This window comes from Flavitalea flava, from assembly GCF_054461575.1.
Window position 1 is genome coordinate 1 of record NZ_JBTLQH010000013.1, and the last position, 57,671, is coordinate 57,671.

The window sequence follows — 57,671 nt, forward strand, 5'->3', positions numbered from 1 at the left end:
GCCTGGGTAATATCGGCGCCTGTCACCTTTTGGGCGGAATAGCCTATCGACCTTGATTCCCTTTTGATGCCTAAGGCAGTAACGACCACATCGCTCAGGGCATTTTCGGATTTTATCAGGGTTATCGTGAGTGTGGAGGTTCCGCCAACAACAGCCTTGGCAGATCGATAGCCGATAAATGAAAAAAGCAGGGTATTCCCTTCCTCTGCCTGGATCTGAAAATGTCCTTTGTCATCCGTAACGGTTCCCTTCGAGGTTCCGGCTACCGTTACGCTGACTCCCGACAAAGGGGAGCCATCTACACCCGAAACCGTTCCTCCAATGGATTTGAACGGCTCTTCGCTCACCGGGCTTCTTTGTAACCGGGCAAAGAGTACATTTTTGCTCTTTTTAAGGACGATCTGTTTGCCGATCACTTCAAAGGAAATATCGAAAGGAGTGAAAATCCGGTCAAGCACATCGCCAAGTCTTTCTTCGTTGGCAATTACAGTAATGGTTTTGTTCCCCGGAAGGATGCTGTTCTTGTAGGTAAATCCTACCTCGGTGGAGTTGGAGATCGTCTTTAAAACGGCCTTCATTTCCTTGGAGGAAAGGTTCAATGAGATCTTCTTATCCAATATTTCCTGTCCATCGGCCTTACCGGCAAAGGAATAGCTGATAAAGCTCAGGGCCAGGAAAATGTGTAATAGTGTAACTCTCATAATGAATAAAACAGCTTGTTTTGGTTGTCCGTTTTTGTTCATAACTTTAGTCGGTTTTGTCGGTTTTTGAAAAAGCGTGGCAAAATTATCCTGTCCATCATCCTTGAGCAGAGATGAATAGGAAAGAGCAAATCGAATGGTGGTGTTCCCGCACCACCATTTTTTATTTTATAGCTGGGTTTTTTTATCCTCCATTCGCAGTTATTATTGGTTTTTGTGAAATAATCAGTTTAATACCTAACCTTGTCTTCATGATTCTGTCCGCGATCAGTCCTGCTATCTGCAGGGCTTGCCTCCTTTGCTCTCGATAATTACGCTGTCCTTATTTATCCTGTATTCAGCGCCTATCGCTTCACAAATGATCTTTAATTTTTCTTCGAAGCTCTCATCCGCCAGGGAGGTAGTGATCTGACAGGCAGCAAACATCTTTTCATCATATCGTAAGGGAATACCGTAGGCATTCTCCAGGGTCTCGAATATTTTCACCACCGGCATGTCTTCAAAATTAAAATTGATGGCGGGTGCTGCAGGAACCTGATCCGTCGATAGTTCTTTTTTATCGGGCACCATTTGAAGAAGTTTCCGGGCACGGGCCTTATAAAAGGCTTTCTGGTCAGGCGTGAGTATAACCTGTCTTTGTTCAGAGGAAGAATCGGTCTTTTTGGTTACGGATACCTTTCCTGTTCGCACAAGAACGGTTACATCCCCATTCTCTTTATCGGTAGTCATCGTGAAACTGGTTCCAAGTACTCTGACCACCAGGTCTTTCGTATACACATAGAACGGGCGGCCCGCATCTTTAGCTACGGTAAAAAAAGCATTTCCCTCCAGAAAGATCTCCCTTTTATTCTTTTGTAAAAAAAGTGCGCGGCGGATCTTTGCTCCGGGTTGAAGGATGACCGTTGAACCATCGACCAGGTAAATCGTCTGATTCCCGGCTGTTTGATTGACACTTTCCAGGTCTTCTTTTACGATTAGGCTGGCAATCTTTTGCCCGGCAGTAACCGTCCGGCTGCCGGAAGGACTATAAAATAAACCTGCCCCCAATATTAACAGACCGATCAGGGATGCAGCCATCCAATACCAGGTCTTTGAACGCCCGGTCCGTCCGGCTAATGGTATGACCGATGCGTAGGCAATACCCTCAGGGATCCGGGAAACGGTGGATGGAGAAGTGACCACGGAGCCGGCTTCCAGTGAATCCTGTATCCCGGTCCAAATCATGGTTGAAAATTGTTCGGCATCCGCGGGCTTTTCTGTGTAAGCCAGATCCCTGGCTATTTCACGGGCCTTGAATAACGTAGGCAGGCCTTCCGGATGCTCTTCCATCCATTTCTCCCAATAAGCTATCGTATCCTCATTAGGGGAATGGACCCATTTGATGAATTGATCATCCTGTAATAACAACCAGACACTGTCATCTAAATTTTTCACGGAACTAATACATTAATGTTGATAAATGGCTTGCGTCACTTAAGGAAATGTACAATTCAGTGTCCTTATACTCAGTTGAGGAAAACAATTTTAAAAAATTGTTATTTTTCAGGAGGCGTTTGTCCGGAATTGTCCGGTTAAATGAAATACTACCGTTAGAAGAAGAAAAAAGACAGAAATGCGGGAATAGCGGGGCTCTTAATGATATCTTTCAGGCGGCAAAGCGCCCGGTATATTAAATTGCTCACCGATTGATAATTCATGTTCATTAATTCGGCGATCTGCTCGTTCGTAAAACCCTGGTAAAAACGGAGCTGAATGACCTCCTGCTGACGGTGGGACAGCTCAAGGATAGCCTTTTTCAGCATTGCCATATGGGAATCGTGGATCTCCTTCTCTACGATGGAGGTTTCAACAGGATCTTCCAGGAGGCCTTCTGCAAGTCCCGCTGCGAGCCGGGATGCATGAAACCGGAAATGGCGTTTTTTCTCCTGTCGTATCAATTTATACCGCAGGGCGCGGAACAGGTAAAACTTTACGCTGTCCGTTGCCGCAAGATTATTGCGTGAGTTCCATAATTCCACAAAAAGTTCCTGAATCTGGTCCTTTAGCAGATCCCTGTCGGGGCAAAGCCGGATGCCATAGGCAATCAAAGCCACTGCATGCTTTTGGTAAAGCACAGCAAAAGCCTCCCTGTCGCCATTTTTTAATCGCAACCAGAGCAGAACCTCCTCGTCGATCTTCTCATGCATACTTACAAAATAGAGAAAAATTTATACTTTCACTTACTTCTTTCTGAATTTCCGGATAGCATTCCCGGTAAAAGTACTTAGAACGAGGCGGCCGCTTATGGCGGCCCTCTCCGGCAGAAGCCGGTCCCAATGCTCAGTTCCCTTCCAGAACGTTTCTTTCAGCAGCCTCATCGCTTCCGGATTGGCATGCGCCAGGCTATCCGCCAGTCTGCGGATGGATTCGTCCATAAGTTCTGCATCGGTATGCAACTCGCTGTACAATCCTCTTTTCCTGGCCCAATCTGCACTCCGCCACATGGAAGCGTCAATGGCCAGCGTACTGAATGCAGCCACTCCTATTTTCCTTTCTACGGCAGGACCGACGACAAAAGGACCGATCCCTACCGCCAGCTCGCTTAATTTAACCTCGGCTCCTTCGACAGCAATGGCATAATCAGCCGCTGCAGCAATCCCTACCCCGCCTCCGACACATTTTCCCTGAATGCGGGCTATTATAAATTTTGGACATTTCCGCATAGCATTGATCAGGTGGGCAAAACCGCTGAAAAAATTCAATCCCTGTTCTTCGTTTTCAATGGAAAGTAATTCATCGAAGGAAGCGCCCGCACAAAAGGTCCTGTCCCCCACAGAACGCAGGACGATCACTTTTGTCTCCTCGTCGTTCCCGGCCCCATGCACCTCACGGGTCAGTTCTTCCAGTAACCAGCCCGGCATGGAATTGCTCTGTGCATGAAAAAATTCAATGGTCGTGACCCCATTATGTTTTTCGACCCTTACATGGCCTTCTTTGGACCCGGTCTTCGATTCGTTGTTCATAAAGCGTTTTTTCTATTATCAGCCTTTTTTTTGTACCATAGTCAGGATGGTTGCTATTGCTACGCTATCCCCCGTTTCATCAAAGACATCCACATACCACTTTACGATGCCTCTCGGCAGGTCATTTACCTCTTTTTTCTCCTGCTCGATCTTTTCTTTACAGGTGAGCTTTACTCCGATCGTACTGCCTGCATAAACCGGTTTCAGGAAGCGGCATTCTTCAAGGCCATAGTTGAGCATGACAGGCCCTTTACCGGCATCTACGAACAGCCCGGCAGCAGCGCTTAAAATAAAGTATCCATGAGCCACCGGTTTTTCAAAAAGGGTTCCTTCAAGCGAGGTATGGTCTGTATGCGCATAAAAATGATCCCAGCTCAGATTGGCAAAATTGACGATATCCCCTTCGGTAACCGTACGTTTATGTGTTATCACCGTATCGCCGATCTGCAGCTCCTCAAAATATTTCCGGAAAGGATGTTTGTCCTCCACCCGTTGCAAAGCATGTGGCTGATAAGTCCCTGTCAGAGCGGTGATCATGGTCGGGGAACCTTGCACGGCGACCCGCTGCATATAATGTTTGATACCCCTCAGACCGCCCATTTCCTCTCCGCCTCCTGCCCGGCCCGGCCCCCCATGCACCAGTAAAGGCAAAGGACTGCCATGACCGGTACTTTCTTTGGCACAGTCATTATTGAGAATAAGGATCCTGCCATGCCAGGTTGCCGCACCCAATACATACCCGCGGGCAACAGCAGGGTCGGCGGTAACGATAGTACTGCACAGGGATCCTTTCCCTTTCTTCGCTAATTCGATAGCCTCGGCCGATCCTTTATAGGGCATGATCGTGCTGACCGGTCCGAAAGCTTCCACACTATGGACCTCTTCACTGGCGAAAGGCCGCTCGTTCAATAATAACAAGGGACTAAGAAATGCTCCTTTAACCGGATCCGCATCGAGGGTTTCCACACTGTCCAGGGATCCATAAAGAATTTTTGAAGAGGCCAGTAGTTTTTTTACCTGGTCCCGGACTTCTTCACGCTGCATCATTCCTGCCAGGGGTCCCATCCTGACCTTTTCGTTCTCCGGGTTGCCGATGGTTGTCTGCGCCAGGGCCCTGGTCAATGCTTTCCAGGCGTCTTCCATTTTATTTTCCGGCACGAAGATCCTTCGGACCGCCGTACATTTCTGACCGGCCTTCACCGTCATTTCTTTTCGCAATTCTTTTATGAACTGATCCCATTCAGGCATGCCGGGATGCACATCCTCACCCAATACCAGGCAGTTGAGGGAATCCGCCTCCATGTTGAAGGGAGTACTTTCCCGGAGAATTGCCGGATGTGCTTTTAGCTGCAGGCCGGTGGAAGCAGAACCGGTAAAGGTTACGACGTCCTGTGCCGTTACATGATCAAGCAGATCACCGGCGCTCCCGCAGATCAACTGTAATGCCCCGGGTGGCAGAATACCTGAAGCATGTATCTCCCGTACAACCGCTTCGGTAAGATAACAGGTAACGCTGGCCGGTTTTACCACGGCAGGTACCCCTGCCAGTAAGTTGACCGCTATTTTTTCCAGCATACCCCAAACGGGGAAATTAAATGCATTGATATGTATGGCTACTCCTTCTTTTGGCACCAGGAGATGCTGAGCCATAAAGGTACCCGCCTTCCCCAGGTTCAATCCGTCACCATCCAGGCAAAATGTTTCATTGGGGAGTTTCCTTCTCAGGGAGGCGTAGGAGAATAAATTGCCTATTCCGCCTTCCAGATCTATCCAGCTATCGGCCCGGGTAGCCCCTGTCTGATAACTGATCCTGTAAAATTTATCCAGACGCTCTGGCTCCTTCAGATAAAGGGCAAGCGCCCGGAGCATACGCCCTCTTTCCGGAAAGGTCATATTACGTAAGGCAGGGTTGCCGGTCTTTCGGCCGTAATCCAGTATAGACGCAAAATCCAGCCCCCTGGTACTCGCATGTCCGATCGTATCGCCGGAAACGGCATGGTACAAAGCTTGTCCCTCTCCGTCTCCCGTTATCCAGGTTCCGGTTATATAATTTCCCAGCTTAGGCATACTACAATCGTTTTGCTTAGTCAAAATTAGGGTAAAAGAACAAAGTGAAGGGAGGAAAAAATGAGGAAAAAATTACAACGGAAATCAGCACTGAAGTCGGTATAAATCCCTTGATCGTGCCACTCTGTCATTAAAAATGGATTGGTAACTATTTTGCCAGTTCCTTTCCTATGGACAATATATATTCTTTAATCGATCATGTTCCCCCTTCGGGCGACCTGGAATTGCTGGATGCCTATTCCAGGACGATTACCGGGGTAGTAGGCCAGGTAGCTGAGGCGGTTGTACATATCCAGGTACAAAAGCCCGGAAACGACCGAAAAAATAGGGAGCCGAAATTAATGCCCGCTTCGGGTTCCGGTTTTCTTATTTCCACAGATGGGTTCGTGGTGACAAATAACCATGTTATCGAGAACGCCACTGACATAAAGGTCTCTCTTGCCGACGGACGAATGGTGAACGCGGAATTAAAAGGAACGGACCCCTCTACAGATATTGCTGTGCTGAAAATCTATGAAACGGGGCTCAAATCCCTTTCTTTCGCCAATTCGGAAGGCCTGCAACCTGGTCAGATCGCCATTGCGATCGGAAATCCCCTGGGTCTTCAGCATACCGTCACTGCGGGTGTTGTAAGTGCCCTTGGCAGGACCTTACGAGCCAGTAACGGGCGTCTCATCGATGATATTATTCAAACCGACGCTGCCTTAAATCCGGGAAACTCCGGAGGACCCCTGGTGAATTCCCTGGGACAGGTCATTGGGGTCAATACGGCCACTATTCCTTCTGCGCAAGGGCTTTGTTTTGCCGTCTCGTCCAACCTGGCTGCATTTGTGGCAGGCAAACTGATTATGGAAGGCCGGGTGAAAAGGGCCTATCTGGGAATTGCCGGTCAATTGGTCAATCTTACTGGCCGTATGATAGCCGCTAACCGCCTGGAAAGAAATACGGGAGTTTATGTATATGAAGTGGTCCCGGACCAGCCCGTAAATAACCAGGCCTTAAGAACCGGGGATATCCTGGTGAGTTTCAACGGAAAAAGTATTGGGACCGTGGATGAGCTGCACAAACAACTGGGTGAAGAGGTAATTGGCCACTCTGTCCGGATGGAGGTATTACGAAATGGCCGGAAAACGGAACTTACCGTCATTCCGGGGGAAATGAAGTAAAGGATCAGGTGCGATTGATCAGCCTTAGTTGATCAGCCTTAGTTGATCAGCCTTAGTTTATCAGCCTTAGTTTATCAGCCTTAGTTTATCAGGCAATGGTTGGGATTCGGGCATCGATCTCCTTGCTGAGCGATTCGAAGATCTCGTCGATATTTCCTTCGCCCTCTATGTGTACAACCTTATCGTATTTTTTATAATGTTCCGCTACGGCTGCCGTTTTTTTCTGGTATTCCCCGTAACGGGCCCGGATGACATCCTCATCCACATCATCGGTACGGCCTGAAGTAAGACCGCGGTTCAACAGCCTTTTCACCAACTCATTCTCAGATACTTCGAGAGCCAGTACAATAGCAATGGAAGTACCCTTCTGCGTAAGCAGTTTATCCAGCGCCTCAGCCTGGGCATTCGTGCGGGGAAAACCATCGAATAAAAAGCCATTGGCCTTCGGATTGTTGTCCAGGGCAGAGCTGATCATTTCAATCACCACTTCGTCGGGAACCAATTGTCCCTTGTCCATGAAGCTTTTAGCAGCAAGGCCCAATGGGGTCTGGCCGGCGATCTCGCTACGCAGTATATCGCCTGTGCTCAGATGCTTTAATCCATACTTGGAAATCAGCCTTTCCGATTGGGTCCCTTTTCCGCTTCCGGGCGGTCCGAATAATATTAAATTAAACATAATGCGTGCTCCCCTTTGTGAATGGACAAATATAATATACAAGGCTTGTAATTCCTTTAACATTTTCGGGTTTCCCTTAAAAAAAGACAATCAGGAGCCTGAATTAACCGTAGTTTTTCCCTGAAAACCGAATATTCCTGTATATAAATGAAACGTTAAGGTACAGAACTTTGTCCCGAACCTGACAATCCGGTTGAACAAGGTCTGCGTAAGTTTGTTATATAATTATTATAATTTATGAGCAACCTTATACGAAATTGCAGTTTTGTTTTACTGGCGCTTCTTTTCCAGCAATGCACCTATTCCCAAACATCCAATCAACAGAAACCAAAAATTATGGATACAACGAATAAAGAAAATAACCCGTCCTATTCCCGAAAGGATACCTCACCGGTAACCCTCAGCGATGAACAATGGAGAAAAATATTGCCTAAGGACGTCTACAATGTTGCAAGGTTGAAAGGAACTGAAAGACCCTGGACCAGTCCCTTCGAAACGTCCCACGAGGTGGGAACCTATTATTGCGCCGTATGCGGTAACGCTTTATTTAAGAGTGACACTAAATTTGAAAGCGGCTGCGGCTGGCCCAGTTTTTATGAACCGATCAGCAAAACCAGCATTATCTATATAGCCGACAATACCTTGGGAATGGTGAGGACCGAGGTAGAATGCGGACGTTGTAAATCCCATCTGGGGCATGTCTTTAATGACGGCCCTCCACCCACCGGTCTGCGTTATTGCATCAACGGAGTCGTCCTGGACTTCGAAAAAGCCAAAGACGCCGAGAAAAAATACAATGCCGGCAAGGGCGACCAATAATACTGTTAAACACGGCTCATTAGGTTCCAGACATAACCAGAAGGTTTTTTTAAGTTGACCAACTTATAACAGCCTTCCTATTATGTCTTTTTGTTTTTTGGAGGAAGTAGGCGGTTAGTTTTGCGACCGAAGGAATGTTTGTGATCGAATTAAAGATTTTGCCGTTATTTTTGCAGCGTAAATCATTTTTTCCAGCCATCTTAGCTCAGTTGGCAGAGCGTTTGATTCGTAATCAAAAGGTCGTGGGTTCGACTCCCATAGATGGCTCAACACCGATAAATTCGTTCTAATGAAATTATCGAGACTGGCAGAAACGATGATCGGATCTGAGATTGTCAAACTAGGCGGGGATATCCGCGAAAAGATCCGCCAGGGAGAAAAGATCTATAATTTTACCGTAGGCGATTTTGATCCCGCTATTTTTCCTATCCCGCAGGCTCTTGAGGATGGTATCGTAGATGCCTACCGCAAGCATTTTACCAATTATCCTGCCGCGGAGGGAAACCTCGATCTCCGGCAATCCATTGCAGCCTTTTTAAAAGACCGGGAAAATCTCCAATATGCACCGGAAGAGATCCTTGTTGCCAGTGGAGGGCGGCCGCTGATCTATTCCCTGTTCAGAACCCTGATCGATCCGGGAGATAAGGTTATCTATGCCGTACCGTCCTGGAACAACAATCACTACACCCATCTGACGGGAGGAGAACATATCGTGGTCGAGGCCAGCCCGGAAAATAACTTTATGCCTACAGCAGCGGCAATCCGGCCCTTTATCAAAGGCGCTACCCTGGTATGTCTTTGCTCGCCGCAAAACCCTACAGGAACTACTATTTCCCGTAAAGATCTGGGCGATATCTGCGCCCTTATCCTGGAGGAAAATGCAGGACGTACCAGCGGAGAAAAAAAACTATTCCTGCTTTACGACCAGATGTATTGGCAACTGACCTATGGGGATATACAACATGTCGATCCGGTGTCCCTTTATCCTGCCATGCGTGAATACACCCTCTTTATCGATGCGATCAGCAAGGTATTTGCCGCAACCGGCGTGAGAGTGGGTTGGTCATTCGGGCCGGTGGAGGTGATCAATAAAATGAAAGCCATCCTGACCCATATCGGGGCATGGGCGCCCATGGCCGAACAAAAGGCCACTGCAAAATTCTTATTGGAAAATGAAAAGATCGATCAATATCTCACCTCTTTCCGGGCTGCCGTTTCGGATCGTCTTCAACGGATCCATGACGGCCTCATCGAATTAAAAAAAGAAGGTTTTTCCGTTGATGTCCTGGCTCCCGAGGCCGCTATTTATCTTACCATCAAGATCGACCTGGCTGGAAAAACAACCCGTAAAGGTCATTTACTGGAAGATCAAAGCCAAGTGACGGCCTATCTGCTCGATGAGGCTAAACTGGCTGTAGTTCCCTTCTCTGCTTTTGGAGCTTCAAAAAATTCACCCTGGTACAGGCTCAGCGTAGGCACCTGTCATATCAATCAGATAGGTGAAATGATCGGAAAATTGCGTGAAGCAATGACACAACTCAAGTAAGGAGATTTATTCAATGTAATACAGATCTATCGCGGGATCTTGGTTCCCGGATCAGAAGAAGGCCTGAGCAAGCAATGATTAATTTTTATTGCAGATAAAGATAAAAGGTTTCAATTCTTTTTGACGGATAATCTTTTGCATCGTTGACCGCTTGACAAGGGTCTTGTGCTTATTGATATCGAAAACCTCATGGGCAATACAAAAACTTTCAATGGTCTCGAAATGGAACAGCAGATCGTTTAATTGTTCCAGCTCCAGCTCCATCGATTGTTCGTTCATGTGTTCGTCTTTCACAAGAACAAGCAAATCTCTGTTACAAGCTTTCATTCTTATTAGATTTTAATAACCAGACATACCTTTATTAATACCACAACCGCATTTTTTGCTCGAACCACCAATACCTTTACCCGAACTGCAGCTGCTTATTAATACAATGCTACCAAATATAAACAATAGAATCAATAACGTTTTTGCCTTTTTCATGACTTTTGTCTCTACTAATTTAACTATTTTGTAGCCATTATAGTATGGGAGACAGGTAACAATTAAAAAAATTAACATTTCATATAATAAAACACTTAGAGTCCTCATTGCCCCGCTTGACTGGGGTTTGGGCCATGCAACAAGGTGTATTCCAATTATTAAAGAATTATTAAAGAATAAATGTGAAGTGTGGATCGCCGCCTCAGGAGCTCAAAAGGCACTCCTGGAGGAAGAATTTCCCTCTTTGTGTTTCGTAGAACTGCCGGGTTACAAAGTCAAATACGGCAGAAACCGTCTTTTGACCTTGTTAAAAATCATCTTTACGATACCAAAAATATTGATCCGGATCAAGCAGGAAAAAGACTGGATGAAGCAATTTTTTATCCGGGAGAGGCCGGATGCCGTTATTTCCGATAACCGTTACGGTCTTTATACCCCGGGATTATACTCCATATTTATCACCCATCAGCTTCGTATACGTACTCCACTGGGGAGGTTGGCCGACAGCTTGATTCAGCAAATCAATTACCGCTACATCAACCGGTTCTCCCAATGTTGGGTACCCGACCACGAATCCGGCGAAACCCTGGCCGGGGAACTTTCACATCCGGTCAGGATGCCAGCTATACCAACCCGTTATATAGGATTGTTATCCAGGATGGAAAAACACTCCCTTCCCCCGGGTCCTGCCAGTGATCTGTTGATCCTGCTTTCCGGGCCGGAACCCCAACGGACCATATTTGAGGAGTCGATCATCAAACAACTCCCCTCCCTCCCCGGAAAAACGATCCTGGTAAGGGGATTGCCAAAAACAAAAGAAGAAATTTCTCCTAAGGAAATTTTGACGGAATCAGGGTCAGGGGAAATAAGGGTATTTGACCACCTCCCCGCAGGAGCCCTGAATGCGGTTATGCTGGATGCCAGGCTGGTCATAGCAAGGGCCGGGTATAGTACCATTATGGATCTGATAGCTCTTGAAAAAAAATCGATTCTGATCCCTACTCCGGGTCAGACAGAACAGGAATATCTTGGGGATCATCTTGCCCGCAGGCATTTAGCCCTTTGTATACCACAATCGGGGTTTTCTATATCTCAGGCTTTGGAAGCAGCCGGGAATTTCCCCTTTACCAAAGCGGTTGGGCGCGATGATAAGAACCTGTTGCAAAAAGAGATCAGGGCTTTTTTGTTTGAATTGGCAAAAACTTCTTCCGCAATTCCAGATGGCTCAGTCAGCAGACCCTGATTTCGGGTAATCGAAAAAAAGGAAGGTAGTTCCGGCAGCGATGAATTCACTCCAGTTCACAGCGGGACTCGTCACGGCAAAAACACCGGCAGTTGGCATATTATCAAGTCTTGCGGTGGTCAGGCTATTTACAAAGGAAGTAATGCCGGGGTTATGGGAGAATATAGCTACGGTATCATAACGGTCATCCAGATCTGCTACTAATTCAGTAAAGACGGGAATTCCCGCATGATATAATTCGGGAACCAGGACAATATCCTTTTCTTTCCCACCAAATTCCCGGATAAAAAATTCGGCAGTATCCCTTGCCCTTTTTGCAGGACTGGATACAAAAAGGTCTATTTTGATACCTGCTTTGATCAGGCGTCGCGCCATTTCCGGAGCGTCGCGCTTCCCCCTCTCATTCAAGGGTCTATCCTTATCACTAAGGGTGATCTGTTCCCAACTGCTTTTAGCATGCCGTATTATTAATAATGTCTTCATGACAGCAAAAAGGTCTTTATTTTGGAGAATATTCAGACGGGAATTTACCCAATCCTACTCAAACCTACATTAAATTGTCAGATACGCAAAGGTCAGGCCGGACTTAATCATTCACACACTGGAGGCGCTTGAATTAAGGAAATTGATGAGAGATACCACATTTTTTAATTTCAGCTTCCGGAGAATATTGTGCCGGTGCACTTCCACTGTCTTCAGGGAAATCTTTAACTCAATGGCAATTTCTTTGGAAGAAAGCCCATCCTTCAGAATTCGTACAATTTGCATTTCCCGGTCGGACAATGTATTCAGATCCGGATTCACCTCATCGTCCGCATGTAATAATTGCTCGGAAAGGATATTCTTAACCTCCTGACAAATATAGACCTGGTTATTACTGACCTCCGTGATGGCCTCCAGCATTTCCTGCCTGGGAGAGTTCTTGGTAACATATCCTTTTGCCCCCAGGCGAATCATCTTTTTTGCATAGGCCGGCTGGGAATGCATGGAAACCCCGATGATCCGGGAAGCCGGAGAATATTTGCGGATCATCTTCAATACCTCAAAACCGCTCATGGGGTACATATTGATATCCAACAGTACCACATCGGGCCTTTTGTCCCTTGCTAGTTCAATGGCGCGGGCACCTTCCCCACATTCGGCCACCACATCAAAATTTTCGTTTTTTCCGAGTAAGAAGCTCCAGGTTTCCCGAATAAGGGTATGATCATCAACGATCATAATAGAAACTTTTTTCATAACGCTTGCATTTCATTTGGAGGAAATAATCAAACATTACTAATAAAGCATTAACCGGACAGCGTTGTAAATTGGAAGGGTCTATTCCAGGGACATATACAGAATCTATCTATAATATTAGGGCTTTTCCCGCAAACGGTCAAGTAAAGATTCAATAGCCTCTTACATTTTTCCCCTCCATGTAATTCATAAAAGCCTTATTAACAACCCTGTTACCACCAGGCGTAGGGTAATTACCGGTAAAATACCAATCCCCGGTATTGGTAGGGCAGGCTTTATGTAAGGACTCGATCGATTGGTAAATAACCTGAACCGGAGTTTTGATCTCAGGGGACGTTATCAATTGGGCAATCTTATCCGAGATCTCTTCGGTCGTAAAGGGTTTATAGACCATCCTCACTACATTTTCCGTATGGAGAAGGCCCATTCTTTGCATCTCTTTACATTTCTCATAAAGATCATGAAGACAACTTTCTTTCCCTTGTTCTCTGGTCAGCTCCATAGCCGCCCGATAGGCAATAAAATCACCCAATTTGCTCATATCGATCCCATAACAATCCGGATACCGGATCTGGGGCGCTGAGGATACGACAATAATCTTCTTCGGTTCCAGGCGGGAAAGCATCCTGATAATACTTTCCTTCAAGGTGGTTCCCCGGACAATGGAATCATCGATCACTACCAGGGTGTCCACTCCTTTGCGCACAGTGCCATAGGTAACGTCGTATACGTGCTGGACCATTTCATTACGACTAACGTCTTCGGTAATGAACGTACGCATTTTTACATCCTTAATGGCTACTTTTTCCACCCGTATCTTCCGGCCGATCATTTCAACAAGCTTATCTTCTGTAATATCCTTACCCCAGGAAAGGATACGCTGGATCTTTATCTTCTCCAGGTAATCGTCCATGCCTTTCCACAAACCATAAAAGGCTGTTTCGGCGGTATTAGGAATAAAGGAAAGGATCGTATTTTTCAGGTCATGATTGATCGCAGTCAGGATCTGCTCACTCAGGTTATACCCCAGAGCAATCCTTTCCCTGTATATTTTTTCATCGCTGCCTCTTGAAAAATAAATGCGTTCAAAACTGCAGGCCCTTCGCTCCTTTGGCTCCAGGATCTTTTCAATCGATACTTTTCCATCCGCCTTGGCGATAAGCCCCATTCCGGGCATCAATTCCATTACCTCATTCTCTCCGACATTAAACACCGTACGGATGGCGGCACGTTCCGAAGCGGCAACAACGACGTCGTCGTTGATATAATAATAGGCAGGTCTGATCCCGTTTGCGTCCCGGAATACAAAACCATCTCCGTTACCCATCAGCCCTCCTACGGTAAATCCTCCGTCAAATAAAGAAACGGCTTTACGCAGCAAACCTACCACATCCAGGTTTTCCGGCGACGCTTCATCCGCCTGGACCTGGAAGTGATGTATTACTTCCATCATTGCAGCCAGATCGCTCTGCTTCTGGAAATCTCCGGGATCGACGCCGATCAGGCCAAATAACTCATCGGTATTGACCAGGTTAAAATTTCCGGCCAGGGCAAGGTTCCTGGCAGGGATCGTATTACGTTTAATGAAAGGATGACAGAATTCGACATTGTTCCTCCCCTGGGTACCATAACGGAGATGTCCAAGAAGAACTTCCCCCAGGAAGGAAATATGCCCCTTCATCAGGCCGGGATGTTTGGTTATATCGGGCTGATATTGCTCCAGCTCCTTCACCTCTCCCAGGATTTTGGAAAAAATATCCGCAATTGGTTGATTATTACTACTTCTGATCCGATGTAAAAAGCGGTGTCCCGGTTCAATATTCAGTTTAACCGCAGCTACCCCTGCCCCATCCTGACCCCGGTTATGCTGTTTTTCCATCAGCAGGTAGAGCTTATTCAGGCCGTACAGCACGGTCCCGTATTGCTGCAAATAATAAGAGAACGGCTTACGTAATCGGATGAATGCCAGACCGCATTCATGTTTTATTGCATCACTCATGGAATTTGCGCCGGGTATGGTTTATTCCGAAATTTAACCCATCCCCAGCGCACGGCTTATGATGGGTCTTCGGCCAGCGAGCCTAAAGCTCGCAAAATGAACCGCAAAGTTACCGGTTTTCCCGGAAAGAAAAAGAAAAGAAGAATGTCCTCTTACTCCAAAAGGATAATTGCGGGCCCTGAAAAGATTTTATCAAGGAAGATCCCTTCAGACTCCTGACCGGTGCCCGTTATTTTGCTACGTAATTTTTTGCAGAACCCTTATTGATCTATAGATGGGGTGGGAGAAAGGCCCAATAATTCCCGTCTGCTCCATATGAATTGGAGAAAGTTGTATTATGAAACCAAGCAGACTTAACCGAAAGCCGTTGTAAAGAACATAAACCAGCAAAATCAAATGCCGGGGTACTATATGATGGGTTTACCCTTGAATGTACTCTTTAAATGTAAGTGGCATTCGTATTGATAAAATTAACCAGGGATGCTGAATTTTTGAGTTTCAGTTTTTTAAGAATATTATGGCGGTGAACCTCTACCGTTTTTAAGGATATATTGAGATTCGTGGCGATCTCCTTGGAAGAAAGTCCTTCTTTTATGTAATTAATGATCTGCATTTCCCTTTCCGTCAGTGCATTAATATTCGGAGAGTCTTCTTTCTCATCCAGCAATTGTTCGGAAATTATATTTTTGATCTCATCACAGATATATTTATTTCCATGATTGACCTCAAGGATAGCCTTGATCATTTCTTCCTTGGAAGAATTTTTGGTGACATACCCCCGGGCGCCCATTTGCAGCATTTTTTTTGCATAAGCGGGCTGCGAATGCATGGAAACACCGATCACTTTTGAACCGGGAGAGATCTTCCGGATCCGTTGCGTTGCCTCCAGGCCGGAAAAAGGAGTCATATTAATGTCCATTAATACGACATGGGGGCGTTTGTTTTTAGCCATTTCCACAGCTTCCTGCGCGTCACCGCATTCTGCAATGACCTGAAAACGGGCATCACTATTTAAAATGTAACTCCAGGTCTCCCGGATTAGTTTGTGATCATCAGCGATTAAGATATTGATCTTGCTCATATAGGATTGTTTTAAAGATTTATATAGTTGTGCGCCGCTAACGAACCACCGGTTCGTTCTGGACAGGGACTTGTACTCTTATTTTGCAACCTTTACCCGGCGAGGAGACGATGGTCACCTTACCTCCAAAAAGATCCGCTCTGCTTATTATATTGGAAAGCCCGAGCCCCTTTTTGTTCTTCACTTTTTCAGGATTAAACCCTTTCCCGTCGTCTGTAATCGTCAGTTCGATCCTTTTTCCCCCTTCCCCGAGGATCAGCTCAATGATCATGTTCCTGGCGCCGGAATGTTTCAATACATTATTAACCTGCTCCTGGATGATCCTGAATAACATTAGTTTTTCCTTATCACTGATCTTTTCATCAAATTTCCCGACAGGATAAAATTCGACATGGATCGCCCTTGTCGTCTTTATACTTTCCACCAGGTCGGAAATGGAATCCAGCAGTCCCAGGTCTCCGATACTGGCAGGCACCAGGGACCGGGAAATATTCCTGATCTCATGGATCGCCTCGTGAATGTTCTCCGAACTCCGGTTGATCAGCCGCAATCTTTCTTTGTTATCCGTCTTGGCCAGTTCCAGGTACAATTTGGTCGTGGAAAGGATCTGATTGATATTATCGTGCAGTTCCTTCCCAATTTCCGCTCTTTCCTTTTCCTGGGCATCCAGCATCGCCTGCGCAATCAACTTCTGCTTATTCAACTGCTGATTCAGCAATTGTCTTTCCATTTCCCTTTTCTCGGTAATGTCCTGCATGGATCCGACCATACGAATCACTTTACCCTCTTTCCCAAAAATCAAATAAGCATTGTCAGAAATCAGCGCAAATGTTCCATCCGCTTTTTTAAACCGGTATTCCACATGCCAAAGATCTTTATTCTTCCGGTCGATGAATTTTTCCATATTCTGCAATACGGTTTCCCTGTCATCCGGATGCAGATGCATTTCCCAGAATTTCCGGGTCCGGACCTTCGGTCCCGGCTTGTAACCAAACTGATGGTAAAAGCCTTCTCCCCAAAAATACAATTCTGAATACATATCCCGGTCCCAAATAGCGTCATTGGTTGCTTTTGTCGCCAGGGTATATCGTTCATTGCTTAAATTCAATTCCTCTTCCGCCCTTTTACTCTCCATGATCACCGTGACCAGGTTGGAGGCACGCTCAATAATATTCAATTCGACCTCCGTCGGCGATTTAGAGAATTTATAATAAGCTGCGAAGGCAGCCAGTACTTCTTCCTTTACGTTGCGGATCGGAAAGGACCAGCAGGCCATGAGCCCGTAACGGATAGCGATCTCCTTATAGGCTGCCCATAAGGGATCCGTTGTTATATCACTAACGATCACTTTTTCCTTCCGGTATACCGCCGTCCCGCAACTTCCTGCCTCAGGGCCTATAACCAGGCCGTCTATTTCCTGAGAATAAGCAGCAGGCAGACCGGGAGCCGATAATTGTCTCAGGCACATGCCTTCTTCATCAAAGGCCAATACCGAGCAATACATATCCGGAAATATTTTTTCAATGCCTTTCAGAAAATGATTCAGGATCGATTGTAAAGATGCTTTTTTGCCGGAATTCAATTCCAGCATCTTTTTTTCCAGATCCAGCAGCATTTCCTGTTTTTTTCTGGCTGTCACATCCTTGAAATAGACGAACAACCCCCTGACCGAAGGATAAACACACATCTCCAGCCAGCGGTCGGATCGTTTATTATATTGCTCAAGGGCTACCGTTTCTTTTTTTGAAAATGCCTGTTGGAAGGACTGCTGGGCATCTTTATCTACCAGTTCCGGGAGCCTTTCCCAGATAATCTGCCCCACCACCTCTCCATAAGAAAGATTGGTGATCCTTTCTGCTTCATGATTCCACAACACTACCTTGAAATTTTTATCCAGCACGAAGAACCCATCGGTAATGCTTTCCAGGATATTGGTAATCTGCTCTGAGTATAGATGTAATTGAGTCTCTGCCCTTTTCCGGTCTTTTAATGTTCCTTTGTTCTCTGTGATATCCTTATTGACAGTCAGTATACCGGAAATTTTTCCTTCCTTGTCCCTGATCGTTCGAATAGAGCAAAGAAGGTACGACTTTTTTCTATCATCTGAAATAAAGGCCAGTTCTCCCAGCCAGAAGCCGCTTTCCCGCAGCGACCGGGTCACCTCCTCTTCCGTATGGTGGCCATAGGTATATGGGGCTAATTTCCGGAAGTCCTTCCCGATGGCCTGCGATGCCGGAATACCATAAAAATTTTCAGCTTGCTTATTCCATTGCAATACCTGATTGCGCAAATCGGTATAAATGATGATGTCGGACACCCATTCGGCAAGATAAGCCCGGTAAAGCAGGGGCGCCTCTGTTGGGTTATTCGCACCAATGCCTTCATTATCAACAGTAATGCCGCCAATATTGACTCCAATGGCCCCATTTGGTCCTTTGCCTATAAAATTATCTTTAAAAATCTTCATACCCGTCAATTGCCAACCGGCAGTTTTTCCCTCCGTCGAATGTAATGGGGTTGGGGTCCAGCGTATGATGAATGGTTTCGTTCCCGGCCAGTTAACCGCCAGATCAATGATATCAGGAAAACCATCCTTTTCAGGATCGGAAGGAATGGGGAGTGCCGGCTTTCCAAGGCGGCTAAATACTTCCTCTAATTTCCTTTGGAGGAAGGAGTAAATATTTCTTTTTTGAAGAAGGGATGTAAATCGGGCACAAACAGCCTTGATAGCTCCATCAGGAGCGATTTCAATAAAATAAGGTTGTATAAACTGCTTTATCGTAGGCACGGATTTTTTTGCACTACTTAGCATGATGATTTATGTTGATGGATATTACAAATACCCATTATCAAATTACTAAAGAAGCTTGTACGATCTTAAGGGAAGTTGTTATTTCGAACGCTACTAAGGGTTAATACTTAAATTAATTGCCTGCCGTCGCCTGGTTTACCTGCCATTTGGAAAGATTGTCGCAGCTTTTGTATTCACCATCGATCATTATGTAAAAGGTAGGGATCTTGGCAATGAACCATTTTTCCAGGGCCGCCGATTTTTTACCATCAAGGGCACGCTGAGAAATTTTATTATAATCATCCCGCAGATTTTCCCTGTGCGGCTCGGACTTGGAAACCATCAGTACGATCCGGACGCCTTTTTTACCTCTTTCATCCGTAAAGGAAATCGGTTTGGAATATTCCCCAGGTTTGAGGTTGGCGCTTTTTAACAGCAGGACCATGTCTTTGTCCAGTTGGTCAATGGTCAAAAAGGTGGAACCATCTTTTCCCATGATCTGACCCGCAGTGGACTTTGCCATATCATCCCCGCTGAACTTGGCCACCGCCTCGCCAAATCCAAAATTCCCGGCGATCAACTGCGTACGTATGGAATCCAGTTGGGCCGATGCTTCTTTTATTTCAGGTTCGGTGATCTGGGGGATCTTTAGAATATGCCTGACCACCGCATCATCGCCGTTACGGCTGACCATTTGAATAATATGATAACCGTATTTACTTTTTATTACCGGAGAAATCTGTCCATCCTTCAGCCGGAATGCCGTTGCGAAAAAAATGGGGTCCCACATTTTACTATCGTTCCGGTTCAACTCGATCTGACCGCCTTTTTCTTTACTTCCGGGATCGTCCGAATAAAACTGGGCCAGGGTCTCGAATTTTTTCGTTCCTGCTTCTACCTGCCTCTTATAATCATTCAGTTCGTCGATGGCCAGTTTCTCGATATCACGGCTTGCTTTCGGATACAGAACGATTTGGCTGAGCTGCAGCTGGGATTCATAAAACTGAAGCTTATCCTTTGGTGTCTTCTCGTAATATTCCTTTACTTCCGTCGGGGAGATCTTGATATCTTCCACGATTTTGTTCCGCATGGACTGGGCAAGACGTTGTTCACGTATTGGCACCTGGAAATCCTGTTTAGCCTGGTAAATAGTACGCTGTGCAATCTGTTCGAATGCATCCTTACCGCCATAAAGGTTGATAAAATACCGGATACGCTGGTCTACTTCGGCATCCACTTCTTCCTGGCTTACCGGCAGTGAATCTTTTTCAGCCTGCAATACCAGCGCTTTCTGGATCAGCATATTGTCCAATACATTACATTCATCCGTTGTTCCGCCTCCATTTCTAGCCATGTCCGCAATGGCAATACCCAATTCCGATCTCAAAATGATCTTATCCCCTACAATACCGGCGATCTTATCCGCAACTACTTTTTGCTGGGAAAAAGCAGAAGAGGCCGAGATCAGTAAGATCATCGAGGCGGAGACCGGTAACAAAAATCTTCTATACGTCATACAACAAATGTAACAATGCAAGCTTAAAATAATAAGTCGACTATCCTGCAAATACCCCCTCACGGGGGTATTTAACAAAAGTTTATTATGTACACCAGGGGCTTTAAAACGTTCAGCCCTCCGGAAACGAAGCCTTAGAGGGTCCGTTTCACTTCCTCTTCTTCGTACGCTTCCACGATATCGCCGACATGGATATCATTGTAATTCTTAATGGTTAAACCGCATTCCATGCTGGACGCAACCTCCTTGACATCATCCTTGAACCGTTTGAGGGATTGCAATTCTGCAGTAGCACCTTCCCCAACCGGGTAGATCACGATGCCATCCCGTACCAGGCGGATCTTGGAATTACGGAAGATCTTCCCTTCCAGGACAAAACAACCGGCAACCGTAGCCTTATCGAATTTGAATACATTGCGTACTTCCACATTGGCCACCACCTTCTCCTGGATCTTCGGTTCCAGCATCCCTTCCATTGCGCTCTTGACCTCTTCGATGGCATTGTAGATGATCGAGTAGGTTTTGATTTCCACCCCTTCATTCTCTGCCAGACGGGAAGCCTGTATGGAAGGCCTGACATTAAAGCCAACGATAACCGCATCGGATGCCGTTGCCAGCAATACATCACTCTCGGTAATAGCTCCCACCGCCTTGTGTACCACGCGTACCGCGATCTCCGGAGTTGATAATTTCTGCAGCGAATCGCTGAGTGCCTCCACCGATCCGTCCACATCCCCTTTTATGATCAGGTTCAGCTCCTTGAAGTTTCCAAGGGCAAGCCTGCGGCCTATCTCGTCGAGGGTAATATGTTTTTTGGTCCGTATACCTTGTTCACGCAGGATCTGTGCCCGTTTGTTCGCAACTTCCTTAGCCTCACTCTCATCGGCATAGACCCTGAATTTCTCACCGGCCTGCGGAGCACCGTTGAGCCCCAAAAGCAAAACAGGGGTGGTGGGAGGAGCATTGTCCACCCGTTTATTCCGTTCGTTGAACATTGCTTTCACGCGGCCATAATACTGCCCGGAAACAACCAGGTCCCCCGCATGCAACGTACCATTCTGCACCAATACCGTGGCGACATATCCACGGCCTTTATCCAGCGAGGCTTCGATGACGCTTCCGGAGCCTTCCCGGTCAGGGTTGGCTTTCAGATCGAGCAATTCGGCTTCCAGGCCAATCTTTTCCAGCAACAGATCTACATTAAGACCTTGTTTGGCGGAAATCGCCTGGGACTGGAATTTTCCACCCCAATCTTCCACCAATATGTTCATTCCGGCCAGTTGTTCCTTGATCTTTTCCGGATTAGCTCCATCTTTATCGATCTTGTTTATAGCAAAGACCATGGGCAGACCGGCAGCCTGGGCATGGGAAATAGCTTCTTTTGTCTGAGGCATGACCGCATCATCGGCAGCGACCACGATCACCGCCACATCGGCGGCTTTGGCACCTCTGGCACGCATGGCCGTAAAGGCTTCGTGACCAGGCGTATCGAGGAAAGTGATCTTTTTGCCTGTTGCTGTCGTTACCTGGTAGGCTCCGATATGTTGTGTGATCCCCCCGGCTTCGCCAGCAACCACATTGGCGCTCCGGATATAATCCAGCAGAGACGTCTTACCGTGATCCACATGCCCCATGATCGTGACCACCGGAGAACGGGGTGTCATTTCTTCCGGATCATCTTCCATATCGTCTTCTTCCATCTCAGCCGCATCATCGATGCCAATGAACTCAACGGTATATCCAAATTCTCCTGCAACCAATTCAATGACATCTGCTTCCAGGCGCTGGTTGATGGACACCATCATTCCCAGGCTCATACATTTACCGATCACCTCGGCATAACTCACATCCATCAGATTGGCGAGTTCGCTGACACTGATGAATTCGGTAACCTGCAGCCTGTTGTCCGTCATTTCATCGGAACCTGCATTCTCCGCCAGTTCATCTCTTTTTGCACGACGGTATTTGGCTTTCAGACTTTTTCCACGGCCGCCTGACCCTGCCAGCTTAGCCTGTGTTTGTCTGATCTTCTCCTGAATCTCTTTTTTATCGATTTCCTTTACTTCACGGGGAGTATTTCTTGGGTCGGGACGTCGATTGCCGCCTGTTCCGCCATGGGGCGCGCCACCACCGGGGCCACCACGATTTTCATTCCGGCGGATCGGCAATCTGTGTTCACCCGGGGGTTTATGCTCCCTGCGTTCAGGCTGTCCGGGAGCGCCACCTGCTGGGGGTTTGCCGGAATCCTTCTTTTCGATCGGGATCCTTTTCCGTTTCCTTTTCTCTTCGGAAGCCGGTTTCGGACGGGTGTCGCTATTAAGCGGTAATTCTATTTTTCCGAGGATCTTCGGTCCTTCCAGTTTTTCCGCCTTAATATTCTCTATCACGACCGGAGCATCCTGTTCTTCTGCAATCTGGGATTCCGGCGCTTTTTCCGGCTCAGGAACGGGAAGCCTGATTTCCTCTTCCTTTTTCTTTGTGCTTTCCATGACTACCGGGAGCTCGGGTAAAGGTTCTTCTTTAACGGGCTCTTTGACCTCCGGTTCTTTTTGGGCAGGTTCCGTCTCTTTCGGAGCCGGTTCCTTTTCCTTTTGAACGGGCTGAGGTTCCGCTTCGACCGGCTTTTCCGGTTCGGCGACTGGCTCAGGTTCGGCTTCACCCGCCTTCTTAATTATCTTTTTCGGCCTGGTGGAAGAGTCGATAGCAGACAGGTCTATCTTGTTCAGAATTTTAGGCCCTTCCAATTCAGGCGCATCGATCCTGGTTATTTCCGGCTCCGGCAGTTTTTCTTCCACAATGACCGGTGGTGGCGGAGGAGGTGGTGGAGGTGGAGGCGGAGCAGCAGGGGGTTCTTCTATGACGGGAATCTCTTCCTTCACAACCTTCTTGACGATCTCCTTTTTAAAGAGCACCGCCTCGTCTTCCTTCTTTTTTTTCGTATCCAGGCTTCCTTTGGGCAGATCGATCTGGTCGCTCTTGTTCTTGGCAACTTTATCTCCCTGAAATTCCTGTTGCAAAAATCGATACATATCCTCCGTCAGCTTGGACGTAGGTTTCAGATCGTCTTTACTAAATCCTTTGCTCGCTAAATAATCCACGAGGGTATCTTTTCCGACGTTGAATTCCTTAGCGGCGGCCATTAAGCGTGGTGTCGTTATTTCTGCCATATTTATCTCTCTGAAACCCGCCCTTTGAGGGGGAGTCCCAGGTCGTCCCTTTTAAAAATTTCAAATAATAACCCGTAAAATATACAATATACTATAAAAGACAACTTTTTAATTCCCTTAGATTACCATAGGCTTTTCCATTAGTCTATCGGTTTAATCCATTGATTCCCCGGTCCTCCGCGTCAAATACCCTGCATTCTTCGACCCAACTATATGTCCCCGGATTTAACCCTTTTGGAACTCTTCTTTCAGTACGCGTCTTACATCGTCGATTGTTCCCTTTTCCAGGTCGGTTCTTCTTTCCAGTTCTTCTGCCGTCAGATCAAGAACGCTACGGGCGGTATCACAACCGATACGCTTCAACTCATCGATCACCCATGTTTCGATCTCATCGCTGAATTCTTCCAGATCGATGTCAAATTCTTCCGGTTCCCCTTCATTATCACGGAATACATCGATATTATATCCTGTCAACTCCTGGGCCAATTTGATATTGACCCCCTTCCGGCCGATGGCCAGAGAAACCTGGTCAGGTTTTAAATAGACATTCGCATGCTGCTTTTCGCTGTTTAGCTCCATATTTGTAATCTTGGATGGAGTCAAAGACCGTTGGATAAGCAGTTGAACGTTACTGGTCCAGTTAATTACATCGATATTTTCGTTCTTCAGCTCGCGGACGATCCCATGGATACGGCTTCCTTTCATACCTACACAGGCGCCAACGGGATCGATACGATCATCATAGGACTCTACAGCCACTTTTGCTCTTTCGCCCGGTTCACGGACGATCTTTTTGATGACAATCAATCCGTCAAAGATCTCAGGAACTTCGATTTCCAGCAATTTGGAAAGGAATAAAGGACTGGTCCTCGATAAAATGATCACCGGGGAATTGTTCTTTAATTCCACTTTTTTTACTACAGCCCTGATGGATTCTCCTTTTTTAAAATAATCCTGCGGAATCTGTTCCGACTTTGGCAATATCAATTCACTGCCTTCTTCATCCAGCAGCAGAATTTCTTTTTTCCAAACCTGATAAACCTCGGCGCTGACGATTTCTCCCACGCGCTCATTATATTTTTTTACCAGTACATTCTTTTTCAGATCGCCGATACGGCTGGCTAAAGTCTGTTTGGCAGCCAGGATCGCCCTGCGCCCAAAATCAAGTATTTCAATTTCTTCATACAACTCCTCACCCACTTCAAAATCGGGTTCGATCTTGGTAGCGTCCGTATAGGCGATCTCCGCAAGCGGATCATTGACCTGGCCATCTTCCACGATAGTACGCCGGCGAACAATTTCCAGATCCCCTTTTTCCGCGTTCACGATGACGTCAAAATTTTCGTCACTCCCGTATTTTTTACGCAACAATGTTTTGAATACATCCTCTACTACCTTCATCATCGTGGGGCGGTCGATATTTTCGGCCTCCTTGAAATCCTGGAACGCCTCGATTAAATTTATACTTGCCATAACACTTGATTTTTATTAGCCAGTTTTCATTTCAGGGCTATTTTTGCCAAAAACCATGAAATGTATACTAAAATACTACCTGAATTTTTGTTGTTTTTATGTTATCGAATAAAAAAGTGTGACTGATCACTTCTTTTTTTTTGTTCTTTCCTTTTACTTCTTCTATAATTATGCCGTCCTCGGTTACCTCCATCAGGCGGCCTTCCTTTTTTGTTCCATCCTGGATAAGGACCTCTACCGGCCTCCCTATGTTCTTTTTGTATTGACGGAACAATTTCAGCGGCTCTTCCAGACCGGGAGAAGACACCTCCAGGGAAAAATCATCTCCCGGAAAAAGTCCGGCTTCTTCCAGTTTTTTGTACAAAGCCCGGTTGTATTGTACGCACTTTTCAATCGAGATCCCCTGGTCTCCGTCCAGGAATACTTTTATATTATTGGTCGGTTTTATCCTGACATCCACCAGGAAATATGCCGGCTCATCGGCCATTATGGCTTCCAGCATGCTTTCAACCGTCTTCACTATTTCATTGCCCATGATCATAGAAAATCCCGCATTAGCCGGGTCGTTTTAGACCTTTAAAATTGAACGCCTTAATTTGAGAAAAACAAAGAAGGGAACGGTGCCGTTCCCTTCTGATGTTTCCTTTACTCATGCAAATGTAAGATAAATACCATTTCCACCAAAAATGACTTCAAAGCTTCACGAAAATTTTTTGTAGTACTTTTAAGGAAATCTCCACTATGAAGAGACCCGACAATTTAGGCTCCTTTTTTGCTGAAAATAAAACACTGCTCAAAGAATACCTGGAAACCCGCATGGAGATCTATCGTTTGCAAAGCCTCCGTATCTTTTCCAAATCGGCAGGTTATTTCGCCTGGATCATCGTTTCTCTCTTCCTGGTCTTCCTGATATTGCTGTTCGGGGGAGTGGTGATCGGCTTTTGGTTCTCCAGCCTCCTGCATAGTTATATCAAAGGTTTCGGGCTAATCACCCTGCTGCTGATCGCGGTTTTCCTGCTCCTGGCCATATTCAGGAAAAATCTGTTCGTAAACCCTGTCATCCAAAGTATTATTCAAAAATCCAGGGAAGAAAGCGGGGAGCAGACCGAAGAGGGTCCAAGGTAAATTTTATAATCTTAACTTTATCTCAATATGGCATCGTCATCAAAAACCGCGCGGAGTCTGGATTCCCTGGATAAGGAGATCCGGCTTTTGCAACAAAAGGCCAAAGAACTCGAAGGAAAAATAGACGATAATTTCACGTATTTCCAGGAGCATTCCGGTTCGCTTTTCGTGCGTTCACTGCTGCCCAGGAAAATTGAAGGCGAACCGCTGACCGGCTATTCCATCCTGGACAAATTCCTCCAGAATGAACATTTGCAAAAGATCCTGATGACCCTGGGAGACCGTGTGGCTGAAAAACTGGGGGATGGGCTTAACTGGCTGTCTAACAGGGTTTTCCGTAAATAATAAATGAAGTTGGGGCCTCTTTAACAGTATTTTTTCGGTCTTTGTCCTACCTTCGGGTCGTTGTAAGAATTATTGCAGATTTAATCAGGTTTACCATGCAATTAGCAGAAATGGTTTTTTTGGGGATCGTTCTTTATCTCCTCTACCGGTTCGTCTTTAATTTTCTTTTGCCTATCGTCCGGACGACCAAGCAGGTAAGGGAACAATTCAAAAATATGCAGGATCATATGCAGGACCAGGCAGGAGGGTTCCGGCAGGATACCCGGCAGCAGGAGTTTTTCCAGGAAGGCTCACCAGCCCGGCCCCGCAACTCCCATAGCCAGACCGGGGCCAGGCAAAAACCCGATACCGGTTCGGCAGTGAAAGGCAAGGCTGGCAGCAAAAGCGATTACATCGATTTTGAAGAGATAAAATAATAAGAGGTAAGATAATTTACCATTTGACGTCCATGATCGTCATTCCCGGTTTTAGAAACAGGCCTTTCAGACCGGCCTGTTCTGCTCCTTCGATATTGATCAGCGCATCATCCACGAATAAGGTTTCTTCTCCTTTCAATTGATTTTCTTCCAGGATCTTTTGATAAGATGCCGTATCCGGTTTACGGAGACCCAGGATATGAGAATAATAGGTCCGTTCAAAATGGTCGTCCAATTCCCCTTTACCGAAGGTTTCCCGGTAGATCTGCTGCAGCGCATCGAGATGCAAAGCATTGGTATTGCTGAAAAGAAAAAGCCGGTAGCGGCTCTTTAAATCCTTGAGCAGTTGAATACGCTCCGGGGGGAAATCCCTCAACAGGGCATTCCATCCTTTGATAACCTTTTCCTCGGGCACGGAAAGCCCGGCCAGCTCTTTCAGGGAATCAATGAATTCCCCGTCGGTAATCGCACCTACTTCATACTGCTTAAAAAAGGAAGCCGCATGACCATGTCCGAAATATTCCCGGAAATTCTTTACCCCCATCGCTACGAATGCGTCCTCTGTCTGCTGGTTGTCCAGATTGATGATCACGCCACCCAGATCGAAGATGATGTTCTTGATACCTTGCATAACCTCAACTTTTAAAAACCCGTAAAAATAGTTTTATTTGTTCAATGTAAAATCAGCTTCTTTCACGTCCCGGCTGTTGCCGCCGATAAAAACATTGAACGCTCCCGGCTCGGCCACCTGCTTCAGGTCGTTATTATAATATAATAAATCCTTTTCGGTGATCCGGAAAGTTACTGTCCTGGATTCTCCCGCCTTCAGACTGATCTTCTGAAAACCTTTCAATTCTTTTACTGGCCTGGTATTGCTGCCGGCGAGCTGCCGGATATAGAACTGAACGACTTCTTTTCCTTCCCTTGTTCCGGTGTTGGTAACGGTCACAGATGCGGTCAATGTTCCCGCGGCTCCGGCGGACCGTCCTTTTTGAAGGATCCTGCCGCTTAACTGAACAGCACTATAGGAAAAAGTAGTATAACTCAATCCAAATCCAAAAGGATACAAGGGATCATTGGACACATCTAAATAATTGGATCGGTATTTTTGAAACCACTTTCCTTCTGCCAAAGGCCGGCCGGTGTTCTTATGGTTATAATATAAAGGGATCTGGCCGATGTTCTGGGGGAAGCTGGTGCTAAGTTTCCCGGAAGGATTTTTTTCCCCGAAAAGTACATCGGCTATGGCCAGACCTGCTTCGTTGCCCCCGAACCAGGTGTTCAATATGGAAGGAACATGTTCCTCTTCCCATTTCAGCGCCAGCGGTCTTCCGGCAAATAAAACCAGCGCAACGGGTTTACCTGTTTTCAGTAACGCGGCCAGCAGGTCTTTTTGGCTTTGGGGCAGTTCAATATTTGTACGGCTGGCACATTCACCGGTCATTTCCGCCGCTTCGCCAAGGGCCACGACGATCACATCCGCTCCTGCAGCAGCAGCCAGGGCCTCTTTGATCATTTCTTCCGCCGGACGGCTATCCATGCGAAGGGGTTTGCCAAAAATGCTGACTCTCTTTTCCAAGGCACTATCTTCCGATAAATTCGCTCCTTTTGCATATACTATAGTTGCCTCGTTTCCGGCCACCGTTCTCAAACCTTCCAGTAAGGAGATGGGTTTGGAATAATCCGCGGCCACGCTCCAGGTTCCCAGCATATTTTCTTTGCTGTCCGCCAATGGTCCGATCAAGGCAATGGTTCCTTTCTTTTTCAAAGGCAGGATATTGCCCTGGTTCTTCAGTAGTACGAAACTTTCCGCGGCAATCTCCCTGGCTGCCGACCTGTTGGCATCGGTGAAGATTTCCGTTGCCGCCCTTTTTTCATCGCAATACCGGTAAGGATCGGAAAAAAGACCCAGTTTATATTTTGCTTCCAAAACTCTCCGGCAAGCTGTATTAATATCCGCCAGTTTTACTTTTCCTTCCTGTAAGGACTTTTTAAGAGTAGTCAGAAATCCCTCTCCTACCATATCCATATCGATACCGGCATTTAATGCTCTGGCCGAAACCTGTTGCAGGTCACCGATCCCATGATCGATCATTTCATTGATCCCAGTATAATCCGTAACTACAAATCCTTTAAACCCCCATTCTTTGCGAAGTACGTCTGTCATCAGCCATTTATTGGCCGTGGCCGGAATTCCGTCCACTTCGTTGAAAGAGGCCATTACATTTCCTGCTCCCGCGTCTACGGCCGCCTTATAGGGTGGCAGGTATTCATTGTACATGCGAACCCGGCTCATATCTGTGGTATTATAATCCCGGCCTCCTTCTGCTGCTCCATAGAGTGCATAATGTTTGACGCAGGCCATGATATTATTATTTTCAGACAGATCACCCTGGTATCCTTTCACCATTGCCCTTGCAATTTGCGACCCCAGGTAAGGATCTTCTCCGGATCCTTCCGCAATCCTTCCCCAGCGCGGATCGCGTGCAATATCCACCATTGGCGAAAAGGTCCAGCATAAACCGTCGGCGCTGGCCTCTGTGGCGGCTATCCGCGCACTTTTTTCAATCGCCTCCATATCCCAGCTGCAGGAAAGACCCAAAGGAATGGGGAATACCGTTTTATACCCGTGGATCACATCCAAACCAAAGATGAGCGGTATCTTCAACCGGCTTTGATTAACCGCGATCTCCTGGGTCTTCCGGATCTTTTGCGGAGTTATCATGTTGAAGATGGCTCCCAGGTTGCCTTCTTTGATCTTTTTTTCCACACCCCTACTTACGACGGAACCTGTGGTGGCATCTCCTCCCGTGACCAGGTTCAATTGTCCTATTTTTTCGTCTATCGTCATTTTAGCCATCAGGGCATCGATGAATATTTTCGTGGTTGCCAGGACGCTTGTGTTCTGTACGGATTTCTGTTTGGATGAGGTCTGTGCTGTTCCCTGCAGCATTGCCGTTATGAATAACACGATCGTAAAACTTGCTGACAATCTCATATATTGATTTTAAGATATTCCTGATTTATTATTTGCAAAACTTGCCTGTTCAAGCTTTAATCCACCCTGACCACTTTCGCCCTTTCAGAAACACCGTTTTCATTGATCGCCTCGATCGTGAAATAATAGGGTTTTTCTTTATCCATTCCCTTGTAATAATATTCGTTGGCATCCTGGACCATGATGCAGGTATAGAGTTTATCCGGCGCGACACCCGTATATATATTATAAGCAAAGGCCTTGTCTACAGGACTCCACTTCAGCCAGGCGCTCCTTTTATCCTTTTCAGTCCGTAATACGAGAAATTCCTTTACGCCGTCCGGGCTGGCCCCGTTCCCTTTTCCAAAGACCCGAAGACCGCTGATCGCGAACTTTCCGGTCGGCATATGTATGTTCTCCAATCTCAGGTACCTGGCCTTCACAGGAGTTTTCAGTTCGACATAGTCATGCGGGACGTCGGTCCTGTTGGCGCTTTTGTCGATCAGTACGGTCCATTTTTTTCCATCGGGCGAATATAGCAGTTTATATTGATGAAAGGTCCCGGTCTGTTTGCCTAAAAACTCCGCATCCTGGTCGGCATAATTGATCTGTATCGCATTTACGGTTGAGGTATTCCCCAGATCCGTCTGTATCCATTCCCCTTTGTTCCCGCTCTCTGCGCTCCAATAAGTCTTGATATCTTCGTCCACGGCATCGTTGGCAGGATGACCGCTGAAGGAGGAAGATACCAATACCGGTTTTTTATAATTCAGCAGCATCCATCCTGTAAAACCACCCTGCCTGCCCGGGTTGTTTTGTTTCCGGGTGCAGTCTGAAGGGAGATAATGGGGATAATCCCCGAATGCCGAATTCATATACATCACCCCGTCCTTATCGAAACCAGCTGGCCAGATACCCAGTCTTCTTTCAAAACTATTTTTGGATCCGATTACGATCGTGGAAATATGCCAGAAATTGTTCCGGTTATCGGTGAATGTGCTGCCATGACCGGCTCCCCGGGCAAATCCCCCCGGTTTGAAAGACAGGGGATCCGATTGTGGCTGAAACGGGCCTAAAGGGTTGTCTCCTACGACTACCCCATCGGCGTACCCGCTGAATTCCGTCCCCGGTGCTCCATACTGTAAATAATATTTCCCTTTATGTTTTGTCATCCAGGCTCCTTCGATAAAAGGATCCAGAAAAGTATTATCCATATATTCGCCAAAACGCTGCCAACCATAGCGGTCAGGCTCCAACAGATACATTTCTTTACGCGTACCCATAGGATGCATGGTCTTTCTGTCGAGCTCCACTCCATATAACGGATACCGGTTACTGCTCCCGTTATACATAAACAATTTACCATCCTCATCCGTGAAGAATGCAGGATCCCAACCTCCGATACTGAAGGAATCCACCAAAGGCTTCCACTCATTGGCCTTAGGGTCGGTGCTCATCCAAATGGTGAAATTCCGGGTATAGGTCGAACCGAAAACGATCATCGTGTCACCGATTATTCCTACGGCCGGTGCGCATAGTTCATCATATCCCTGATTCCAGGGCCGGAGGAACTTTTTGGAGATAAAATTCCAGTTAAGCATATCACTGCTCCACCAATACCCCCATTGATTGGTACTGAATAAATAATAATCCCCTTTGTAATTGACGATCACAGGATCGGCGGTCGCCCGGTGACGTCCCCATTGGGAGAAGTTGGGTATCGGTGTATATCCGTAATCGATATTGAGAGGGTTGCAATAGGTCTTTGCCTGCGCATTCACAGCAGATTGACAGAACAGCCAACCAAAGCCTGCCAGGATTATCCTTAAAAATATTTTGCGCATTTTTTTTCGTTTAACCGGCAGTTGATCCTTTCCGGTTTATTTCAGGGTAGGGCTTTCAGGGCAGGGTTTTCAGAGCAGGGCTTTCAAAACCCAGTTTTTTTAGCCCCTGGTTTATTTCGGGACAATTCATAAATAATTTCCATAATAATCCGCTACGGTAGTTCTCGATCATCACCACGATCGGTCCTTCATCGATGGCCAGATAAGATTTGGCATACCAGTTCCTGGTCTCATTGAAAGCATCGGTAAATCCGTATTCGCCCCAGATCTTATCCCCAAGGTCGTAATAAAAATGTTTTAATGCCTTCATGGCATATTCCGGTTCGTAGGGGAAAGATGACAAGGCTGCCGTTGGCGTGATCGTCCCCCAGTCATTATCCGGGGATTGTGCATTATACCCATCATAGGTATCGCTTGCAGTCAGGCCCCAGCAATTTTCCCCATAACCTTTATATTGTTTGGGATTCTGTAAGCAATGTTTGTAATTGATCAGTGTATGGTTTTGATTCTGCCGCCAGTAATCCGCATATTCATCCTTAAGCCCCCGGGGATCCAGCCCCAAAAAACTATAATGTGCAAAAAACAAGGGGCCTCCATAATCAAAACCCAGCGGCAGCTTAACTCCATAATATTCCCTGCCATTTTTAAAGTGGTTACTCTCCGCCCAGCATTTTTGATAAACCGACCGGTTAATTGAGTAATGGGGTGATGAGGCTGCCAGAACATAGGTGATCAGGCATTCATTCCAACCCCGCAGTTCAAAGTTCATGCTCCAGTCATTGTTGGGACTCCAATGCCAATAGAGGAGATCCAGACCGCCCCGTGTATGCCAGCTCCATTCCACCTCATTCCAAAGCCAGTTGATCCGGTTCCTTAATTCTTCTTCTTTTGAATCCGTTCCTTTAAAATATTCCCGGGCGCAAAGCAGCCCTTCGAAAAGATAGGATGTTTCTACCAGGTCTGCCCCGTCATCCTTCCTGCCGAAAGGTATTGTCTTCCCTGTCTCCCCGTTCAGCCAATGAGGAAATACACCATGGTAACTATTTGCCTTCGATAAAAATTTTACCATTTTCAACAGGAATGAAACTGCCGTATCCCGGCCAATCCATTTACGATCGGTAGCAGCGACAATGGCCATTACACCAAATCCTGTCCCTCCTGTAGTCACCACTTCATCGCCATAATCATAGGAGCGGTTACTCCGTTCCCTGGCCATTGCACTCACGGGATGGGCAAAATCCCAAAAGTAGCGAAAGGTTTGTTTTTGAACCAGGTCAAGGAGGGCCGAATCCGTTAACCTCGTCTGTGCATTTACTATTGTCTGCAGAGCCGTCGCCGAAACGATAGTATATAAAACCAGGATAAAGACTTTTTTGGTATAGATAAATTTCATCAACATAAACTTTCAGGTTCTTATCGTGGCTGATTGGATGGCTGATTGGTAAAAAAGAGTAAACTTTCATTGTTCCTGGCAACGATCAGGACCGGTCCGTATCTGGCGGTCTGTATCCATTTGGCATCCCTGACCTGACCTTTTATATCCAATATCATGGGTTGGTCGGCCAATATTGCTGTAGTGCTTCGCGGACCGGGGGTTCCGGGCTGTCCTGGATTTTCAGTAGGAAGAACCGGAATACTAAACGACAGCAAAGATCCCGCATCATATCTCCCTTCATACGGCAAAACGCCGTACAGGTTCCCGCCGGCGATAAAAGCGGATGGGGAAGCCAAACGCTGAAAAGTAAAGATGGGCGAAACCTGCATACCGAAGGGCAGGTCCTGTCTGCGGAAATTCCCTTTGCCATCATTTATAAAAACAGCGGAGGCAAGATCCCTTGCTTCCAGTGTGACCGCTCCCGCCGTATCGAAGATCTCATTAATCGTCTTGCCGGCAAAATCGGCATAATACAGGAAGTTCTTTTTTATCTTGGGAATAACCTGTTCAAATTCATCCTTTGCATAAAAAGGATATTCCTGGCCATCGGTGGTATAGGCAAGCACCTGGTCCACTCTTCCGTTCTGGTCAAAATCCTTGGCATAGAGTTTCAGCGGGCTGTCCTTGCCGGCCTTTAATTTGGAATTAAGCCCCCAGTTACCCGCGAGGATATCCGGAAATCCATCTCCGTTCACATCCGCTATCTCCAGGCATTGCCAGATCCCATCCCCGTCCGGCAATCGTACGGGCTTAAATCCATCCTTTTGATTCAGATAAAGGGTCAGGGGCATCCATTCCCCGGCAACGATCAGGTCCTTTCTTCCGTCTCCGTTAACATCTGCAAAGGCTGAGGCAGTGACCATTCCTATGTTCTTCAGATCGATCATCGTTTCCTGAGCAACCCGGAATACTCCTTTCCCATCATTGATGAGCAAATAAGACGTTTGCGGGAAACCATAGGCAATAGGATCTGCCAGCGTTCCGACAAAAAGATCCATGTCGCCGTCTCCGTCGATATCTGCTGCGCAAACCGTGGATTTGTTGGAAAAGACAGATGGCAAATGTTGTTCCGTTTGGCTAAAATGACCTTTCCCGTCATTCAGATAAAGACGATCCAGCAAGAGCGGATTGTTACCCGTATAATGATTGCCGCCGCAAACTATATAGAGATCGGGGAAGCCATCGTTATTCGCATCGAAGAAAAGGGCATCTGTTTCCTTTGACCCGGGGTTTTTGGCAAAAAGGACAGTGTCAGCTGCAGAAAATTTTCCATCGGTCTGTTGTATAAAAAGCTTTCCGGACTGACCTTCGGTGCCGCAGACATAAAAGTCTTCCAATCCATCTTTGTTTACATCCGCAACGGCCAGTTTGGGGCCGCGTCTGGACAATTCATGCGGGATTAAATATTGAATGGCGAAATCATTAAAATCGTCTTCCTTATGTTTCCAGGGCTCGTTCAATAAAGAGGGCAGCGCTGCAATGGGCTCCGGCTTTTCGGGAAAAAACTCTTTTTTTATAAATTTCCCGGCAGCATTTTTTTTCTCAACGGTCAGCAGTTTGTTTGCCGCCGGATTTTTAATCACCTGATAGCTTGCATCCGGCCATACGATGAGCAGGCTGTCGATCACCGTTGTAGTATCGAGGCCAAAATGAAGATTCGAATTAGAAGAAGATTGGAAACCCCTGGTCAGCATCAGTTGCTGGTATTGCATCCTTCCCTTTTGGAATACGTAGGTCTTGGTTCCAATACCGAAGGTATTGAGACTGTCGCCCTTACATTTTATTTCCAGGAAGTTTTTCACCGGGGAATTATTTTTATAGATAAACGCTTCTGCCATTAACGGATTGACAACAATATCCAGGTTCCCGTCATTGTTCAGGTCTGCATAAGCTGCGCCGTTGAAATATCCTTTTTTTGTGGTAAATCCCCAGTCGGTGCTTTTGTCCTCAAATTTACCATCTCCGTTGCCCTTAAATAAAAAACAATGCGAACTTCCGTCCGGCATTTTTTCCAAAGCCTGTTCATCCAGGTTGGCAGAAGGATTGGTCTGTTTCTGTCTGGCCAATTCGGAAACAAAACGGATATAGTCCAGGTCTCCCGGCCGTTTGACGATACCGCTCGATATAAAAAGATCCTTATTGCCATCATTATCAAAATCTGCCATCAGGGGGCTCCAGCTCCAGTCTGTCGCATATACCCCCGCCATCAGGGCTACATCGCTGAAGCTTTTCCCATCCCCATTGTTCCGGTGCAAACAATTACGCGAAAACTGGGGCTGATATCCCGGGTTGATGATTTTATAATTGTAAATATCCACCCGTTCGTCACTGCCATAGGTTTTTAATACTTTTTCATCTGGTGGCAGCATATCCAGGGTTATGATATCCAGGTTACCGTCGTTATTATAATCTGCCGCGTCATTGCCCATGCTGAAACGGCTATAGTGGTTAAAGTGCTTAGCGCTGCTCTCCGTGAAGCTTCCGTCGCCGTTGTTGATATAATAGTAGTCGTTCTCATGAAAGTCATTGCCCACATAGATATCATCCCACCCGTCGTTGTTGATATCGCCCACCGCCAGACCCAGTCCATAACTAACGCTGCTCTGGTAAATACCTGCTTGTGCGGAAATATCCGTGAATTTTTTTGCCGGTGTGTTCAGATCGTTCCGGAACAGCCTGCCTCCTGCATAAGGATTGATCTTTCTCCGGTTACTGGTGTCGACGATCCGTTCGTTCGGTGTAAGTGATTCATTTAAAATAAAACAATCCAGATCACCGTCGTGATCGAAGTCAAAGAAGGCCGCCTGAACGGAATAGCCCGAAAAGGCCAATCCATATTGCGCTGCGCTTTCGGTAAAAGTCCCGTTGCCATTATTAATAAAAAGTTCGTTATGCCCCTGTAGTCCAAAAGCATTACTGACCGCCGAAACATAAATATCCAGGAAACCATCCCCATTCACATCAGCCATCGTTACGCCGCTGCACCAATCCGAACTTCCTGCCACGCCGGCCTTTTCCGTAATATCCTCAAACTGAAAATTTCCTTTGTTCAGGTATAACTTATTGCCGCCATGGCTATTGGCAGTAAAATAAATATCCGGCAATCCATCGTTGTTGATATCCCCCACACTTACACCGCCTCCATTATAATAATACAGATAATAGAGTATTCCGAATCCTTCCCTCTTTTCCAAATTGTTGGTAAAATTGATATGCGTTTCCGAAGAAGGCAATGCGGTAAAATGCTGGCCGGAATCATGACAGGAAAAAATAAACAGCGGTAAGATTAGTAAAAGAACAGCCATCCATTTTACATTAGCCATATACTTGTCGGATTTAATAATATTCAATTTAGCGATTCCCGGATAAACTGAAAGGGCTACCTTCTGATGGGTAGCCCTTTTCTTATTAACCGGCATAAAAATTAATAGTCCGGATTTTGTACCAGAACCCCGTTCGATTGGGTGACGGCATCGTTAGGCAACGGATAGTATTTATTCTTATCCGTATATCCGGAAGGTCCCAATACCTGGACACCTAAATGCCATCGTACCAAGTCAAAGAAACGTTCCGCTTCCATCCCGAACTCCACCTGCTTCTCATGTTGGAGGGCCGTTCGCATCTGCGCCTGGCTCACAAAGGCCACGTGAGGCAGAATCAAATTGTTCCCTGCCCTGGCCCTGGCCCGTATCTGTTCCAGGTTATTCTCCGCCGTAACGCCATCCCCTGTTTCATTGGCCGCTTCCGCATTCATCAGCAAGACATCGGCATAACGATAAATCAGATGATTCAAGAAATGGCTGCCCTGATCGCCAAAGGCTTTCCGGACGGCAGGATCCGTATATACTTTTTTATTCCAATATTTGGATGCAACTTTAGTGGTATCAGGAACCATATTAGACTTTCCTCCATATATTCCTCCATCACTTTTCCCGGAAAATAATATAGTTGCATCCAGACGGGGATCATTAGGTTCGAATGCCTTGATCAATGGCGTATCGGGGATATTCCAGCCCCAGCCCAGGTTCCAATCACCCGATCCTCTGACCTGCTGAGGTTCTGCCCATTGGCAATCATAGCGGACCGTACCACCCTTGCTGCCATAGGCATTGTATTCGAAGATCGACTCCGGACCGTTGGAAGTTGCATAATTAAAGTTTGCGTAATAAACCTGGTTCAGGCTATAGATCCCTGATTGAATAATATCATTGGTCTTGGCCAAACCTTTGGCCCATTGCTCCCTGAATAAATAGGTTTTGGCATGCAGGGTTTTGGATGCCCCACTGGTTAAACGTCCAATATAGGGCGCATTCCAGGTTGAAGGCAGATGCAGGTCGGCAAAATCCAGATCCGCATCGATCTGGGCATAAATCTGATCCTCCGTGGATTTGGGAAGATTCCCCTCTGCGCTATTAAAGACCCTTTTTAAAATTAAGGGAACCTGGCCATAGGTCCTGACCAGGTCAAAATAGGAGAAGGCGCGAACAAAACGTGCTTCCGCAATATTAATTAAAGAAAGGGAATCGGACAAATGCAGCGAATCTGCAAATTGCAGGGCCGTATTTGCATTACCGATCACCTTGTAGTGGTCACTCCAATAGAGACCGCTAAACCAGGCTGTTTTATCATACTGGAAATGATCTAACCAAGGCTTATAACTGGCAGCTCCCGGGTCAACGGCATAAATGGCCTCGTCCGCACGGATGCTATGCATACACATAAAGGGCAGGGAATTAAATCCATCTCCACCGGCGCCGTCCGACCGAAGGGCATTATAGAGGCCGAATATCTGCCCTTGCAACCCTCCTCCAGGCAGGTCGTCCAAGGTGGCTGTCAAGGGCTTTCTATCCAGGAATTTTTTACACCCCGGAGATAATGTAAATACGGAGGCCAGCAGCAGGATACTCCAACCAATATCTTTTATCTTTTTCATACCTTAATTTTTAAATCATTAAAACGTTACATTAATACCACCGGTGTATACTACAGGAATGGCGCCATCACCTTTATCAATCCCAAATGCCGTGGCTTGCGCTCCATCCAGACCTCCGAATTCGGGCGTATAGCCGGAATTATGTCTGAATGTCTTCAGGTTCTGCGCATTGACAAAAACCCGGAAGTTTTTAATATGCGCCCTTGAGAGGATGGTTGGGTTAAAGTTATAGCCCAACTGCAGGTTTCGTATCCTCCAATAGGTACCGCTTTCAATTCCCAATGTAGATAGTCCTTTAAAATTAACATCGCGGGTTGTTCCCAGGATCGGTATTTTGTTGGATGTTCCTTCTCCATGCCATCGGGCCAGTTGTGATTGTGGGTAGTTATACTGATTGAAAAGATGTTCGGAAACACCCCACACCCGGTAGATTTGGTTACCGGAAACGCCATTGATGCCTATGCCCAAATCGAAGCCTTTATAACTGATATTAAAATTCACGCCATAGGTGAATTTAGGAGTGGGATTACCGATCTGCGTTTTATCGCTATCGTCAATTTTGCCATCGTTATTTAAGTCCTTGAAGCGCTGGTCTCCGGGTTTTGGTGTCCAGCCGCCGGCCAATACTTTTGGTCCTTTATCGATTTCATCCTGGTTCTGATAAACCCCTTGCTGCACAAATCCGTAAAACGCCCCGATCGGGAAACCGGTGGCGGTCCTGCTCGGATCGATTTCCGTTCCATCCGGAAAAATGGCATAACCCTTAGTGGAAAGAGAAATGACCTTATTTTTAAGAGTAGTCAAGTTGGCATTGACCGAAAAATTCAGATCCTTGGTTACCGTTTGTTTCCAGCCGGCCGTGAATTCAAAACCCTGATTGGAGATATTTCCGGAATTCCGTAAACCATCCGGGTTACCTTGGGTTCCGGGTACAATGGCGAATAAACCATCCGTACGTTTGTTAAAGTAAACCGCTTCGAAGTGTAACCTGTCCCGGAAGGAATTAAATTCAAAACCAACTTCTTTCGCATCCACGGTTTCCCATTTCAAATTCGGATCAGGTAAATATTCTTGTGTATAAACAGGGAATATGTCGCTTCCAAACACGGCCGCAGCACCACTGATCAAACCGGGAAAGTAAGGGTATTTATAATTGTAGGTATTTTGGTTACCCAGAACGCCCCAGGAACCTTTAATTTTTAAGTAGTCAAAGAAATGCTGACTATTCATGAATTTTTCTTTGGTCAATTCCCAGGCTGCGCCAACGGCATAAAAATTTTGATAGCGCTGTGAAGGAGAAATTATCGAAGAACCGTCTCTTCTAAAGGAACCGTTTAAGAAATATTTATTCTGGTAATTGTATAATATTCTGAATAAAGCTGAGGCTGTAGCACTTTCCCATTGTTTAGACCTTGTCGTTTTACTGGATGGATCTTCAAAGCCATTGGTAATATTCCAGAATCTTTTATCATCCGGAATCGGATCGGCCCCGATCTTCTGGGTTGCGACCCCATCATTGTAAAAATTACCCCTGTAATAGGTAGTCCATCCTGCTGTTCCTGTCAAGTTGTGGTCACCAAAGCTTTTCTTGTAAGTTAGAATATAATCCTGCTGGTACTTGTATAATTTGTAGTCTGCCACGTTCAAGCGGGTATAATTATTAGAGGGATCCACATACACGGCATCCGATAAAGGATCATGAACGTTGATAATCGGGAAATACCTTCTCCTGTTCCCGTTGGTTATATCGCCGTAAAGGGTTGTCCTGAAATTAAAATTCCGCAGGAAATTAATTTCCGCAAATACACTACCCACCGTTCTGTATTCATAATGGATCATCCTGTCAGGGTAATAGTTCAATTCCATTAAAGGATTGGCCTGCTGAGTCTGCAGGGTATTGGGCATGATATTGTAAAGACCCGTTTTGGCATCGAAAGGCGCATTCACCGGCAGCATAAATCGGGCATTGGTCAGGGGATTTCCATAATCCCCCCAATCCTTATCATCCGGAGCAATAGATTGATCATACGGCAAATTTTGCCTGATCCCGCTAATATTGAACCCTACCTTGATCGCCTTATTCAATTTATATTCATCATTGATGGTTAAGGTGAGCTTTTTCAGGATTTCTTTTTTTGTTATTCCCTGATCCGCAGTATAGCCAATGGCCATATAAAACTTGTTCTTTTCAGAACTGGCCGACATGCTTAAATTATTCATGCTGATCGGAGCCGTCTGCGTCAAGGCATCGATCCAGTCCTCATTTCCGGTGTATTTGGTAAAATCAAACGGGTTAAATGTACCACCATTGTCCTTCGCTTCATTTGTTTTTTGTTCATTATACAGCATTTTAAAATCGGCAGCATTGGTCAGTTTGATTTTATCTACCAATTTCTTAAACCCATAAGTCGTGTTGAAATTGATATTCACCTGTCCAGCCTTTGCTCTTTTGGTCGTGATCGCAATGACCCCCGGAGCACCCCGGACCCCGAATATGGCTAAGGAAGAAGGATCTTTTAAGATTTCGATGGATTCTATATCACTGGGATTGATAAAATCGATATTGTCATTAAAAACCCCATCCACTACATAGAGCGGGCTAACCGATCCTATGCTGATCGTTCCCCGGATTCGGATATCCGGGCTCTTTCCCAGGTTACCACTATTGACTACAGACAAACCAGCCACAGCTCCCTGCAGGGATGCGATCGGATTGGTATTGGGTTTATCCGCCACATCCTTACCGGATATTTTGGCAATAGAACCGGTCAAATCTCTTTTACTGGCCGTTCCATAACCGATCACCACCACTTCATCCATGGTTCTGTTAGATGAGGACAGTTTAATATTAATGACAGACTGGCTGTTAACTGCAATGTCCTGGCTTTGATATCCAATATAAGAAATGACGATTCTGCTTTTTTCGGGAACAGTTAGGGTGAAATTTCCGGTATTATCTGTTGTAGTTCCATGTGATGTGCCTTTTACGGTTACGGAAACGCCCGAGAGGGGTTCGCCATTTTCACCGGTGATCCGGCCGGTGATCTTAATGTCCTGCAATGCCAGCGTATTGGACAGGACTACGATCAGGTTATTATCCAGTATTTTATAGCTGAGGTCGGTTCCAATAAACATACCTTTCAGGACATCTTTGATCTCCGAATCGGTAACATCTATGGTGATCTTTTTGCGGATCGCCTCTAAACGGCTATTGTAAAGAAAACGGTAGGTTCCTTGTCTTTCAATGGAGTTAAGACCTTTCGATATTTCTACCTGGTTTAGTTTGAGTGAGACCTTACCCTGCCCGTTGACATTCGCCGATACCTGCAGCAAAGCTGCAAACATCAGTAGAAAGGTTAGTTTCATAATCAAAAGAGCTTTTTTTACGGCATGAGGACGCCAATCCTCAATCGTTAGGTTTTTTTTCATATTTTTATTCTTAGTGGGTTATAAAAAAAGCGAAACTTGTGCTGCTGCATCCACTGCATTGCCAGGTTTCTCATCATGTAACCTTGCGGGAAATGCGCCAACATTTCCCGCTTTTTTTTACGTGCTATTAATCATTATATAGTTTTAGTTTTAGTTATTTGTCATAAACAGTGATTTGGTTTCCTTCGATTGCATATTTAAAGACAGCGGTCAGCTTTAATGCCTCCAGTGCCTGTTGTATCGTCTCTTTTTGAAAACTTCCGGTAAAATGCAATTCTTCCTGGCGGGGATTGTCAAATCGTATGGTAACCCCATACCATCTTTCCATTTTTCTGGCTAACTCCCTGAACTCTTCATCCTGGAAGATCAATTTATTATCGATCCAGGAAGTCTCGATAATCGTTCCTGTATGAGACTCATAAGTCGGTTTGCGTATGGCGACCAGAGATTCGTCAATCTTGCCGGAATGATAGGCGGGGCCGCTCCGGTGCAGGGTACTGTCGTCATTGGCCACCACTAATTTTTCATTGGGCTTCAGGATGATCCGCTCATTTGGCCTTGCCTTGATGGACACTTCTATGCTGCCCCGGATCAAGGTGGCTTCCGTCGTTTTCTCCAATGGATAAGACTTGACATTGAAACGGGTTCCCAAAACTTTGATGTCTATTTTTTCCGTATGAATGACAAAGGGTTTGCGGGCATTTTGCGCCACGTCAAAAAACGCCTCCCCGATCAGGGTGACTTCCCTCAGGTCAGTCCCAAAGTTTTTTTCATATCTGATCCGGCTCCCCGCATTCAACCATACCAGGGTACCGTCCGGCAGGACCAGATGAGTACGCGAACCATTTCCGGTGAAGATCTCACCGCCTATCATTCCGGAAATTGCAGCCGCAGGCGTATTTGAGGCAACAGGAGTTTTAGCGGTCCTGGGAGACAACCACATGATTCCCATCCCTAATAAAAGAAAAAAAGAAGATACCAGTATCACCATTCTCCTGCTGGCCCCACGCTTGGGATCGGCAAATGGATAGGCATAATCCTGCCCAAGCGGTTCCGGCTGTTGCATAAACTGTGCGGTTTGGGCTGGGGTGCTTGTTCCGGGATTGAAGTCAATATTCAGATCCTGCATGCGATCAAGATGCCGGTTAAATGCTTGTTCTGCTTTTTTCTGCTCTTGCCTGCCGGTAGACTTCCAAAGATCAGCAATGGTTTGCATAGGGTAATGCAACTCCGGGTTACTTCTCAGCAGGAGTTCCAATTCCTGCAACTCTTCCGGAGTCGCTTCTCCGGAGAGCTTTTTGGCAATTAAGTTCCAGGTATATTCCTTGTGTTCTTGTCCCATTTAAATAGTGCTACCCTAAAAGGACAGAGAAATAAAGGAAAACCCCCAAAAGAAATTAAAATAAATTTAACAATTCTAGCGAGGATGCCCGATTGGCGAGGAAATCGTCTTTTTTATATCGAAACTAACGGCTGATCCGATCTTTTGAAGGGCAATAGCAAGCTGATTTTCAACAGTTTTTATACTAAGGCTCAGAATCTCGGCTACTTCCCGGTATTTTAACCCGTCCTCTTTGACCAGTTTGAAGATGATTTTACATTTGGGAGGTAATTCCTCGACAGCTTTTTGGATCAGCGCCAGCATATCGGCTGTGATCATTAATTGCTCGGGATTGAAATAAAGACTGGTGATCGTTCCCTGAAAATCGTCAATAGGCTGGGTAACGACCTTCTTTTGTGTATCCAGGTAGTTGTAAGCCATATTCCGGGTAGTGACATACAAGTAGACTTTCAGGTTCCCTATTTTCTCCAACTCCTTACGTTTTTCCCAAACCTTGATAAAAACATCTGAAACGATCTCTTCGGTAGGCTCTTTTGCCTTGACCAGGGTCTTGGCGAATTGGAATAAGTAGTTATAGAGCTGGGTAAATAGTTCCTTGTATGCCTGTTGGTCATCAAACCGTGCGATCCGGCCCTGTAAATATTGAATTCTGTCGGCAGTTATCATTTGGCTAAGCAAAAAGGCGACTAATCAATTCTATCTGTAGCAATATTAAGGATAAATTATTTACTTATTAATTTGGACATTTTCTTTGAGGTCTTTGCTGCTTCAGAAGCCGTTTTACCACTTGCCGGAGTATTTATCTTCCAAAGCTTCCCTTTTACTTCATTTATATTTTCTGCCTTGGTCCAAATTTTCTACTTTTGCATCGCCAAAAATGGCCGGACCCTTAGCTCAGTTGGTTAGAGCGTCTGACTCATAATCAGAGGGTCGTTGGTTCAAATCCGACAGGGTCCACTTGATAATCAAGCACTTACACGATACTAGATTGTAGGTGCTTTTTTATTTGAGACATGACTTATGCATCGTTAGTCCTTGAGACTACATTGGGTTTACATGTCAAGCACAAAATATATCTCATCGGGACGCGACTAAAATGCCGATTTAGACTAAGCGTGAAAAAGACCTATATTTGAAATACTAAGTATATTTTACCCTCCTATTAGCAATTCCTGCAAAAGCCAAAGTAGTTCTATTCCCTTCACCCCTTTCAACTACATAAATGGATACTTCCTCCTCAAAAAAAGCAGGTTTATTGATGTTGGTCATTGTAATTTGTACTGTTACCGCCTGGGAAATATTCCTCCGTAACAAAGGAGTAAATACTTCCTATGATGAGGGCCCCGCCTTATGGGCCAATGCAAGGGCGCGTATTTACCAACCTTCCGACAAGGCAACCGTATTCATCGGATCGTCCCGTATCAAATATGATCTGGATATCCCTACCTGGGAAAAGGCTACGCATACCGAAGCCATTCAGTTGGCCTGTGTTGGCAGTACACCCCTTCCGGTATTGCTGGACCTAGCCGGCGACCCGGGATTTAAAGGCCGTCTGGTGGTGGATGTGACCGAAATTTTGTTTTTTAACAACAATCCTTTTTTCACCGTAAGACCCGGTAAAGGGCTTACGTATTATAAGGATTTTACCCTTGCGCAAAAGGCAAGTCTTCAGATTGACCGGGTGCTGGAATCGAAACTGGCTTTTTTGGATAAAGACAATTACTCGCTGAATGCAGAATTGGATAAGCTGGGAATTCCCAACCGGCCAGGCTATTTTGCCATGCCTCCATTCCCCATGGAATTTGAGCGTACTAATTTTAACCGTCAATCTTATATGATGGAAAAAATGGTAACAGACAGCAGTCTCCAGAACAGGGTAAAGGGTATTTGGGATTTTGTTGGCAGCGCCATGCGCAGCGCGCCGCCGATGTCAGAAAAAGAAACGGAGTTCATTTTTGCGACGGTTAAAGAAGCCGTTGAAAAAATAAGGTCCCGGGGCGGCGAGGTGGTATTTACCAGAACACCTTCCTGCGGTCGTTTTTTTGCCGGAGAAAAAATGGGTTATCCCAGAGAAAAGTATTGGGATAAACTATTGACCCTAACCGGTTGCTCCGGTATTCATTTTACAGACTATCCTACGCTCAGTCAATTGGTCTGCCCCGAAAATTCTCATTTAAGCCCCGAGGGCGCAGTTACCTACACCCAATCCGTTGCCAACATCCTGACAACGGAAAAAGGCTGGAAATTTAATTATACCCTAAACAATTAGATCATGGTATTCAATTCATATACATTCATCGTATTTTTTGCGATCATTTTGGTATTACACAATCTTCCTTTCAGTTGGAAGACCAAAAAAATCAACCTGCTGCTGGCCAGTTATATTTTTTATGCTGCCTGGAATCCACCTTTTATCCTGCTGCTGTGGTTGTCTACCATCGTAGATTATTTTGTGGGCAGAGCTTTATATACACAACCTAACAGAACCAAAAGACATTTACTACTGGTAGTCAGCCTGATTGGAAATCTGGGTATGTTATGTTTTTTTAAATATGGCGCCTTTTTGCTGGACAATTTTGTCTCGCTGACTCATTTAATGGGTATCGATTTCCATCCGGCCAGACCCAATATTATTTTACCTGCGGGTATATCTTTTTACACCTTTACCACGCTATGTTACACGATTGATATGTACCATCGCAAAAGCAAGCCGGTAAAGTCATTGTTGGATTTCTCTCTCTTTGTAACATTTTTCCCGCATTTGGTCGCCGGACCTATTGTTCGTCCACCGCAACTGGTGCCGCAATTCGAAGTTCCCGGAAAGGCTACCCAAAAACAATTGCTGGATGGTTTATTTCTGCTTACACTTGGTCTCTTTATGAAGGTAGTCGTAGCTGACAGTATGCTGGCCGCTACTGCCGACAGTGTTTTTAATGCGCCGGGCAAGATGCCGGCCATAGATGCCTGGTCGGGGGTTCTGGCCTTCTCTGGTCAGATATTTTTTGATTTTGCCGGTTATTCCACTTGTGCAATCGGCGTTGCCTTGTGCCTGGGTTTTGTATTACCGCAAAATTTTAATTACCCCTATGCCGCCACCGGATTCGCCGATTTCTGGCGCCGCTGGCATATTACTTTGTCCACCTGGTTAAGGGATTATCTTTATATTCCCTTGGGCGGCAACCGGAATGGAGCCACAAAAATGTACATGGCGCTGATGCTAACCATGTTAATCGGCGGTCTTTGGCATGGCGCGAACTGGACATTTGTGGTTTGGGGAGGATTGCACGGTTTGTATTTATGGGTAGAACGGTTTTTCAAAAAGACTAACGCCAACGTAACCGCAGATGAAAATGGTGTCCGTTTGGTAAATAGGGAAAGCCCTCTTAATAATAATTATTTCTATGCCTTATTCACCTTTCTCCTGATCAATGTGACTTGGGTATTCTTCAGGGCATCCAGTTTTTCCCAGGCGGGTCATATTCTTTCCTCCATGTTTAGTTTTTCCAATATTGGCAGACCCTTACTCGACACCTTATCCATTATTAAAGTGGCCATCATCATTCCCCTTATGTTGTTGTGTCATTGGTTAATGCGCAATACAAGCATCCTTAAAGTTGCCCATAAAACCTCCTGGGTAGGGCTTGGTTTGGTTTGGGCCGTATTGGTCCTGTTCATCGTTTTTTCACAGGAGAGCGGCAGTTCATTCATCTATTTTCAATTTTAAAAAATAAAGAACATGACAAACAATGGGGAAGACAAAAATTGAGCATTTTCAAACGGCGGAGTAACAGAACCGTATACCTGTAAATATAAAATGCAAAGAGGGTGTTCAATTTACATAAACTCTTCTATCGGAAAACAAGTGCAATTCTCAACCGGTTTGAAGGAATCAGTAGTGTAGATCTCATCAATATTTTCTAATTGTGTCCCTTTACTGAAAATACCATGGCTAACTATTAACACTACTTTGCCGGCCCCTTTTTCTTTTAGCATCGAAGCCGTACCGACAAACGTTCCGCCACCATCACAAATGTCATCTACGATAAAACAAGTAAGGCCGTTAAAATTTTCCGTGGCCGTGCTGAATTTGGTAAGTTTCCCTGTTTTTACATCCCGCTCTTTCATGCACTCAACTATGTTTTCTACTTCCAGATATTGAGCCAGTTTGTGTATTTTCTTTAATGCTCCGGCATCCGGGGAAACTAAACAATAGGCTTTCGCAGGATGAGCGTTGAAATATTTTGCCAGTGATTGTTTTACAAACGAGTGGTTAGGAACGGCATAAGACCTGTCGATTAAAGCCGTCGAAACTTCCGAATGCGGATCGAAGATTTTTATTTTTTTGAAATCAGCCTGATTCAGCATATTCGCTACGACTTTCAGCGAGAAAGGTTCTCCTTCAACCATCACCCTGTCCATACGCGCGGTCAACAAATAAGAGATATGTAATTCCACATGGTCAAATTCCTGGTAATCCAGGACGTTCTTAATAAAAAGAGCCTGAAGTAAATCATTTGACCCGGCGATCCTGGTGAATATGCGCAGCGGCTGTTTTTTATCCAAATTATTCATGCTTACCCCGTCCATTTTTATATGAGGCTGCCCATCCGGGAAAAGCATGATCGAGAAGGAAATATCAGATTTTTGAGGATAAATGAGATTGATCGTATTCATATAAAATATTCAGTTAAGGATTAATAGGATTATTTGGTTATATATTCAAGGGGAACATGGTTTGTTAGCCAAACTCCATTTTCAGAAAGATAAAAGCAAAAATCTTTACAATGCATTTTGCCGGAGTGAATAGCAAGAATTACAGGATTGCCTCTGCGACTTCCTACTTTTAGGGCAGTTTCTTTATCCTGACTTAGATGAACGTGCTGACGACTCATTTTCTGAAGGCCTACAGATTGGATAGCTTCCATTTTCTTTTCTTCGGTTCCATGATAAAGTGTTTCTGGGGGCTCTTTCTTTTCCAACTGCAAATCTACTGCAATGGAATGGCCCTGATTAGCTCGGATCATTGTCATTTCCTCATTATAACCAAATCTTTTTTTATCATTGGTTTCGACAATAATATCCAACAATTCACGGGTCATCGGATAATGACCTTTCATTTTTTGCAAAAGCTCTTCCACATTAACCCATCCCTCTTCATTCAAGGTAAGGTCTATCAGTTCAGGTTGGTGTCGAAGTAGCAGGCTAAGGAACTTGCTTTTTGACCTGAGTTCTTTTTCATTCATATTCCCAGGAGTTTTTTGTAAAGGAAATAATTTTCTTCATCAAAGCAGACAAACAGAAGACGTTTTATTAAATTCTTATGCTCGAATTCCCGAACCACTGAAATTGCAATTTCTGCAGCTTTTTCTTTTGGAAAATGGTATATCCCGGTACTGATATTTGGAAATGCGATGCTTTCAATCGTATGCTGAAGAGCCAGTAGCAAACTATTCGTATAACAATTTTTTAATAATAATTCTTCTTTGCTGCTTCCTCCATTCCAGACGGGGCCTACTGTATGTATTACATATTTTGAAGGCAAATTCCCTGCCGTTGTAATAACGGCCTCCCCTGTTTTGCATTTTACTTGCTTGTTCCTGATCTCCCTGCATGCCTCCAGAATGGCCGGCCCACCCTTTCGATGGATGGCGCCGACTACCCCGCCGCCACCTAAAAGAGAGCTGTTTGCAGCATTCACTATGGCATCTACTTCCATAATCGTTATATCTCCTTTAACCAGTTCAATTTGCATCCGGCCCTGTTTTAGTAATCAATAAATCCCTGACTTCCATCAGTGCATATCCCAATAAATTCTCTCCGCGCCATTGAAATGGATCGGAAACTTTTTTATTGTCTGCGGCAAGCCCTATTCCCCAAACGGTATCTACCGGACTAGCTTCAACTAAAACCCTATCACCAGTTTTGAGCAAAAACTGCTTCATGGATGGATTTGAAGAAAACTTGCAAAGGTTTCCTTCCACCACCATTTTAAATTTGTTGTTATCCCATACCATTGGATCAAAGTTCTTTACTTTCCGCCCAAGTTCTTTTGCTTTCCCGGGTGTTTTTGCCAAAAGGATCCTTGCTAATATCTCTTCGTCGGCAAATAGTCTGGCCTTACCGGCCATCATCCAATGTTCCGCCGTTGGATATATTTGCCCATCCTTTTCAAAAGATAATTCCCACCATTGGCTGAAACAGCTTTGTGAAAGGCTGCCATCAGCAGAAGGTTGATGGCCCCAGAAGAAAAGGAATTTCATCTTTTCGTCAGTTTGGCATTTTTCCTGTAGCCAGGCATTTGAATATTTCATCCTCTGAATTTTAAAAGTTCATTTCTTAACTGCGGGTTTTCCGGAAACACAAATTCTTCTCCAAAAAAGGCTTTCACCAATTTTATTTTTCCAACTATATACTGGTTGAAAAGCGCGAGTTCTTCCGCCGGTATCCATAATTCATTATGGATCGCTCCCCCGACATTTTCTACTTTGTATTTTTGAAAATGCGTCTCTCCAATAGCAAATTGAGTCACTGCACCGCAGAAACCGGAAAAAGCATCTGCTGTATTCCATTCTCTGGCAATTTGCTCGGCATAAGTCTGATTCAAGACCGGGTAAAAGATAGGTTGCCATTCGAGACGGGGAGGAAATTCGCTCCAATCACTTTCGGCTATAAGGCTCAGTTCTTTCAAGCCAACAGGTCTGAATAAATCTACACACTGGGGTATCATACTATTTCACTTTTTACAGGAGTTAACTGTGATATTACTCTTGTTCTTATCTCAGACAGTGTCCGGTCTACTGTAAGGATACCATTTTTAAAAACAGTTTGTAACTCTCCCCGGGCTTCTTCTTCCCAGGTACATTCATCCTTTAACGTCAATTTACCGGTTAAGGGGTTTCGGAAGATCTGCATTAATCCTTTGGCGGATTTTTTTGTTCCGTCATCAGTCTTGGGATCCTTAAAAATGGCTCTGCCTTCTCCATTTACCTCTCCATATGTTGCCTTCATGGCAAACCCGAATGTATCACGGGTAACATATTCATAGGTGAAAGACCCGATTCCGAGTACTACGTTGTAACTGGCAAACCCCTTTTTCTTCAGTCCTTCCAGAATGGCTTCCTGTCTTTCCAGGTTAATACTGTCACCATAAATCAGACCGATATGACCATCAAGAAGTTTGTAGCCCTTTTCTGTGATTATTCCTCCGAAGGTTTCCCATATACACTCGATCGCTCCTTTATAAGCCGGGCTTCCAATGGGCTCTTCCGGATCACCTATGATGATTTTTACCGGGTCTCCGCTATCCGGACGTATCACCACCTTTCCATTTCGGGTAAGGATTTCTTCTTTCAAAGCAGGAAGAAATTCTGTGATTACTTGCCAGAAATCCCAGGTATCACTGACTATAGATACAATCCCCGAGGGGTAAATCTCCCTGATCAGCCTTCTGAAGGTGGCTAATTCGTCTTGTTTGGTGCCCATGCACATGACGCTGTGCTCTGTAGCGGGAACAGACCCTCCGATAAGCTCCTTTTCACAATCGGCATTATAAAATTCTTCCAGGAAATCGATAGCGGGAATGGTATCTGTTCCTGTAAAGGACAACAGGTGAGCCGCACCGCTGAGGACAGCATCTTCTACACCACTCATTCCGCGGAAAGAAAAGTCATGCCCCTGCCAGGGAACAAAACTCTTGTCTTCGCCCACAGTTTCTTCAGCATATCGGGTAAATGTTTTCAGATACTGAAATGCCGTGGTTGCAGAAGTACAAGGTTTCCACAGAATGGCGCTTAAAAGACTTTCCAACATATTCGTCAACCAGAAAAAAGCAGGATTAGTATTTTTTATCGTAAAAACAGGCACACGCATGGGAACCAGGATGCCTTCGGGAAGAGCCTTTATCTCAAGAGGAAGATACCCCAGGTCGTGCAAATCTGAAATGTGCTGGTAGGTGATGCTGTCTTTCCCAAGATAATTATCAATCCTTCTTTTGTATTCATTTACCACTTCAACTTTGGGCCGCTTGAAAAACCCTTCGTTGAACTGGCGGATCAGATATTCTTTGATAAAATACTGCAATCCGAAGAAAACGATCTCTTTAATATCTTCATTTCTTGATGTCCTGGGAGTAAGGTTGGAGTACACAAGAGTAGTCCCTTCGGGATATTGAAATTTGTGTCCGACTTTATAACCGTCTTTCAGGAGCAAGGGTGAGGTTCTCATTTTTATTTGTTTATTATTCAGGTAATTGAATGTTTAGGCTAAAATGATTGGGTTTAAGTTCCTTATTAAACGAATATATATCCGGATGCCGGTTTTGCAGACCCGTTTTGCGTCTTCCCGTTGGCAGAATATATTCCGAATCGAGGATCTTCCTTCTGAAATTCCTACGATCAATAGAAATATCCAGGATCCGTTCATACAAACGATGGACTTCCGGAAGGGTGAACTGTTCATTCAGCAATTCAAAACCAACCGGATTATACAGGATTTTTGCTTTAAGACGTTCCCATGCTTTGCGAAACAATAGATCATGATCGAATCCCAGTGGTGGAAGCTCTTTTATCTCAAACCATTTAACGTCATTCGCCATCGACCCTGCTACAATTTCAAACTGGGTTGGATTGACAAGGGCAAAATAAGTAACCGAGATAACTCTTCCCCTTGGATCCCGATCAATAGCATCAAAAGAATATAGTTGCTCCAGGTAGAGATTAGTAATCCCCAATTTTGTTTTAAGAATCCGGTCGCAGGTGTCGCTAAAGGTTTCGGTCATCTGCAAAAAACCACCCGGTAACGTCCATGAATTCCTGAATGGGGTCTCTTTCCTGTTTAACAACAGAACGGACAGCCTTTCCTCATGATAGCCAAATACTACCAGATCGATGGCGAGCGATGGATTTATGTAACTATCAAAAGATTTCATGTTTGCGTTATTATGACGCAAACAAAAACAAATATTTTCATTCTTCCAAAATAAAAGGAATAGATTTAATTCTTTAATAATTAAATAGGTGAAAATCAGATCTCTATGTATTGTCTCCCATCTTTCATTTCGGACTGAACTAACCCTTGGGAAAAGAGCATAAACTTGTATCTCTAACAAAAACACCAAATGAGGCCCGAACAACAACCAGAAATGAAACCAGTTTTATTCCTTCAATCGGAAGAACAGGACCCTTACAAGATATATCATGAAATGCTCTCCGATCATCCTATTTATTATGATGAAAGAAATAAGCTTTGGGCTGTTTATTCCTACGAATTTTGCAAGGAATTGCTGGGTAATCCTTCTGCCCATATTCCTTCTTTAAATACAACCGGATTTGATGATTATTCCTTAGCCATAACCGGAAAACTGCCCAGATTTCAAAACCCTCCGTATCATGCTGTTGCCAGGCAAATAGCTATGGCCGTTTATCAATACAGAAAGCCTGCGCCTGTTGCGACAATTTTAGCAGGTCTCCTCCAACAAAAATCAAACGGCAAAGAAATCGACTGGATAAAGATGGTTGCCAAACGATTGCCTGTCCTGTGCATTTTACATAGATTTGATTTTACTCCTGCCGATAGCCTGTTTATTGCAGACAGGGTGGGTCGCCTGGTGACCTTCACCTTGCCTATTAAAACGGAAGAGCATGTGAACGGGATCAATACCGTTTCCAAAGAAATTTATAATAAGGTGGAATGGCATATCAATCATTCCAGGCCCCTGAATATGTTTATAGATAGATTGACGGCAGACGTCTCTCTAACAAGAGAGGAAGTCATGGGGTTTGTAATAGCCAACCTGATAGGCCTGTTGACACAAAGTTACGATGCCTGCCGGGGATTACTAAGTACGGCTCTTTACCATTTAATAAGTCCCACTAATAGCCACACTACTATATACCGAAGATTCACTGCGAACAAAAAAGAATTATCGGATTTTGTCCTTGAAGTTTTACGATACGATCCTCCCGTTCAACATACCCGAAGAATATTATCAAAAAATTGCCGGTTTGGAACAACTACCCAACATAAAGGCGAACAAGTCCTCATTATCCTGGCTGCAGCCAACCGTGACGAAAAGCAGTTTGCAAAGGCAAATACCTTTTCTATGGAAAGAAGTAATAACACAGACACATCACCTTTGGCTCCGGATCTCATGCCTGTTTAGCTAACGAATTTGTCTGACATATGACAACCGAAACCCTGTACTATCTTTTTAACCACTATTCTTCCGTAGCCTTACTCACGCGGGAAATGGAATACGAGGCACTTACCAATCTAAGATTGCCAAAAGAAATGATCATTTCTCTCGAAAGTTGACTTGTTATTGCCGGCCATAGCCTTACTTCCGGTTTTTTATTATTCGCTTTATTTGGCCTACTTAAACCCCTAAAAGAAATATCTTTGAGTGAGCCCGGCATGCTATACCAAAATCAACCCATGACTGATCAGTTCATATCCATTCAGGGAGGAGCCTATCTGGATATAAAAAAGGCATTGATCCAATTGATCGAGATGTATTCAGCCAATTGAGTTTGTTAATTAATCATGAAATGGAACAACTTATTGATAAAGGTTTTATTTTTATTGAAGATGTCTTTTGTGCAGAAGAAATAAGCCTGATGAAAGCCGTAATTGATCGGGCAGATAACCGTAGCCCAATGTTCCGAAAAACAAATGACCTGTTTGCCATCAGGCAATTCCTGAAAGAGATTCCGGAAATAAGGTCTCTGATTTTTAATTCGAAACTAAATTCTGTTATAGCTGAGTTTTTCGTGCCTGGTTGTTTCGTCATAAAGTCTATTTATTTTGATAAACCCGAAGAATCCAATTGGTTTGTATCCTATCACCAGGACCTTACCATTTCTGTCGATAAAAAAATGGAACTAGCCGGTTATACCTCCTGGACGGTAAAACAAAATCAATTTGCCGTTCAGCCTCCTTTGGATATTTTAGAAAATATTTTTACCATTCGCATTCATCTCGACGATACCGATGAAAAGAATGGCGCCCTTAGGGTAATTCCAGGTTCACATCTAAAAGGTATTCACAGGTTTTCCTCCAAAAACTCAGGCAATGAAGAAGAAATTTGCCGGGTAAAGTCAGGTGGCATCATGATTATGCGACCCCTATTGCAGCATGCATCTAATCGAACGACCAGCAGCAACAGAAGAAGGGTCATACATATTGAGTTCAGCAATTCGAAACTGCCTGAAGGGTTGGCCTGGGCAGAAAGGCTTCAGCAGGCTGTAAGCTAAAAATCAACAGAAAAAAAATTGGGGGGATTGCTAAATAGCTATAAATGGCACCCTTATAAAAAAATTATTATGATCACCTTTAAAACTGGCAATTTACTTGATGCTAAGGTTGAAGCATTAGTGAATACCGTAAATACAGTAGGAGTAATGGGAAAGGGAATTGCCTTACAATTCAAAAATGCCTTCCCTGAGAATTTCAAGGCTTATCGCGATGCTGTAAAAACTGATTCTGTACAGTTGGGAATGGTATTTATCGTTCCGGTAAATCCTATTGGGACGGTAAAGTTTATCATTAATTTTCCGACAAAAGGACACTGGCGGTATCCTTCTAAATTAGCTTGGATAGAATCAGGTTTGAAGGATCTTAAAATAAAAATCAAAGAGAATAAAATAAAATCCGTTGCATTACCTCTCTTAGGTTGTGGAAACGGGGGATTGGATTGGAACCAGGTGAGGCCACTCATAGAAAAAGAAATGAATAATTTGGAGGTGGAGGTAATCATTTATGAACCAAATCCCGAAATTCAGGAAGTATTAAAGAAAGAAGGTAGAGCATCCATAGCAAAAGGTAATCCCCGTTAGAGCTATGCATTTACAACTATATTATATTTCAATATATAGCTAAATAAAAGTACAATCTGCAAAAAATGCAAAAGACGATCTTGACATTCACCCTAATTGCCTTATCTATCGTCTCATATTCTCAAACAATGCGACCAATCGAAGACCTGATTAATTCCAAAGAACCAGGTTGGCCTATTGTTCAAGGATGGATAGATTCAGCGAAAAATAAGGTTGAAGTACTTCCTAATGATTCAGTAAAGGCAAAAGATGCCCTTTTCAAAACACAGGTAACCACCCGTTCTCCGATGGGTGCAATCGTTTATTCAACGGGAGGAATCCTGGTCGACGATGGGTGGGTTAGAATATTAGGTTCCGGGAGCGTTCGACTTCCCCGTAGCCTGGATGAATGGAACAAGGGAAAATCGCTCACTAATTACGGGCAAAAGGCGCCTTTTTATTTGGTAGCCGACGATGCGATGGGTGGATTCTTTGCCATGGCGGAGGCTTGGGCAAGGACGCGGGTAAAATATATTACCTGGCCCCTGATAATCTTGAGTGGGAACCAATGGAAAAGACCTATTCAGAGTTCTTATTATTTTGTTTCTCCGGCGATCTGGAGAAGTTTTACGCTGATTACCGCTGGAAGGATTGGAGAAAGGAAGTTGCTTCTCTTCAAGGGGATAAAACATTCAACTTTTTCCCTCCATTGTGGACAAAAGAAGGAAAAAATATTAATAAGAATTCCCGGAAGGCGATCTCAGTGGAAGAGCAATACCAACTTACTCTTGATATGAGAAGGAAATTGGGTATCAAATAGGCAAAATTTCCAATCAGTTTTTGGCAGAGCTGCTTTCTGTGGGTTAGTAATTAGCATTTCCAGATTGGCTAGGCGGATAACCTAATCGATTGATAATCAACTAGAAATCTATTTAACTATAAACTTGGGTTGGAAAAGTTTTATCTTATGTAACTGGGATTCTTTAATTTGCAATAATTAAGGCATAAACCATTGAACATCAGTATAAAACTTATGTAACTGCCATGAAACATTGGGAACACAGAGCTTTGCAGCTATTGGAAAGGACATTAAATCCAATCCCCGCAGAAATAAACGAGCTGGATTGGAAGACGGCCTTGTCGCAAAAAAGTGAACGCATTGCCCAACACCTGTCAGCATTTTCTAATTTACCAGGTGGCGGATTTTTTGTTTTCGGGATACAAAACAACGGGTCTATAAAATCTATCGAACAGCAGGAAGCGAATGATATTATACAGAAGCTGGGCAATATAGCAAGAAACAATCTTGCACAACCTGTCACGGTTGATCATATTATAGCTTCTTATAATGGGCATTCCATATTGGTAGTCCATTTCCCGGAAAACCCAATCAAGCCGGTTTACTTAAGAGGTGGTACTGTTTATGACAGTTATAAGAGATCTGCCGGGCAGACAGTTAAGATGTCCTCAATGGAGGTTGCTACATTGATTGCCAATTCAAATAATGTAAGCTTTGAAGAGTTGGTAGCCGCATCCAATGTCAACCCTGACCAAGTATTAAGCCTTCTTGATTATGACGCTTTCTTTCGAATGTCCTCTAAAAATTTGCCCGAAAGCAAAACTGCTATCCTGGATGTTCTTGTTAATGAAGGGTTCATAAAGGCCCACCCTATAGGGAATTGGGATGTTAATAATCTAGGGGCTATTCTCTTTGCAAAAGATATTAGGGAGTTCAAGGGTTTGAAAAGAAAATCGGTCAGAGTAATTGTTTATGAGAAAACGAATAATATCAACGCGCTAAAAGAAAGGGAAGAAGGAAGGGGCTATGCCGCAGGGTTTGAGGAGCTTATCAGATATATTATGGACCAATTGCCTACCAATGAAATAATAGAACACGCTCTTCGAGAAAAAACCAAGATGTACCCGGAAAAAGCCATAAGAGAATTTGTGGCCAATGCGTTAATACATCAAGACCTAAGTATTTCCGGCATTGGGATAATGATTGAAATTTATAAGGACCGGATAGAAATTACAAACCCTGGAATACCGCTTGTCGATACCAATAGATTTATCGATACAGCACCAAAATCCAGGAACGAAGATATGGCCTCCATTCTCAGGCGTCTGAATATATGCGAGGAAAGAGGAAGCGGTATTGACCGAGCGATCGCTGCAATAGAAGCGTATCAATTACCAGCACCAAAATTTATCCGCGAAGAAAATTATACTAAAGTCATTCTATATTCTTATAGACAATTGACAAGAATGGACAACGAAGATAGAATAAGAGCCTGCTATCAGCACTGTTGCCTGCAATATGTTAGCAGTCAAAATACAACCAATCAATCAGTCAGGAATAGGTTTAATATTTCAGAAACCAATTATCCAATGGCTTCCAGGATCATTGTCGAAACAATTAATGCAGGGCTAATTAAATATTCAGATCTGCGAAATAAATCTAAAAAGAATATGACTTATGTTCCTTATTGGGCATAAAAGAGATAGATCGTGTATGCAAATTGTTTGCAAAAACAAAAGGTCGCCAATGGCGACCTTTATAAATAATTGATTTTCAGCTCCCCCTGCCCGACTTGAACGGGCGACCCTCTGATTAACAGTCAGATGCTCTAACCAACTGAGCTAAGGAGGAATTTGTCCAAAAAATTCGTTTTTAAAATCCGGAAAACCGGTCAAAACAAATCTTCCCCAAAAGGGGTTGCAAAAATAGGGATTTTTCGCTTTTAAAAAAGCCTGCTGACAAAAAAACCCAGATAATTTTTCTCCCCCTGCTCTTTAGGCCTATCTTAATGAAATTCAGTCAATAATCACTTCCTTTTTGCCGGTTTGGAAAAAAGCGGATGCTCCAGAGAGGGCTGCGGTTCCTGCTCAAGAAGACGCAAACACTCCTCTACGCCTTTTTCCAATTGCAGATCCCTGCCTTTAGAAACGGAAAGGGCATCTATCTTTTGCTCTATATCCGGGGGTACCCCCTCGTTCTCGGCGATCCACTTATGCTGAACGGGGTCATAGACGGCGTTGTCGGGAG

47 protein-coding genes, 3 tRNA genes and 1 pseudogene (1 of these 51 running past the window's edge) are annotated in these 57,671 nt (G+C 44.9%); 17 read left to right on the forward strand and 34 right to left on the reverse strand.

From position 1 onward, the window contains the following. The 5 genes from ACX0G9_RS13745 to paaZ all read right to left on the reverse strand — a co-directional run. A partial coding sequence (locus tag ACX0G9_RS13745; RefSeq protein WP_459065494.1) for a carboxypeptidase-like regulatory domain-containing protein occupies positions 1–701 on the reverse strand: 701 nt, incomplete at its 3' end. A gap of 276 nt (positions 702–977) precedes the next feature. Beyond that, on the reverse strand, positions 978–2,135 hold the full coding sequence (locus tag ACX0G9_RS13750; RefSeq protein ID WP_459065495.1) for a FecR family protein: 1,158 nt from the start codon (positions 2,133–2,135) through the stop codon (positions 978–980). Positions 2,136–2,290: 155 nt separating this feature from the next. Next, positions 2,291–2,887: an RNA polymerase sigma factor gene (locus ACX0G9_RS13755; protein ID WP_459065496.1), complete on the reverse strand. Its 597-nt coding sequence runs from the start codon at positions 2,885–2,887 to the stop codon at positions 2,291–2,293. 33 nt (positions 2,888–2,920) lie between these two features. Beyond that, positions 2,921–3,703, reverse strand: coding sequence for an enoyl-CoA hydratase/isomerase family protein (locus ACX0G9_RS13760; protein ID WP_459065497.1), 783 nt, complete (start codon positions 3,701–3,703; stop codon positions 2,921–2,923). An 18-nt stretch (positions 3,704–3,721) separates the two neighbouring features. After that, a complete protein-coding gene (gene paaZ, locus ACX0G9_RS13765) occupies positions 3,722–5,770 on the reverse strand; it encodes a phenylacetic acid degradation bifunctional protein PaaZ (RefSeq protein ID WP_459065498.1) in 2,049 nt (682 codons plus the stop codon). Between the two features lie 170 nt (positions 5,771–5,940). On the opposite strand from paaZ, the gene ACX0G9_RS13770 reads away from it, so the two are divergent. Continuing rightward, positions 5,941–6,936 (forward strand): S1C family serine protease, encoded by a 996-nt coding sequence (locus tag ACX0G9_RS13770; RefSeq protein WP_459065499.1) that lies wholly within the window; start codon positions 5,941–5,943, stop codon positions 6,934–6,936. An 88-nt stretch (positions 6,937–7,024) separates the two neighbouring features. Here the strand turns inward: ACX0G9_RS13770 and ACX0G9_RS13775 are convergent, their stop codons facing one another. After that, on the reverse strand, positions 7,025–7,612 hold the full coding sequence (locus tag ACX0G9_RS13775) for an adenylate kinase (RefSeq protein ID WP_459065500.1): 588 nt from the start codon (positions 7,610–7,612) through the stop codon (positions 7,025–7,027). A 237-nt stretch (positions 7,613–7,849) separates the two neighbouring features. Here ACX0G9_RS13775 and msrB point away from each other — a divergent pair, with 237 nt between their 5' ends. The 3 genes from msrB (at position 7,850) to ACX0G9_RS13790 (ending at position 9,977) form a co-directional block, all read left to right on the forward strand. Further along, positions 7,850–8,431 (forward strand): peptide-methionine (R)-S-oxide reductase MsrB, encoded by a 582-nt coding sequence (msrB, locus tag ACX0G9_RS13780; RefSeq protein WP_459065501.1) that lies wholly within the window; start codon positions 7,850–7,852, stop codon positions 8,429–8,431. 194 nt (positions 8,432–8,625) lie between these two features. Next, a tRNA-Thr gene (locus ACX0G9_RS13785) sits at positions 8,626–8,698 on the forward strand. Positions 8,699–8,720: 22 nt separating this feature from the next. Next, positions 8,721–9,977 (forward strand): pyridoxal phosphate-dependent aminotransferase, encoded by a 1,257-nt coding sequence (locus ACX0G9_RS13790; RefSeq protein WP_459065502.1) that lies wholly within the window; start codon positions 8,721–8,723, stop codon positions 9,975–9,977. Between the two features lie 78 nt (positions 9,978–10,055). Here the strand turns inward: ACX0G9_RS13790 and ACX0G9_RS13795 are convergent, their stop codons facing one another. Continuing rightward, positions 10,056–10,304: a hypothetical protein gene (locus ACX0G9_RS13795; protein WP_459065503.1), complete on the reverse strand. Its 249-nt coding sequence runs from the start codon at positions 10,302–10,304 to the stop codon at positions 10,056–10,058. Between the two features lie 343 nt (positions 10,305–10,647). Between ACX0G9_RS13795 and ACX0G9_RS13800 the strand changes: the two genes are divergently transcribed. Next, a complete protein-coding gene (locus tag ACX0G9_RS13800) occupies positions 10,648–11,703 on the forward strand; it encodes a glycosyltransferase (protein ID WP_459065504.1) in 1,056 nt (351 codons plus the stop codon). On the opposite strand, the gene ACX0G9_RS13805 is transcribed toward ACX0G9_RS13800, so the two are convergent. The 9 genes from ACX0G9_RS13805 to rimP form a co-directional block, all read right to left on the reverse strand. After that, entirely contained in the window at positions 11,686–12,186 is a 501-nt protein-coding gene (locus ACX0G9_RS13805; protein ID WP_459065505.1) for a SixA phosphatase family protein, read from the reverse strand. The two genes, ACX0G9_RS13800 and ACX0G9_RS13805, sit on opposite strands and share 18 nt — an antisense overlap. A 111-nt stretch (positions 12,187–12,297) precedes the next feature. Next, complete coding sequence (locus ACX0G9_RS13810) at positions 12,298–12,942, reverse strand: response regulator (RefSeq protein WP_459065506.1); 645 nt, start codon at positions 12,940–12,942, stop codon at positions 12,298–12,300. 151 nt (positions 12,943–13,093) lie between these two features. Continuing rightward, positions 13,094–14,941: an amidophosphoribosyltransferase gene (locus ACX0G9_RS13815; RefSeq protein WP_459065507.1), complete on the reverse strand. Its 1,848-nt coding sequence runs from the start codon at positions 14,939–14,941 to the stop codon at positions 13,094–13,096. Positions 14,942–15,380: 439 nt separating this feature from the next. After that, a complete protein-coding gene (locus tag ACX0G9_RS13820) occupies positions 15,381–16,022 on the reverse strand; it encodes a response regulator (RefSeq protein ID WP_459065508.1) in 642 nt (213 codons plus the stop codon). A 37-nt stretch (positions 16,023–16,059) separates the two neighbouring features. Beyond that, positions 16,060–18,834, reverse strand: coding sequence for a PAS domain S-box protein (locus ACX0G9_RS13825; RefSeq protein WP_459065509.1), 2,775 nt, complete (start codon positions 18,832–18,834; stop codon positions 16,060–16,062). A 112-nt stretch (positions 18,835–18,946) separates the two neighbouring features. Further along, positions 18,947–20,329, reverse strand: coding sequence for a peptidylprolyl isomerase (locus ACX0G9_RS13830; protein WP_459065510.1), 1,383 nt, complete (start codon positions 20,327–20,329; stop codon positions 18,947–18,949). A 134-nt stretch (positions 20,330–20,463) separates the two neighbouring features. Then, positions 20,464–23,496, reverse strand: coding sequence for a translation initiation factor IF-2 (gene infB / locus ACX0G9_RS13835; protein WP_459065511.1), 3,033 nt, complete (start codon positions 23,494–23,496; stop codon positions 20,464–20,466). A 225-nt stretch (positions 23,497–23,721) separates the two neighbouring features. Next, entirely contained in the window at positions 23,722–24,969 is a 1,248-nt protein-coding gene (nusA, locus tag ACX0G9_RS13840; RefSeq protein ID WP_459065512.1) for a transcription termination factor NusA, read from the reverse strand. 67 nt (positions 24,970–25,036) lie between these two features. Then, positions 25,037–25,510: a ribosome assembly cofactor RimP gene (rimP, locus tag ACX0G9_RS13845; protein ID WP_459065513.1), complete on the reverse strand. Its 474-nt coding sequence runs from the start codon at positions 25,508–25,510 to the stop codon at positions 25,037–25,039. Between the two features lie 200 nt (positions 25,511–25,710). Here rimP and ACX0G9_RS13850 point away from each other — a divergent pair, with 200 nt between their 5' ends. The 3 genes from ACX0G9_RS13850 (at position 25,711) to ACX0G9_RS13860 (ending at position 26,855) form a co-directional block, all read left to right on the forward strand. Further along, positions 25,711–26,094, forward strand: coding sequence for a hypothetical protein (locus ACX0G9_RS13850; protein WP_459065514.1), 384 nt, complete (start codon positions 25,711–25,713; stop codon positions 26,092–26,094). A 27-nt stretch (positions 26,095–26,121) separates the two neighbouring features. Next, the gene (locus ACX0G9_RS13855) at positions 26,122–26,439 is read left to right on the forward strand and encodes a hypothetical protein (RefSeq protein ID WP_459065515.1); all 318 of its coding nucleotides are present in this window, start codon (positions 26,122–26,124) and stop codon (positions 26,437–26,439) included. Positions 26,440–26,534: 95 nt separating this feature from the next. Continuing rightward, the gene (locus tag ACX0G9_RS13860) at positions 26,535–26,855 is read left to right on the forward strand and encodes a hypothetical protein (RefSeq protein WP_459065516.1); all 321 of its coding nucleotides are present in this window, start codon (positions 26,535–26,537) and stop codon (positions 26,853–26,855) included. 16 nt (positions 26,856–26,871) lie between these two features. Here the strand turns inward: ACX0G9_RS13860 and ACX0G9_RS13865 are convergent, their stop codons facing one another. The 9 genes from ACX0G9_RS13865 to ACX0G9_RS13905 all read right to left on the reverse strand — a co-directional run bounded on the left by ACX0G9_RS13865 (position 26,872) and on the right by ACX0G9_RS13905 (position 43,481). Then, a complete protein-coding gene (locus ACX0G9_RS13865) occupies positions 26,872–27,486 on the reverse strand; it encodes an HAD family hydrolase (RefSeq protein WP_459065517.1) in 615 nt (204 codons plus the stop codon). A gap of 33 nt (positions 27,487–27,519) precedes the next feature. Next, positions 27,520–29,853 (reverse strand): beta-glucosidase BglX, encoded by a 2,334-nt coding sequence (bglX, locus tag ACX0G9_RS13870; protein WP_459065518.1) that lies wholly within the window; start codon positions 29,851–29,853, stop codon positions 27,520–27,522. Between the two features lie 56 nt (positions 29,854–29,909). Next, the gene (locus ACX0G9_RS13875) at positions 29,910–31,676 is read right to left on the reverse strand and encodes a family 43 glycosylhydrolase (RefSeq protein WP_459065519.1); all 1,767 of its coding nucleotides are present in this window, start codon (positions 31,674–31,676) and stop codon (positions 29,910–29,912) included. Between the two features lie 55 nt (positions 31,677–31,731). Beyond that, the gene (locus ACX0G9_RS13880; RefSeq protein ID WP_459065520.1) at positions 31,732–33,069 is read right to left on the reverse strand and encodes a glucoamylase family protein; all 1,338 of its coding nucleotides are present in this window, start codon (positions 33,067–33,069) and stop codon (positions 31,732–31,734) included. Positions 33,070–33,089: 20 nt separating this feature from the next. After that, positions 33,090–36,434: a VCBS repeat-containing protein gene (locus tag ACX0G9_RS13885; RefSeq protein WP_459065521.1), complete on the reverse strand. Its 3,345-nt coding sequence runs from the start codon at positions 36,432–36,434 to the stop codon at positions 33,090–33,092. 101 nt (positions 36,435–36,535) lie between these two features. Beyond that, positions 36,536–38,044, reverse strand: coding sequence for a RagB/SusD family nutrient uptake outer membrane protein (locus ACX0G9_RS13890; protein ID WP_459065522.1), 1,509 nt, complete (start codon positions 38,042–38,044; stop codon positions 36,536–36,538). 18 nt (positions 38,045–38,062) lie between these two features. Beyond that, entirely contained in the window at positions 38,063–41,473 is a 3,411-nt protein-coding gene (locus ACX0G9_RS13895) for a TonB-dependent receptor (RefSeq protein WP_459065523.1), read from the reverse strand. Positions 41,474–41,627: 154 nt separating this feature from the next. Then, entirely contained in the window at positions 41,628–42,815 is a 1,188-nt protein-coding gene (locus ACX0G9_RS13900) for a FecR family protein (protein ID WP_459065524.1), read from the reverse strand. A 75-nt stretch (positions 42,816–42,890) separates the two neighbouring features. Continuing rightward, complete coding sequence (locus ACX0G9_RS13905) at positions 42,891–43,481, reverse strand: RNA polymerase sigma-70 factor (RefSeq protein WP_459065525.1); 591 nt, start codon at positions 43,479–43,481, stop codon at positions 42,891–42,893. Between the two features lie 217 nt (positions 43,482–43,698). Here ACX0G9_RS13905 and ACX0G9_RS13910 point away from each other — a divergent pair. The 3 genes from ACX0G9_RS13910 to ACX0G9_RS13920 all read left to right on the forward strand — a co-directional run bounded on the left by ACX0G9_RS13910 (position 43,699) and on the right by ACX0G9_RS13920 (position 46,539). Then, positions 43,699–43,772, forward strand: a tRNA-Ile gene (locus tag ACX0G9_RS13910). 265 nt (positions 43,773–44,037) lie between these two features. Next, positions 44,038–45,084, forward strand: coding sequence for a hypothetical protein (locus ACX0G9_RS13915; RefSeq protein WP_459065526.1), 1,047 nt, complete (start codon positions 44,038–44,040; stop codon positions 45,082–45,084). Positions 45,085–45,087: 3 nt separating this feature from the next. Next, positions 45,088–46,539 carry an MBOAT family O-acyltransferase gene (locus ACX0G9_RS13920; protein ID WP_459065527.1) on the forward strand — a complete coding sequence of 484 codons (1,452 nt, stop codon included), beginning with the start codon at positions 45,088–45,090 and terminating at the stop codon, positions 46,537–46,539. A 110-nt stretch (positions 46,540–46,649) separates the two neighbouring features. Here ACX0G9_RS13920 and ACX0G9_RS13925 read toward each other — a convergent pair whose 3' ends face one another. The 7 genes from ACX0G9_RS13925 to ACX0G9_RS13955 are packed head-to-tail and all read right to left on the reverse strand — an operon-like array spanning position 46,650 to position 51,741. Then, on the reverse strand, positions 46,650–47,489 hold the full coding sequence (locus ACX0G9_RS13925) for a phosphoribosyltransferase family protein (RefSeq protein ID WP_459065528.1): 840 nt from the start codon (positions 47,487–47,489) through the stop codon (positions 46,650–46,652). A 29-nt stretch (positions 47,490–47,518) separates the two neighbouring features. Next, entirely contained in the window at positions 47,519–48,058 is a 540-nt protein-coding gene (locus ACX0G9_RS13930) for an RNA 2'-phosphotransferase (RefSeq protein ID WP_459065529.1), read from the reverse strand. Continuing rightward, a complete protein-coding gene (locus ACX0G9_RS13935; RefSeq protein ID WP_459065530.1) occupies positions 48,055–48,567 on the reverse strand; it encodes an O-acetyl-ADP-ribose deacetylase in 513 nt (170 codons plus the stop codon). The genes ACX0G9_RS13930 and ACX0G9_RS13935 overlap by 4 nt, the downstream gene beginning before the upstream one ends. Then, entirely contained in the window at positions 48,557–49,126 is a 570-nt protein-coding gene (locus tag ACX0G9_RS13940) for an NADAR family protein (RefSeq protein ID WP_459065531.1), read from the reverse strand. Before ACX0G9_RS13940 ends, ACX0G9_RS13935 begins: the two co-directional genes overlap by 11 nt. Continuing rightward, positions 49,123–49,542, reverse strand: a complete 420-nt coding sequence (locus tag ACX0G9_RS13945; RefSeq protein WP_459065532.1) for an ADP-ribosylation/crystallin J1 — start codon at positions 49,540–49,542, stop codon at positions 49,123–49,125. Before ACX0G9_RS13945 ends, ACX0G9_RS13940 begins: the two co-directional genes overlap by 4 nt. After that, positions 49,539–51,038, reverse strand: a complete 1,500-nt coding sequence (locus ACX0G9_RS13950; RefSeq protein ID WP_459065533.1) for a nicotinate phosphoribosyltransferase — start codon at positions 51,036–51,038, stop codon at positions 49,539–49,541. The genes ACX0G9_RS13945 and ACX0G9_RS13950 overlap by 4 nt, the downstream gene beginning before the upstream one ends. Positions 51,039–51,051: 13 nt before the next feature. After that, positions 51,052–51,741, reverse strand: a complete 690-nt coding sequence (locus ACX0G9_RS13955; protein WP_459065534.1) for an NUDIX hydrolase — start codon at positions 51,739–51,741, stop codon at positions 51,052–51,054. A gap of 213 nt (positions 51,742–51,954) precedes the next feature. On the opposite strand from ACX0G9_RS13955, the gene ACX0G9_RS13960 reads away from it, so the two are divergent. The 6 genes and pseudogenes from ACX0G9_RS13960 (at position 51,955) to ACX0G9_RS13985 (ending at position 57,121) form a co-directional block, all read left to right on the forward strand. Continuing rightward, complete coding sequence (locus ACX0G9_RS13960; protein ID WP_459065535.1) at positions 51,955–52,974, forward strand: cytochrome P450; 1,020 nt, start codon at positions 51,955–51,957, stop codon at positions 52,972–52,974. 20 nt (positions 52,975–52,994) lie between these two features. Next, positions 52,995–53,126 carry a hypothetical protein gene (locus ACX0G9_RS13965; RefSeq protein ID WP_459065536.1) on the forward strand — a complete coding sequence of 44 codons (132 nt, stop codon included), beginning with the start codon at positions 52,995–52,997 and terminating at the stop codon, positions 53,124–53,126. Between the two features lie 233 nt (positions 53,127–53,359). Then, positions 53,360–54,064, forward strand: coding sequence for a phytanoyl-CoA dioxygenase family protein (locus tag ACX0G9_RS13970; RefSeq protein WP_459065537.1), 705 nt, complete (start codon positions 53,360–53,362; stop codon positions 54,062–54,064). 69 nt (positions 54,065–54,133) lie between these two features. Next, positions 54,134–54,646 carry a type II toxin-antitoxin system antitoxin DNA ADP-ribosyl glycohydrolase DarG gene (darG, locus tag ACX0G9_RS13975; RefSeq protein WP_459065538.1) on the forward strand — a complete coding sequence of 171 codons (513 nt, stop codon included), beginning with the start codon at positions 54,134–54,136 and terminating at the stop codon, positions 54,644–54,646. 128 nt (positions 54,647–54,774) lie between these two features. Further along, positions 54,775–55,445, forward strand: a pseudogene (locus ACX0G9_RS13980) (DUF2625 domain-containing protein). Between the two features lie 224 nt (positions 55,446–55,669). Further along, positions 55,670–57,121: an ATP-binding protein gene (locus ACX0G9_RS13985; protein WP_459065539.1), complete on the forward strand. Its 1,452-nt coding sequence runs from the start codon at positions 55,670–55,672 to the stop codon at positions 57,119–57,121. 80 nt (positions 57,122–57,201) lie between these two features. Here ACX0G9_RS13985 and ACX0G9_RS13990 read toward each other — a convergent pair. Together ACX0G9_RS13990 and ACX0G9_RS13995 are read right to left on the reverse strand one after the other, a co-directional pair. After that, positions 57,202–57,275 (reverse strand) — tRNA-Asn (locus tag ACX0G9_RS13990). 175 nt (positions 57,276–57,450) lie between these two features. After that, on the reverse strand, positions 57,451–57,671 hold the final stretch of the coding sequence (locus ACX0G9_RS13995) for a S41 family peptidase (RefSeq protein WP_459065540.1). Its footprint extends 3,145 nt past the window's final position; only the last 221 of its 3,366 coding nucleotides appear in the window; its start codon lies off the right edge, out of view; the stop codon is at positions 57,451–57,453.

Coding starts and splice junctions, on each gene's coding strand:
- ACX0G9_RS13755 (WP_459065496.1), bottom strand. CDS start 2,887: ATGCATGAGAAGATCGACGAGGAGGTTCTGCTCTGGTTGCGATTAAAA.
- ACX0G9_RS13760 (WP_459065497.1), bottom strand. CDS start 3,703: ATGAACAACGAATCGAAGACCGGGTCCAAAGAAGGCCATGTAAGGGTC.
- paaZ (WP_459065498.1), bottom strand. CDS start 5,770: ATGCCTAAGCTGGGAAATTATATAACCGGAACCTGGATAACGGGAGAC.
- ACX0G9_RS13770 (WP_459065499.1), top strand. CDS start 5,941: ATGGACAATATATATTCTTTAATCGATCATGTTCCCCCTTCGGGCGAC.
- ACX0G9_RS13775 (WP_459065500.1), bottom strand. CDS start 7,612: ATGTTTAATTTAATATTATTCGGACCGCCCGGAAGCGGAAAAGGGACC.
- msrB (WP_459065501.1), top strand. CDS start 7,850: ATGAGCAACCTTATACGAAATTGCAGTTTTGTTTTACTGGCGCTTCTT.
- ACX0G9_RS13790 (WP_459065502.1), top strand. CDS start 8,721: ATGAAATTATCGAGACTGGCAGAAACGATGATCGGATCTGAGATTGTC.
- ACX0G9_RS13795 (WP_459065503.1), bottom strand. CDS start 10,304: ATGAAAGCTTGTAACAGAGATTTGCTTGTTCTTGTGAAAGACGAACAC.
- ACX0G9_RS13805 (WP_459065505.1), bottom strand. CDS start 12,186: ATGAAGACATTATTAATAATACGGCATGCTAAAAGCAGTTGGGAACAG.
- ACX0G9_RS13810 (WP_459065506.1), bottom strand. CDS start 12,942: ATGAAAAAAGTTTCTATTATGATCGTTGATGATCATACCCTTATTCGG.
- ACX0G9_RS13815 (WP_459065507.1), bottom strand. CDS start 14,941: ATGAGTGATGCAATAAAACATGAATGCGGTCTGGCATTCATCCGATTA.
- ACX0G9_RS13820 (WP_459065508.1), bottom strand. CDS start 16,022: ATGAGCAAGATCAATATCTTAATCGCTGATGATCACAAACTAATCCGG.
- ACX0G9_RS13825 (WP_459065509.1), bottom strand. CDS start 18,834: ATGCTAAGTAGTGCAAAAAAATCCGTGCCTACGATAAAGCAGTTTATA.
- ACX0G9_RS13830 (WP_459065510.1), bottom strand. CDS start 20,329: ATGACGTATAGAAGATTTTTGTTACCGGTCTCCGCCTCGATGATCTTA.
- infB (WP_459065511.1), bottom strand. CDS start 23,496: ATGGCAGAAATAACGACACCACGCTTAATGGCCGCCGCTAAGGAATTC.
- nusA (WP_459065512.1), bottom strand. CDS start 24,969: ATGGCAAGTATAAATTTAATCGAGGCGTTCCAGGATTTCAAGGAGGCC.
- rimP (WP_459065513.1), bottom strand. CDS start 25,510: ATGATCATGGGCAATGAAATAGTGAAGACGGTTGAAAGCATGCTGGAA.
- ACX0G9_RS13850 (WP_459065514.1), top strand. CDS start 25,711: ATGAAGAGACCCGACAATTTAGGCTCCTTTTTTGCTGAAAATAAAACA.
- ACX0G9_RS13855 (WP_459065515.1), top strand. CDS start 26,122: ATGGCATCGTCATCAAAAACCGCGCGGAGTCTGGATTCCCTGGATAAG.
- ACX0G9_RS13860 (WP_459065516.1), top strand. CDS start 26,535: ATGCAATTAGCAGAAATGGTTTTTTTGGGGATCGTTCTTTATCTCCTC.
- ACX0G9_RS13865 (WP_459065517.1), bottom strand. CDS start 27,486: ATGCAAGGTATCAAGAACATCATCTTCGATCTGGGTGGCGTGATCATC.
- bglX (WP_459065518.1), bottom strand. CDS start 29,853: ATGAGATTGTCAGCAAGTTTTACGATCGTGTTATTCATAACGGCAATG.
- ACX0G9_RS13875 (WP_459065519.1), bottom strand. CDS start 31,676: ATGCGCAAAATATTTTTAAGGATAATCCTGGCAGGCTTTGGTTGGCTG.
- ACX0G9_RS13880 (WP_459065520.1), bottom strand. CDS start 33,069: ATGAAATTTATCTATACCAAAAAAGTCTTTATCCTGGTTTTATATACT.
- ACX0G9_RS13885 (WP_459065521.1), bottom strand. CDS start 36,434: ATGGCTAATGTAAAATGGATGGCTGTTCTTTTACTAATCTTACCGCTG.
- ACX0G9_RS13890 (WP_459065522.1), bottom strand. CDS start 38,044: ATGAAAAAGATAAAAGATATTGGTTGGAGTATCCTGCTGCTGGCCTCC.
- ACX0G9_RS13895 (WP_459065523.1), bottom strand. CDS start 41,473: ATGAAAAAAAACCTAACGATTGAGGATTGGCGTCCTCATGCCGTAAAA.
- ACX0G9_RS13900 (WP_459065524.1), bottom strand. CDS start 42,815: ATGGGACAAGAACACAAGGAATATACCTGGAACTTAATTGCCAAAAAG.
- ACX0G9_RS13905 (WP_459065525.1), bottom strand. CDS start 43,481: ATGATAACTGCCGACAGAATTCAATATTTACAGGGCCGGATCGCACGG.
- ACX0G9_RS13915 (WP_459065526.1), top strand. CDS start 44,038: ATGGATACTTCCTCCTCAAAAAAAGCAGGTTTATTGATGTTGGTCATT.
- ACX0G9_RS13920 (WP_459065527.1), top strand. CDS start 45,088: ATGGTATTCAATTCATATACATTCATCGTATTTTTTGCGATCATTTTG.
- ACX0G9_RS13925 (WP_459065528.1), bottom strand. CDS start 47,489: ATGAATACGATCAATCTCATTTATCCTCAAAAATCTGATATTTCCTTC.
- ACX0G9_RS13930 (WP_459065529.1), bottom strand. CDS start 48,058: ATGAATGAAAAAGAACTCAGGTCAAAAAGCAAGTTCCTTAGCCTGCTA.
- ACX0G9_RS13935 (WP_459065530.1), bottom strand. CDS start 48,567: ATGCAAATTGAACTGGTTAAAGGAGATATAACGATTATGGAAGTAGAT.
- ACX0G9_RS13940 (WP_459065531.1), bottom strand. CDS start 49,126: ATGAAATATTCAAATGCCTGGCTACAGGAAAAATGCCAAACTGACGAA.
- ACX0G9_RS13945 (WP_459065532.1), bottom strand. CDS start 49,542: ATGATACCCCAGTGTGTAGATTTATTCAGACCTGTTGGCTTGAAAGAA.
- ACX0G9_RS13950 (WP_459065533.1), bottom strand. CDS start 51,038: ATGAGAACCTCACCCTTGCTCCTGAAAGACGGTTATAAAGTCGGACAC.
- ACX0G9_RS13955 (WP_459065534.1), bottom strand. CDS start 51,741: ATGAAATCTTTTGATAGTTACATAAATCCATCGCTCGCCATCGATCTG.
- ACX0G9_RS13960 (WP_459065535.1), top strand. CDS start 51,955: ATGAAACCAGTTTTATTCCTTCAATCGGAAGAACAGGACCCTTACAAG.
- ACX0G9_RS13965 (WP_459065536.1), top strand. CDS start 52,995: ATGACAACCGAAACCCTGTACTATCTTTTTAACCACTATTCTTCCGTA.
- ACX0G9_RS13970 (WP_459065537.1), top strand. CDS start 53,360: ATGGAACAACTTATTGATAAAGGTTTTATTTTTATTGAAGATGTCTTT.
- darG (WP_459065538.1), top strand. CDS start 54,134: ATGATCACCTTTAAAACTGGCAATTTACTTGATGCTAAGGTTGAAGCA.
- ACX0G9_RS13985 (WP_459065539.1), top strand. CDS start 55,670: ATGAAACATTGGGAACACAGAGCTTTGCAGCTATTGGAAAGGACATTA.